The 41,740-nt window shown below is 68.1% G+C and carries 37 protein-coding genes and 1 tRNA gene; 21 read left to right on the top strand and 17 right to left on the bottom strand.

Annotated elements, in window-relative coordinates; translation table 11 throughout:
* Positions 1-68 precede the first annotated feature (68 nt).
* Genes cobF through GONAM_RS18610 form a run of 3 tightly spaced genes read right to left on the bottom strand, consistent with a single transcriptional unit; the run spans position 69 to position 1,881 of the window.
* Complete coding sequence (gene cobF / locus GONAM_RS18620; protein WP_006868307.1) at positions 69-827, bottom strand: precorrin-6A synthase (deacetylating); 759 nt, start codon at positions 825-827, stop codon at positions 69-71.
* A 2-nt stretch (positions 828-829) separates the two neighbouring features.
* A complete protein-coding gene (locus GONAM_RS18615) occupies positions 830-1,639 on the bottom strand; it encodes an SDR family oxidoreductase (RefSeq protein WP_006868306.1) in 810 nt (269 codons plus the stop codon).
* A gap of 26 nt (positions 1,640-1,665) precedes the next feature.
* Complete coding sequence (locus tag GONAM_RS18610) at positions 1,666-1,881, bottom strand: hypothetical protein (RefSeq protein WP_006868305.1); 216 nt, start codon at positions 1,879-1,881, stop codon at positions 1,666-1,668.
* 82 nt (positions 1,882-1,963) lie between these two features.
* Between GONAM_RS18610 and GONAM_RS18605 the strand changes: the two genes are divergently transcribed.
* Complete coding sequence (locus tag GONAM_RS18605) at positions 1,964-2,923, top strand: GlxA family transcriptional regulator (protein ID WP_006868304.1); 960 nt, start codon at positions 1,964-1,966, stop codon at positions 2,921-2,923.
* 29 nt (positions 2,924-2,952) lie between these two features.
* Here the strand turns inward: GONAM_RS18605 and GONAM_RS18600 are convergent.
* Positions 2,953-3,028, bottom strand: a tRNA-Arg gene (locus GONAM_RS18600).
* A gap of 300 nt (positions 3,029-3,328) precedes the next feature.
* On the opposite strand from GONAM_RS18600, the gene GONAM_RS18595 reads away from it, so the two are divergent.
* On the top strand, positions 3,329-4,621 hold the full coding sequence (locus GONAM_RS18595) for an acyltransferase (protein ID WP_006868303.1): 1,293 nt from the start codon (positions 3,329-3,331) through the stop codon (positions 4,619-4,621).
* A 35-nt stretch (positions 4,622-4,656) separates the two neighbouring features.
* Here GONAM_RS18595 and GONAM_RS18590 read toward each other — a convergent pair whose 3' ends face one another.
* A complete protein-coding gene (locus GONAM_RS18590; protein ID WP_006868302.1) occupies positions 4,657-5,880 on the bottom strand; it encodes an oxygenase MpaB family protein in 1,224 nt (407 codons plus the stop codon).
* A 151-nt stretch (positions 5,881-6,031) separates the two neighbouring features.
* Here GONAM_RS18590 and GONAM_RS18585 point away from each other — a divergent pair, with 151 nt between their 5' ends.
* The gene (locus GONAM_RS18585; RefSeq protein WP_006868301.1) at positions 6,032-6,724 is read left to right on the top strand and encodes a TetR/AcrR family transcriptional regulator; all 693 of its coding nucleotides are present in this window, start codon (positions 6,032-6,034) and stop codon (positions 6,722-6,724) included.
* Between the two features lie 55 nt (positions 6,725-6,779).
* Positions 6,780-8,408 (top strand): MFS transporter, encoded by a 1,629-nt coding sequence (locus GONAM_RS18580; protein WP_006868300.1) that lies wholly within the window; start codon positions 6,780-6,782, stop codon positions 8,406-8,408.
* Between the two features lie 7 nt (positions 8,409-8,415).
* On the opposite strand, the gene GONAM_RS18575 is transcribed toward GONAM_RS18580, so the two are convergent.
* The gene (locus GONAM_RS18575) at positions 8,416-8,856 is read right to left on the bottom strand and encodes an SRPBCC family protein (RefSeq protein ID WP_040536917.1); all 441 of its coding nucleotides are present in this window, start codon (positions 8,854-8,856) and stop codon (positions 8,416-8,418) included.
* Positions 8,857-8,996: 140 nt separating this feature from the next.
* On the opposite strand from GONAM_RS18575, the gene GONAM_RS18570 reads away from it, so the two are divergent.
* The 5 genes from GONAM_RS18570 to GONAM_RS18550 all read left to right on the top strand — a co-directional run bounded on the left by GONAM_RS18570 (position 8,997) and on the right by GONAM_RS18550 (position 17,136).
* Complete coding sequence (locus tag GONAM_RS18570) at positions 8,997-10,370, top strand: MFS transporter (protein ID WP_006868298.1); 1,374 nt, start codon at positions 8,997-8,999, stop codon at positions 10,368-10,370.
* Between the two features lie 16 nt (positions 10,371-10,386).
* Positions 10,387-12,360, top strand: a complete 1,974-nt coding sequence (ggt, locus tag GONAM_RS18565) for a gamma-glutamyltransferase (protein WP_040536915.1) — start codon at positions 10,387-10,389, stop codon at positions 12,358-12,360.
* A gap of 190 nt (positions 12,361-12,550) precedes the next feature.
* Complete coding sequence (locus tag GONAM_RS18560; RefSeq protein WP_006868296.1) at positions 12,551-14,722, top strand: glutamine synthetase III family protein; 2,172 nt, start codon at positions 12,551-12,553, stop codon at positions 14,720-14,722.
* A 168-nt stretch (positions 14,723-14,890) separates the two neighbouring features.
* Positions 14,891-15,997 (top strand): carbon-nitrogen hydrolase family protein, encoded by a 1,107-nt coding sequence (locus tag GONAM_RS18555; protein ID WP_006868295.1) that lies wholly within the window; start codon positions 14,891-14,893, stop codon positions 15,995-15,997.
* A 107-nt stretch (positions 15,998-16,104) separates the two neighbouring features.
* A complete protein-coding gene (locus GONAM_RS18550; protein WP_006868294.1) occupies positions 16,105-17,136 on the top strand; it encodes an AraC-like ligand-binding domain-containing protein in 1,032 nt (343 codons plus the stop codon).
* Here GONAM_RS18550 and GONAM_RS18545 read toward each other — a convergent pair.
* Complete coding sequence (locus GONAM_RS18545; RefSeq protein ID WP_006868293.1) at positions 17,069-18,676, bottom strand: PucR family transcriptional regulator; 1,608 nt, start codon at positions 18,674-18,676, stop codon at positions 17,069-17,071. The two genes, GONAM_RS18550 and GONAM_RS18545, sit on opposite strands and share 68 nt — an antisense overlap.
* Positions 18,677-18,750: 74 nt before the next feature.
* Between GONAM_RS18545 and pruA the strand changes: the two genes are divergently transcribed.
* Together pruA and GONAM_RS18535 are read left to right on the top strand one after the other, a co-directional pair.
* The gene (gene pruA / locus GONAM_RS18540) at positions 18,751-20,403 is read left to right on the top strand and encodes an L-glutamate gamma-semialdehyde dehydrogenase (RefSeq protein ID WP_006868292.1); all 1,653 of its coding nucleotides are present in this window, start codon (positions 18,751-18,753) and stop codon (positions 20,401-20,403) included.
* Positions 20,400-21,350, top strand: coding sequence for a proline dehydrogenase family protein (locus GONAM_RS18535; RefSeq protein ID WP_006868291.1), 951 nt, complete (start codon positions 20,400-20,402; stop codon positions 21,348-21,350). Before pruA ends, GONAM_RS18535 begins: the two co-directional genes overlap by 4 nt.
* A 4-nt stretch (positions 21,351-21,354) precedes the next feature.
* Here the strand turns inward: GONAM_RS18535 and GONAM_RS18530 are convergent, their stop codons facing one another.
* From GONAM_RS18530 to GONAM_RS18505, 6 genes are all read right to left on the bottom strand, one after another.
* On the bottom strand, positions 21,355-21,903 hold the full coding sequence (locus GONAM_RS18530) for a hypothetical protein (protein WP_006868290.1): 549 nt from the start codon (positions 21,901-21,903) through the stop codon (positions 21,355-21,357).
* Positions 21,903-23,507, bottom strand: a complete 1,605-nt coding sequence (locus GONAM_RS18525) for an FAD-dependent oxidoreductase (protein WP_006868289.1) — start codon at positions 23,505-23,507, stop codon at positions 21,903-21,905. Before GONAM_RS18525 ends, GONAM_RS18530 begins: the two co-directional genes overlap by 1 nt.
* The gene (locus tag GONAM_RS18520) at positions 23,504-24,391 is read right to left on the bottom strand and encodes an FAD:protein FMN transferase (RefSeq protein WP_083876450.1); all 888 of its coding nucleotides are present in this window, start codon (positions 24,389-24,391) and stop codon (positions 23,504-23,506) included. Before GONAM_RS18520 ends, GONAM_RS18525 begins: the two co-directional genes overlap by 4 nt.
* Before the next feature lie 26 nt (positions 24,392-24,417).
* Positions 24,418-24,924 carry an FMN-binding protein gene (locus GONAM_RS18515; protein ID WP_006868287.1) on the bottom strand — a complete coding sequence of 169 codons (507 nt, stop codon included), beginning with the start codon at positions 24,922-24,924 and terminating at the stop codon, positions 24,418-24,420.
* A gap of 59 nt (positions 24,925-24,983) precedes the next feature.
* A complete protein-coding gene (locus GONAM_RS18510; RefSeq protein ID WP_006868286.1) occupies positions 24,984-26,696 on the bottom strand; it encodes a substrate-binding domain-containing protein in 1,713 nt (570 codons plus the stop codon).
* 113 nt (positions 26,697-26,809) lie between these two features.
* The gene (locus GONAM_RS18505; RefSeq protein WP_040536921.1) at positions 26,810-27,247 is read right to left on the bottom strand and encodes a type II toxin-antitoxin system Rv0910 family toxin; all 438 of its coding nucleotides are present in this window, start codon (positions 27,245-27,247) and stop codon (positions 26,810-26,812) included.
* Here GONAM_RS18505 and GONAM_RS18500 point away from each other — a divergent pair.
* Positions 27,225-27,866: a DNA-3-methyladenine glycosylase gene (locus GONAM_RS18500; RefSeq protein WP_006868284.1), complete on the top strand. Its 642-nt coding sequence runs from the start codon at positions 27,225-27,227 to the stop codon at positions 27,864-27,866. The genes GONAM_RS18505 and GONAM_RS18500 overlap by 23 nt on opposite strands.
* An 8-nt stretch (positions 27,867-27,874) precedes the next feature.
* On the opposite strand, the gene GONAM_RS18495 is transcribed toward GONAM_RS18500, so the two are convergent.
* The 3 genes from GONAM_RS18495 to GONAM_RS18485 form a co-directional block, all read right to left on the bottom strand.
* The gene (locus tag GONAM_RS18495; RefSeq protein WP_006868283.1) at positions 27,875-28,135 is read right to left on the bottom strand and encodes an antitoxin; all 261 of its coding nucleotides are present in this window, start codon (positions 28,133-28,135) and stop codon (positions 27,875-27,877) included.
* Positions 28,136-28,208: 73 nt separating this feature from the next.
* The gene (locus GONAM_RS18490) at positions 28,209-30,698 is read right to left on the bottom strand and encodes an HAD-IC family P-type ATPase (RefSeq protein ID WP_006868282.1); all 2,490 of its coding nucleotides are present in this window, start codon (positions 30,696-30,698) and stop codon (positions 28,209-28,211) included.
* A complete protein-coding gene (locus GONAM_RS18485) occupies positions 30,695-31,879 on the bottom strand; it encodes an MBL fold metallo-hydrolase (protein ID WP_006868281.1) in 1,185 nt (394 codons plus the stop codon). Before GONAM_RS18485 ends, GONAM_RS18490 begins: the two co-directional genes overlap by 4 nt.
* 220 nt (positions 31,880-32,099) lie before the next feature.
* Between GONAM_RS18485 and GONAM_RS18480 the strand changes: the two genes are divergently transcribed.
* The 4 genes from GONAM_RS18480 to GONAM_RS18465 all read left to right on the top strand — a co-directional run bounded on the left by GONAM_RS18480 (position 32,100) and on the right by GONAM_RS18465 (position 36,503).
* Entirely contained in the window at positions 32,100-32,714 is a 615-nt protein-coding gene (locus GONAM_RS18480; protein ID WP_174310968.1) for a TetR/AcrR family transcriptional regulator, read from the top strand.
* Positions 32,698-33,993 carry an alanine racemase gene (locus GONAM_RS18475; protein WP_040536912.1) on the top strand — a complete coding sequence of 432 codons (1,296 nt, stop codon included), beginning with the start codon at positions 32,698-32,700 and terminating at the stop codon, positions 33,991-33,993. Before GONAM_RS18480 ends, GONAM_RS18475 begins: the two co-directional genes overlap by 17 nt.
* Complete coding sequence (locus GONAM_RS18470) at positions 33,990-35,312, top strand: D-arabinono-1,4-lactone oxidase (RefSeq protein ID WP_006868278.1); 1,323 nt, start codon at positions 33,990-33,992, stop codon at positions 35,310-35,312. Before GONAM_RS18475 ends, GONAM_RS18470 begins: the two co-directional genes overlap by 4 nt.
* Positions 35,313-35,393: 81 nt before the next feature.
* Positions 35,394-36,503, top strand: a complete 1,110-nt coding sequence (locus GONAM_RS18465) for an XdhC family protein (protein ID WP_006868277.1) — start codon at positions 35,394-35,396, stop codon at positions 36,501-36,503.
* Between the two features lie 18 nt (positions 36,504-36,521).
* Here GONAM_RS18465 and GONAM_RS18460 read toward each other — a convergent pair whose 3' ends face one another.
* Positions 36,522-37,253 (bottom strand): enoyl-CoA hydratase, encoded by a 732-nt coding sequence (locus tag GONAM_RS18460; RefSeq protein ID WP_006868276.1) that lies wholly within the window; start codon positions 37,251-37,253, stop codon positions 36,522-36,524.
* A 54-nt stretch (positions 37,254-37,307) separates the two neighbouring features.
* On the opposite strand from GONAM_RS18460, the gene GONAM_RS18455 reads away from it, so the two are divergent.
* The 5 genes from GONAM_RS18455 (at position 37,308) to GONAM_RS18435 (ending at position 41,613) form a co-directional block, all read left to right on the top strand.
* Positions 37,308-38,483, top strand: coding sequence for an NAD(P)-binding domain-containing protein (locus tag GONAM_RS18455; protein WP_006868275.1), 1,176 nt, complete (start codon positions 37,308-37,310; stop codon positions 38,481-38,483).
* Between the two features lie 79 nt (positions 38,484-38,562).
* The gene (locus GONAM_RS18450; RefSeq protein ID WP_006868274.1) at positions 38,563-38,877 is read left to right on the top strand and encodes a helix-turn-helix transcriptional regulator; all 315 of its coding nucleotides are present in this window, start codon (positions 38,563-38,565) and stop codon (positions 38,875-38,877) included.
* Positions 38,874-39,494, top strand: coding sequence for a hypothetical protein (locus GONAM_RS18445; protein WP_006868273.1), 621 nt, complete (start codon positions 38,874-38,876; stop codon positions 39,492-39,494). The genes GONAM_RS18450 and GONAM_RS18445 overlap by 4 nt, the downstream gene beginning before the upstream one ends.
* Positions 39,491-40,387, top strand: a complete 897-nt coding sequence (locus GONAM_RS18440) for an ABC transporter ATP-binding protein (RefSeq protein WP_006868272.1) — start codon at positions 39,491-39,493, stop codon at positions 40,385-40,387. The genes GONAM_RS18445 and GONAM_RS18440 overlap by 4 nt, the downstream gene beginning before the upstream one ends.
* Positions 40,384-41,613 carry an ABC transporter permease gene (locus tag GONAM_RS18435; RefSeq protein WP_006868271.1) on the top strand — a complete coding sequence of 410 codons (1,230 nt, stop codon included), beginning with the start codon at positions 40,384-40,386 and terminating at the stop codon, positions 41,611-41,613. The genes GONAM_RS18440 and GONAM_RS18435 overlap by 4 nt, the downstream gene beginning before the upstream one ends.
* Positions 41,614-41,740: the final 127 nt, after the last annotated feature.

Raw genomic sequence — 41,740 nt, 5'->3', positions numbered from 1 at the left:
CTCGGATCTCCATCCACAAGATCGGCGGGTAACGCGTTGCGCGGCAGACGGTTCGATCGGATTGAAGTTCAGCGGACCTTGCGCAGCAAGTAGATGTCCATGATCCACCCGATCCGTTCGCGGGCTTCGGCCCTGGCTTCGACGATCTGCTCCGTCACGTCGCCGACCCGGCCGCTGATGAGGATCTCGTCGTCGGTGCCGACGTAGGCGCCCCACCATATGTGGTCGTCGGGGTCGGCGGTGCGGCGGAAGGCGAGATCGCCGTCGAGCATCACGACCTGGTTGGCGTCGGCACCGGCGGGGGTGTCGGCGAGGCGGCGACCGGTGGTGATGTGGATCGGTTCGCCGACGCGGTTGGCGACGATGCCGTGCGCGGCGGTGAGCGCACTCGCGCTGGTCACCCCGGGGATCACCTCGACCGTGAGCTCGAGATCGTCCCGTGCGGCGAGGTCGTCGACGATGCGCAGCGTGCTGTCGTACAGGGCGGGATCACCCCAGACGAGGAAGGCCGCCACCCCGCCGTCGCCGACCTCGTCGCGCAGTGCGGCGGCGATCAGATCGGCGCGCGCGGCGTGCCAGCGCCGGACCTCGGCGTCGTAGTCGGCGGGCGCACGGTCGCGCGGCGGGTCGGGGATCTCGACGAGCGAATACCCCTTGTGGGCATGTGCGTCGAGGATCACCCGGCGGGCGTCGAGCAGTCCACTCTTCGCCGTTCCTTTCTCGAGCGCGAGGAAGGCGTCGACATCGGCCATGGCGTCGATGGCCTGCAGGGTGACCTGGCGGGGACCGCCGGGGCCGATCCCGATGACCCGCAGCGTGATTCGCACGGTCAGATCTTCACCTTGGGCAGCCCGTGCTTGCGTGCGGTCATGTCCAGGATCAGCTGGCGGGGCGCGAGCCTGCGCAGGAAGAACACGACGCCCGCCTGGTTTCCTCTGGCATAGAAGGGTTTCGGGTGTTCGGCGAGCGCGGCGTCGACGATCTGGGTGGCCATGTCCTCCGCGCTGATCCCGGCGTCCTCGTTACGGCGGGTGGCCGCGGCGAGGGTCTCGTACTCGGCGCGGTACGGCGAGTTCTCCCGGATATGGATGGACCGGCGGTCACCGATGCCGGTCGCGATGGTGCCCGGTTCGACCGAGATCATGCGGATCCCGTACGGCGCCACCTCACGACGGGTCGCCAGCGCGAAGGCCTTCAGCGCGGATTTCGTCGCCGCGTAGTTGGACCGGAACGCGACCGGGAAGCTCGACAGCATCGAGCCGACCATGACGACCGTTCCGCGACGCCGCTCACGCATTCCCGGGAGGACCGCCTTGGTGAGGGCGACCGGTCCGAACACGTTGACGCGGAACAGATTCTCGATGGCCTGCATCGACGTGTCCTCGAGGGCGCCGGCCTGGGACTCGCCGGCGTTGTTGACCAGGATGTCGACAGGCCCGACGAGGTCGGCGCAGGCGGTGGCGGAGTCGTAGTCGGCGTTGTCGAGGCGGACGTAGGTGACACCGGGGATGGGGCTGCGCACTGCGTCCGGGTTGCGGGTGGTGCCATAGACCCGATGGCCGCGGGCCACGAACTGTCGGGCGACTTCGGCGCCGATACCACTGGTCGCGCCGGTGACGAGAACGGTCTGGGAGCTCACGCCCGCTACGGTATCGCAGCCCTGTTCTACACGAGTCGGTCGTAGCGGCGCGTGAGGATGCTCAGCTCGACGGCGACGCGATCGGTGTCGGGCCCGTAGGGACGCCTCGGATCGCGGGTCGACCAATCGACGAAACGCTGCAGCGGAGTACGAGTTCCGGCAGGCGTGCGGCGGGTGAAGTGCACGAGCGCGACGACGGCCAGAAGGGCCACCGTGGCGAGAACGATGAGTGCGATGATCATGGCAGTAATTCTCCGTCCGCCTGATTACCGCCAACAGTGGCACAAACGTCAATGTCCGCAAATCTTCTGCCATACTGGCGTCATGCTGAAATCGGTCGGGGTTCTGCTCCACGGCAACGTCGCGATGTTCGAGTTCGGCGTGGTCCACGAAGTGTTCGGCCTCGACCGGACCGACGACGGCGTCCCCGGTTTCGACTTCCGCGTCGCCTCCCCCGACCCGTCCGTGCCACTTCCGGTCGGCAACGGCGTGTCGATCCAGGTGTCGCATTCCCTCGACGAGTGCCGCGACGTCGACCTCGTCGCCATCCCCGGCGGAAAGGTCGACGGCGACTATCCCGAGGAGATCCTCGATACCGTGCGCGCGGTGGTCGACAACGGCGGCCGCGTCCTCACGGTGTGTTCGGGCGCCTTCGTCGCCGGCGCGGCAGGCCTGCTCGACGGCCGCCGCTGCACGACGCACTGGCGCTTCGGCGAGGAGCTGGCACGACAGTTCCCGAAGGCGAAGGTCGACACCGACGTCCTCTTCGTCGACGACGGCCCCATCACCACCAGCGCCGGGACGGCAGCCGGGATCGACGCGTCGTTGCACCTCGTCCGCGAGGCATGGGGGCCGGGCGTCGCGAACCGGATCGCCCGTCGCATGGTCGTCTCACCCCACCGCGACGGCGGTCAGCGACAGTTCGTCGACGCCCCGATGCCCGCGTGTTCCGACGAGGGATTCGGAGCGCTGCTCAGCTGGCTGCTCGAACATCTCGACCGTGACATCAGCGTCGACGACATGGCGGAACGGATGCACATGTCCGGCCGGACGTTCGCGCGACGGTTCGTCGACGAGGTCGGGGTGTCACCACGGAGATGGCTCACCGAACAGCGTGTACTGGCCGCCAAGAACCTGCTGGAGTCGACGGATGCGCCGGTCGAGGAGGTCGCTCGACTGGTCGGATTCACCTCGGCGACGCTGCTCCGGCACCACTTCGCGGCATCCGTCGGGGTGTCGCCGCTGGTGTACCGACGGCGGTTCGCGAAATCCGCTGCGGTGTGAAATCCAACTGGTGGTGCCCCGCTGTGGTCTGGTGCCCTCGGTAGGATTCGAACCTACGACCTACCCTTTAGGAGAGGGTTGCTCTATCCCCTGAGCTACGAAGGCGGGCGCCCACTCGGGCGACGCGGCAAGTCTACGGCAGCAACCCCGGACTCCTGTGGCCCCTCCTCAGATCGTGAAGATGGCGAATTTTCTCCGCCGTCGTCGGCCCTCCGCACGATCAGACTTCACCGATCTGCTGCATGCGCTGCCGTCCGGTAACCTCGACCGCTGACAAGGAACCGGGCAATTCCGGCTGTGATTGTCATCACTGAGGACACCCCGGCGTTGAGGTTCCTGCCAGATTCGGCCCGTACACTTCGTTCAGGTAACAGTTTGGTCAACCCGGGGGAGGTCTTTGCGTTGGTGCACGCAGCGAGCTCGGCGCGCACCGCCGACACCGAGACCAGCACGTCTGCGGACTCGGACATCACGACCGGCATCGCGCCGGCGACGCCGCCTCCGACGTCCGCTCCGGTTCCCACACCGCGTTCCCGCGCTCACACCGCCGACTTCGTCCGCGTGTTCTTGTTCACCTTCGTGGTCGTCGCGCACAGCGTGAACGCGATCAACGGCGGGCCCGACGAGGTGCGCGGCGCCAACCTGGTCGGCACCCTCTGTCACCTCACCCGCTACGGCTTCGTCGCGGTGACGCTCTACGTCCTCGTGCTGAGCATGCAGGGCCGGGAGATGTCCCCGGTACAGTTCTGGCGCCGCCGCTTCGGTTTGGTGATCGGGCCCTACCTGGCCTGGACCGTCATCTACGCGATCACCGACCACATCGTCATCCGGGACAACCCATTCCCGCCGGCGGGTGAATGGTTCTCCGGACTCGCACACGACCTGCTCGTCGGCGAGGGCAAGTACCAGCTGTACTTCCTCCTGATCTCGATGCAGATCTATCTGTTCTTCCCGCTCATCGCGTGGATCTTCGAGCGCGGCCGCAACCGGCCGTGGCTCCTGCTGTCCGGTGGCGCGCTCATCCAGATCACGATGTTCGTCATCTACCAGTACCTGCCGCGGCCCTCGGGCGCCGCCTGGGACGTCACCTACCACCACCTCTGGAAGACGCTGCCGATGTACGCGCTGTTCGTCGCCATGGGTGTGGTGGCGGCGCAACACCAGCAGGCTGTGGACAAGTGGCTGCGTGAACACATGGCGACCGTGGTGCTCGTCGCCGCCGGGTGCGCCGCGTTCACCGTCGCCGGTTACCTGCTGGCGACCTCGCCGGGCAACGTGCCGTGGAAGGCCAACACCGCCTGGAACCCGGTGTCGCTGCCGTGGCTCGTGGGTGGGTTCGTGTTGCTATGGCTCATCGGTCTCGTCTGGGACGACCGCCGCGCGGCGGGCCGTCCGGCCGCGGCGAAGTTCGTCTCGCAGGCGACACTGCGTGCGTTCGGCGTCTTCGCCGTGCACCCGCTCATCCTCGACGTCCTCGGACGCGTCGGATTCCTCAGCGGGCTGTTCGAGTGGTTCCCGCATTCGGCGATCCTGCGGTCGCTGATCCTCATCGCGGTCGTTCTCACCAGCTCGCTGATCGTCGTCGACCTACTGCTGCGCCTCCCGTTCAGCAAATGGCTGACCGCCCGGCCCCGCATCCCCCTGCTGCCGAAGCGCGAGAAGAAGCAGGACCGAGCGGTCGCAGCCGAAACCTCGTAGCCTCGTCGGCGGTCAAAAGGAGTCGATCGCCGCAGTCACCGGTACTTGGGGTTGTTGAACACCGGGATCTCGATGTTGATCGGCATCCGCAGTTCCGACATGTAGAAGAGGACGAACTGGCGGAGGAATTCGTCGATCATCCAGTACGCCTCGCGCGGCATCCCGACGTTCAGCAGGCCTTCACGGACCAGTACGTACGGCGTCCAGGCCGTCTCCAGCAACGGCGTCCACACGGGTTCGCGCGGGATGTTCAGCCCGTCGGCGGCCTTGTCGCCGAGCATGAATCGGGTCAACGCGCCGAGCACTCCGCGTGAGAGCAGGGTCAGGTCCAGATTCATACCCAGGTCGAGCAGCATGTCCGCGAGCTTGCGACCCTCCGGCGTGGGGTGCTGGATCGGGTCGAGCACCTGCCTCGCCTGGGATTCGGCGGCATTCCACGACGCCGGGATGTACTCATCCTTGACACCCAGCATGTGCGCGGTGATCTGCCACGAATGCAGGAAGCCCGCCGACTCGTCGGCGGCGATCGGCACCTGCCACTTCTCGAAGTTGCGCACCACGGTGGTCGGCAGGCTGTGCCAGGTCACCATGATGTCGGCCTGGCTGATCGGCACATCCTCCGATGCGGAGTGCACCCAGTGCGGTGACTGCGGGAGGAGGTGTCGGACGCCGGCATGTGCCATCCGGGTCTTCAGGCAGGTGACGACCATCTCGCCGTCGGGTTGGTAGGCGTTGAGAGATCCGATGTCGTAGCCGAGTTTGGCGGTCTTGGAGATGCGGTCCTTGAGGTCCCATCCACCCTTGGAGTAGTAGACCGCCCGCGCCTCCTTGGGGATGAGGGTGCTCATCATGCCGCTCGCGAAGCCGTAGATGATGCCGAGGTACGTGCCGCGCTTCTGGTTGAACCTCACCGCGGCGGCCAGCTTGGACCGGTCGGTCCACGACGGCAACTGCCGCGCGTGCTCCATGAAGTCGCGCAGCTCCGGCGGCAGCCCGGCCGGCAGCGGCTGCGAGTTCTTGTGCCAGGTCCGCAGCAGCTTGTTGACCTTCGGCGCCTGACCACTGTCGATGACCTTCGCGATCACCGGGTCGGCCTCGTCGTCCCAGAGGGTGCGCGGGTCGGCGCCCACACCGCGGCCCGGCAGCGAGTTCGCCGGCGACCACGTCCACGGGCTCGCCGGGGCCACCGCGGCCACCGCCCCGGCCGCTCCGACGACCCCTCCTGCCTTGAGTAGCTTGCGCCTGTTCAGATCCTGCATGGCCCCGTCCCGTTCAGTCCGATGTATCAATGTGACAATCTTCGTAACCTTGTATCCTTGATAACATCGAGTGACTCAGGACACACCGACATTCTCGGATTTGCGATCGTTGATCCGGGCAGATCGATCGCCACACCGAAGGGAATCGCCGATGCCGTCGTCCGCTGCGGACATCCCCGGTCCGGGCTTGATGCCGGTCGGTTCGTCGTCGAGCTCGGTGATCCACCGCGCGTTCCTCGGGTCCGTGAACCCCACCGACACCGAATCCGACCCGACGGCCGAACGTCTTCTCGACGCCGCCTTCGACCTCTTCTGCCGACTCGGCATCCAGCGGACCCCGATGGAGAAGGTCGCGAAGAACGCGGGCGTCACGCGGGTGACCCTCTACCGGAAGTTCGCCACCAAGGACGCTTTGGTCGACGAGGTGGTGCTGCGCGAGTTCCGGCGCTACTTCGACCAGTTCCGCACCGACATCCCGGCCGCGCAGACGGTGGCCGAGCGCGTGGTCGTCGGATTTGTCGGATCATTGCGGGCCGTCGCGAGCAACCCCCTGATCAGCGGGATGGCCGACTCCGAGTCGAGCATGCTCATCGAATCGATGATCGGCGACGACGGCCTCCTGCTCTCCGTCGTGCAACAGTTCGTGGCCGCTCAACTACGACGAGAACAGTTGGCGGGCAACATCTCCGAGGACCTCGACATCGAGATCGTGGCCGAGATGATGGTGCGTATCTCGGCGTCGTTCCTCACCGTGCCGAGTCGCGTCGTCGACATCACCGACGACGCCCAGTTGGCCGACATCGCGAGACGGTTCCTCGTCCCGATGCTCGATCCGCCGCGCTGACGGCTCCCGGCTGCGACAATCGTCGGATCACTTTCCAGCTGAGGGGAGTTCCGCGATGCGTTCGTGGTCGGTCATCGTCATCCTCGCGGTCTCCCAGTTCGTGATGGTGCTCGACAGCACCGTCATGAACGTGTCGATCTCGGTCGTGGCAGCCGATCTCGACACCTCGATCACCGGCATGCAGGCCGCGATCACCTTCTACGCCCTCACGATGGCGGCGTTCATGTTGACCGGTGGCAAACTCGGCGACCTCATGGGCCGCGCGCGGGCCTTCAAGATCGGTGCCGTCATCTACGGGATCGGTTCCTTGACGACGGCTTTGAGCCCCAACCTGACCGTCCTCATGCTGGGCTGGTCCCTCGTCGAGGGGCTCGGCGCGGTACTCGTGATACCGGCGATCGCCTCCCTGGCCGCCATCAATTACACCGGAAAGGCCCGGGTCACCGCCTTCTCGGTCCTCGGCGCGGTGACCGGACTCGCCGCCGCCGTCGGCCCGTTGCTCGGCGGTCTGATGACCACCTACGCCTCGTGGCGTTACGTCTTCGTCGCCGAGACCGTGGTGATGGTCGTCGTCCTGTTCGCGGCGGGCCTCATCCACGACGTCGAGCGCGACCGCGACGTACGAATAGACCCGCTCAGCGTCCTCGCATCCGCCGGCGGCCTGGCCCTCATCGTCTACGGAGTGTTGCAGTCGAAGACCTGGGGATGGTTGAAGCCGCAGCACCCGCCGGAGCTCGGCGACACCGAGATCGCCCCGCTGGGCGTATCCCCGGTCGCTTATCTGCTGCTGATCGGCGTGGTCGTGCTGTGGCTGTTCGTCGACCGTCAACGCACGCTCGCCCGTACCGGCCGGCAACCACTGCTCCGCGTCGAATTGCTGCGGATCCCCGCGCTGCGCAGCGGCCTCGGCGGATTCCTGGCCCAGTACTTCGCGATCGCCGCGCTGTTCTTCGTGGTGCCGGTCTACCTGCAGACGATGCAAGGACGTGATGCACTGCAGACCGGGGTCAAGATCCTACCGCTATCGGTAGGGCTCGTGCTGTTCTCGATCCTCGGATCCTGGCTCACCGCACGACGCTCCGCCCGCTTCATCGCCCGCGGCGGGCAGATCATCATGGCCCTGGGCGTCCTCTTCGTGATCGCCGCCGTCGGAGTCGACCTGCGAAGTGTGGCCTTTGCCATCGGGATGTTCGTCGTCGGAGCAGGTTTCGGCCTCCTCGCCTCCCAGCTCGGCAACGTCAACATGTCCGCGGTCGAGGAGAAGGACACCTCCGAGGTCGGCGGACTACAGGGCACCTTCCAGAACCTCGGCTCGTCGTTCGGTACGGCGGTCGCCGGTTCGGTGTTCATCCTCCTGCTGTCGTCGGGTTTCCTCTCCACCGTCGGCGACACCGAATCACTGTCCGCCACAGAGCAACAGCAGATCGTCTCCACCGTCGACGACGCCGGGGTGCCCATCATCTCAGCGGATCAGGCACGCACCCTGGTCCTGGACTCCGGCGGCTCGGAGTCCGCCGCGCAGGCCGTGTCGGAGGCCTACGCCGACGCGCAGGTCGCCGCGATCCAGCAGGCCCTGTTCATCGTGTTCGTGCTGCTCGTGCTGGCGCTGCTCTTCTCGAGGAACCTGCCGAACCGGGTCGTCGCGCACGGCGACGACACCGCCGACGGGGTCACCGGGACGTGAAACGTGCTCAGCCCCCGGCGACCACGTTCTTCGCGATGGTGGCCTCCGTGTGCTTGATGGCCTGGGCGGCGAACGGCCCGACGATGCCACCGAGCACTCGACCCGCGATGCCGCCGGGCAGGGTGTAGCTGAACTCCACCTGCAGTTCGGTGCCCTTGTTAGCGTCGAGGAACCGCCAGGTGGTGTCGGCCTGGAAACCCTCGATCGCCTTGAGTTCGATCAGTTCGTCGACGACGTACCGGGTGCATTCCACGACCGACTTGAGCTTCTTCGGACCGACGTCGATCGTCAGCTCGAAGACGGAGCCCAGACCCTGGGTCTGCTCGGTCCGCGGCTCGAAGCGGGTCACCCCCATCAGGTACTCGGGAACGTTCTGGTACCCGTCGACATACTGGAAGACCTTGTCCCGAGGCGCATCGACCATGGCCTGATGACGTACCACTCCCACGCTCTACCCCGTTCTCGCGTGCCCGGCCCGGTGTGGCCGTGCTGTTCCCGATCGACACTATGCGGTCGGTACCGCTTCCGGGCGCGGGACACGGCCTACCGATTTGACCCCCGTCGCCGGGTCCGATATTCCTTCAGACGGTGTCGACGTCAACGGGCGGATGGTCCGAACTACTCGCCCGTGAACACCGCGCCGCGGTGTCGGTCTTCGCCGGCGGCATCCTCGTCTTCGCCATCAACACCTTCCTCACCTCGGCCTCGCTGCCCAGCACCGTCGCCGACATCGGCGGCGAACAGTTCTACGCCTGGGTCGTCACGGTCTTCCTGATCGCCTCCGTCGTGGCGTCGATGTTGGTGACGCGCGCGCTGGCCCAGTTCGGCGCCCGGGGCGCCTATCTGATCGGGTTCTCCGCGTTCGCCGCGGGTTCACTGGTCTGCGCGCTCACCCCGACCATGCCGATCCTGTTGGTCGGCAGGCTGATCCAGGGACTCGGCGGCGGACTTCTCACCGGCCTGGCGTTCGCGGTCGTGCAGATCGCCCTGCCGCAGCGCATCTGGGGCCGGGCCGTGGCGATGATCTCGGCGATGTGGGGTGTCGGCAACATCGTGGGTCCGGCGATCGGCGGCATGTTCGCCGAGGTCGGACTGTGGCGGGGCTCCTTTTGGTTCCTGACCGTCGTCACGCTGGCCATCGCCGCGGTGGCCGCCCGGGTGCTGCCGCGCGGTCGCGGCTCCGGCGACCGGCACCCGTTGCCATGGGCATCGCTGGCGGCGGTGACCGTCGCAGCCGGGGCGGTCTCGGTGGCCGCGATCTCCGGTTCGACGACGGCGGTCGTGGTTCTCGGCGGTGTCGCGTTGCTCGCCCTGCTCGGGTTCGTGGCCGTCGATCGACGCGGTGACACCGGCCTGCTCCCCCGTCTCACCTATTCGGTGGGCAATCCCCTCAAGTGGATCTATCTCTCGATCGCGGTGTTGGCGGCCGGGTCGACCGCCGAGGCCTTCCTCCCGTTGTTCGGCCAGCAGGTCGGCGGGCTGTCACCTTTCACCGCGGGTCTTCTGCCGGCTGCGCTGTCGACCGGGTGGACGGTCGCGCAGATAGCCAGCAGCACGTGGGCCCACGGCCGCTCGGCATCGGCCGCCCGCGTCGCGGGGCCGGCATTCCTCGCCGCGGGCCTGGCCGGTTACGGCCTCCTCCAGTCCTCGACCGCACCGATCGCGATCGCCGGCTGGTATGTCTGCCTCGTCGTCGCCGGCATGGGCATCGGCATGGCCTTCCCGCACATCGCGACCGCCGCCATGGGCATCACCGACGACCAGGCCGAAGCCGCGCGCGCATCGGCGGGCATCAACTCCGTGCAGATGGTCGCCAACACCGTCGGGTCGGCTGCGGCCGGTCTGCTCGTCAGCTTCGGCGCCGACGCGGTCGGGTCGGCACGACTGCTGACGTTCGGTTTCGCCTGTCTCGCGGTGATCGGGGTGGGCATCGCCGTTCGGTCGGTCCGCCCTGCGCGGTGACCGTACGCTGAGGTCCATGAGACGCCGTCGGGGAAGTCATCATCTCGGATCCCGCGGCCTCCGGCTGACGGTGGTCGCGGTCGCCGCCACGCTGGTCGTCGCCTCGTGCGGGTCCGACGCCGACGAACCGTCCGCCGCGCCGGTCACCTGCGCGGAGATCCCGAACGGCCAGCTCATCGACGCCCAGGAGGTCTCGGCCGCCCCCACCGACATCGCGACCCGACCCGAGATCGCATCGGGTTACCGCAGCGGGATGAAGCCGGTCCGGACCGGGACCTACGCCGCGGCGACGGCCAATCCGCTGGCCACCCGCGCGGCCTGCGAGGTGTTGCGCGACGGTGGCACCGCGGCCGATGCCCTGGTGGCCGCGCAGATGGTGCTCGGGCTCGTCGAACCGCAGTCGTCGGGTATCGGCGGCGGCGCCTTCGCCCTCTACTACGACGCGGCGTCGAACACGGTGCGCGCCTTCGACGGCCGCGAGACGGCACCCGCGGCCGCCACCGAGACCTACCTGACGCAGATCTCCCCGACCGACCCGGCGCCGCCCGTACCGAGTGCCCGCGCGTCGGGACGATCGATCGGCGTCCCCGGCGTGCTGCGGATGCTCGACATGGTCCACGGCGAGTACGGCAAGCAGGCCTGGCGCGACCTGTTCGAGCCGGCGATCACCCTGGCGGACAGCGGTTTCGAGATCAGCCCACGACTGGCCGGGGCGATCGCCGCCTCCGCACCGGAGCTGAAGGCCGACGAGGAGGCCCGCACCTACTTCCTGACCGGCGAGGGCACGGCGAAGCCCGCGGGCACCGACCTGGTCAACCCGGCGTACGCCAAAACCCTTGGCGTTCTGGCCGCCGACGGCGCCGACGCGATGTACGACGGCCCCCTCGCCCGGGCGATCGTCGCCGAAGCGGGCAGCACCGCCGGCGGTATGACGCCGAGCCTGATGACCGTCGACGACCTGCGCGACTACCGGGCGATCGCCCGCGAACCCATCGTGACGGAGTACCGCGGCCGCCAGATCGTCGCCATGCCCGGACCGTCGTCGGGCGGCATCGCCGTCGCCTCCACGCTGGGCATCCTGGAGAACTTCGACCTGCCGACGATGGGGCCCACGGAGCTCGATGCAGACGGTGGCAGGCCGAATCCCGCTGCGGTGCACCTGATCACCGAGGCCGAGCGACTCGCCTACGCCGACCGCGACAAGTACGTCGCCGACCCCGATTTCGTTCCGCTGCCCGGGCGCGGCGTCGAGACCATGCTCGATCCCGCCTATCTGAAGGAGCGGGCCGGGCTGATCGAACCCGACTCCTCCCTGGGTGAGGCACCGGCCGGGGACCTCGGGCCGGTCCCGCTCGGTTCGCATCCGGGGACCGAACACGGCACCAGCCACATCACCGTCGCCGACCGCTACGGCAACGTCGCATCGATGACGACAACCATCGAATCGGCGTTCGGCAGCTATCACATGGTCGACGGCTTCCTGCTCAACAATCAGCTCACCGATTTCTCGGCCGAACCGCGCGACGACGACGGCGCACTGCTCGCGAACCGGGTGTCCCCCGGCAAGCGTCCGCGCTCGTCGATGGCGCCGACCCTGGTGATGCAGCCCGGAACCGATGGCGCCCCCGCGCAGGTGGTCGCCGCGCTGGGTTCCCCGGGCGGATCGGTCATCATCCAGTTCGTCGTCAAGACGCTCGTCGGAATGCTCGATTGGGGCCTGAACCCGCAGCAGGCGGTGTCGATGATCGATTTCGGCTCCGCCAACACCCCGACGTCGAACGTCGGCGGTGAACATCCCCTGGTCGACATCACCGACGATGGCGCGAACGACCCCCTCGTACGGGGTCTCCGCGAACGCGGCGAAGAGGTGTCCGTCGACGAACAGTCCAGCGGACTCAGCGCGATCATGCGCCACGACTCCGGATGGATCGGCGGCGCCGACCCGCGCCGTGAGGGTGCCGTGATGGGCGACGGCGCCACGCTGCGGTGAACCGCTGACCTCGGGGAGCGGGATCATCCGAACGGACGAATCCGCTCTGCGCCATCAGTTTTCCTCAGCGTCACACGGGGGCAACGGGGCGCATACACCCAGCTCATAGCGTCGACTCGCTCGCAATCGCGAACCCAGCGACTTCGTCGTGCCGACCTGATGGTGTCGACGAGAAACACCAGGAGTAACCATGAGTGGCAGCATGTCCCGCCGTCAGGCCATCGAGGCCGTGACGACCTACGAGGTGTCGGCACCCGGATTCACCGAGCCGTTGGCAGACACCTTCGGACGCAACGTGTTCAGCTTGTCGGTCATGAAGAAGCGCCTGCCGAAGCACGTCTTCAAGGCGGTCGCGGCGACCATCGACACCGGCTGTCCGCTGGACCCGACCCTCGCCGACTACGTCGCGGTCGCGATGAAGGACTGGGCCATCGAGAAGGGCGCAACGCACTACGCGCACGTCTTCTACCCGCTCACGGGTTTCACCGCGGAGAAGCACGACTCGTTCCTCGAACCCGATTCGAGCGGTGCATCGCTCGCCGAGTTCGCGGGCAAGACCCTGCTGCAGGGTGAGCCCGACGCGTCGAGCTTCCCCAACGGCGGTCTGCGCGGCACCTTCGAGGCGCGCGGCTACACCGGCTGGGACGTGACGAGCCCCGCCTACATCCTGGAGAACCCGAACGGCAACACCCTGTGCATCCCCACGATCTTCATCTCGTGGACCGGTGAGGCGCTGGACAAGAAGACCCCGCTCCTGCGCAGCCAGCAGGCCATGAGCAAGCAGGCGATGCGCCTGCTGAAGCTCTTCGGCCACGAGGACGTCGACACCGTCGTCTCCTACGCCGGCGCCGAGCAGGAGTACTTCCTGATCGACGAGCACTTCTTCTACGCCCGCCCCGACCTGATGACCTCCAACCGCACCCTGTTCGGCGCCCCGCCGTCGAAGGGTCAGGAATTCGACGACCACTACTTCGGCGCCATCCCCGAACGTGTGCTGTCGTTCATGATCGAACTCGACCGCGAGCTGTTCAAGCAGGGCATCCCGGCCAAGACCCGCCACAACGAGGTCGCCCCCGGCCAGTTCGAGATCGCGCCGGTCTTCGAGCGCTCGGTGTTGGCCCACGATCACCAGCAGCTGATGATGACCACCATGAAGGCGGTCGCCGAGAAGTACGGGATGAAGTGCCTGCTGCACGAGAAGCCGTTCTCCGGCGTCAACGGCTCGGGCAAGCACGTCAACTTCTCGCTCGGCAACGCCAATCAGGGCAACCTGCTCAACCCGGGCGACACCCCGCACGAGAACATGCAGTTCCTCACCTTCTGCGGTGCGATCATCCGCGCCGTCCACCTCTATGGCGGCCTGCTGCGTGCCGCCGTCGCATCGGCGTCGAACGATCATCGTCTGGGCGCGAACGAGGCTCCGCCGGCGATCATCTCGATCTTCCTCGGCGAGCAGTTGATGGACGTCTTCGAGCAGATCGCCAAGGGCGGCGCCACCGGCTCCAAGGCGGCCGGCGTCCTCGAACTCGGCGTCGACACCCTGCCGCCGCTGAAGGCCGATCCGGGCGACCGCAACCGCACCAGCCCGTTCGCGTTCACCGGGAACCGATTCGAGTACCGCGCACCGGGTTCCAATCAGTCGATCTCCGATCCGATGGTCGCGATCAACACCATCCTGGCCGATTCCATCGACCACATCTCCACCGAGCTGGAGAAGCTCCTCGCCGACGGCGCCGACCTCAACGACGCCGTCCAGAAGGTGCTGCAGGAGATCATCAACGCCCACGGTGCGGTGATCTTCAACGGCAACGGATACTCCGACCAGTGGCAGGAGGAAGCCGCCGCCCGCGGCCTGAAGAACCTGCGCACCACCGTCGACGCCGTCACCGAGTACACCTCGGACGACGTCATCGAGATCTTCGAGAAGTACGGGGTGCTGTCGGCCCGCGAGCTCGAGGCCCGCGAGGACGTCATCTTCGAGTACTACGCCCTCACCATCCTCGTCGAGGCCAAGGAGACCTCAGAGATCGCGAAGACGATGATCATGCCCGCCGCGATCCGCTACCAGGGCGAACTGGCCGGCACCGCGGCGTCGTTGAAGATGGCCGGGATCGAGTCTCCCACACCGCTTCTCGGCGAACTGACCGAACTGATCAGCCGGCTGCACGACGCCGTCGTCTCTCTCGACGAGGGCATCGCCGGCATGCACGGGGACAGCACCTACGAGGAGTCGAAGTACGCACTCGAGACACTGATCCCGGCGACGGCGGCGGTGCGCGAGGTCGCGGACACGCTGGAGGGGATCGTCGCCGACGACCTCTGGCCGCTGCCCACCTACAACGAGATGCTCACCATTCTCTGACGTCTCGCGGGACTCCTGTTGAGAACCGCCCCTGAGATCCACCCATGGATCTCAGGGGCGGTTTTGTTCTCGCGTCCCGAATCGACAACAGCTCTGGCACTTTCCGACAAGGCGGCCGTCGGCTGCGGATCTACACTGAGCGCTCCGCACCGATGATCGGAGAGTCCAATGGTCAACTACACCAACAAGTTTCGGGTGGCAACCACCCAGATCGAACCCGTGTGGCTCGACGCCGCGGCAACAGTCGACAAGGCGGTCTCCTGGATCGCCGAGGCCGCCGGCAACGGCGCCGAGCTGATCGCGTTCCCCGAGGTCTTCGTGCCCGGCTACCCGTACCACCTCTGGAACGGCAGCATGCTCGCCGGCATGGGCCGGTTCGCGGTGCCGTATCACCAGAACTCACTCGCGATGGACTCGCCGGAGGTGGCCCAGCTCCTCGACGCGGCCGGCAAACACGGCATCGGTGTGGTCATCGGCATCAGCGAGCGCGGTGGCGCGAGCCTGTACATGAGCCAGCTGATCATCGGCCCGGACGGTTCACTGGTCGCCAAGCGCCGGAAACTGAAGCCCACCCATGTCGAGCGGAGCCTGTTCGGCGAAGGGGACGGTTCGGACCTGGCGGTCTACGACATGCCGGTGGCGCGCGTCGGCGCGCTGAACTGCTGGGAGCACGTCCAGCCGCTCACCAAGTTCGCGATGTACTCGCAACACGAACAGGTGCATGTGGCCTCATGGCCGGGCATGTCGCTCTACCAGCCGGAGGTCTTCGCCTTCGGTGTGGAGGCACAGCTCATCGCGACCCGGGCATACGCCCTCGAGGGCGGGACGTTCGTGCTCTGCTCGACCCAGGTCGTCACCGACACCGCGCTCGACTTCTTCTGCACCACCGACGAAGAGCGCGCGCTGATCGGATACGGCGGAGGTTTTGCCCGGATCTTCGGGCCGGACGGATCCCAGCTGTCCGACGCCCTGCCGGAGGACGGCGAGGGCATCCTGTACGCAGACATCGACCTCTCGGCGATCGCGCTGGCCAAGCAGGCGGCGGACCCGGTGGGCCACTACTCGCGGCCCGACGTGTACGCACTGCAGCTGAACGCCTCGTCGCAGTCGCCGGTGCTCATCCCTCACGATCCGGCCACCGCACCCGGTTCCGTCGCGAGCACCGCGATCTCGCGCGCCGCGGGCGACACCGGATCGCCCCGCGCGTTGGACGGGCTTCCCCTCGCTCTCGACGCGCCCGCAGACGACCTGGCGGACATGTCGAGCGACCGATGATCCGCGCGTAGGGGCGCCTGGGAACCCGAGCAGTAGGGCCGGACCTGTCCTACACTCGGGGCACCCGTGAGCCAGGGGCCGAACCTGAGATCTGTTGGGGTCTGTCTGTGTCAAGAATCTTCGACGTCCGTACGTTGCCTCGTCACGACCGCGTCTCCACCTGGCACGAGGTCATCTGGCGGAGTTACGTTCCGCTGGACATAGACGTCGATCTCGACGACCCGAACGAGTTCTCCGGCACGGTCGCGACGGCGCGCGTCGGTGACATCCGGATCGCGACCTCATCGTCGGGTGCCTCTCACCGCATCGTGCGGACCCGGAAACTCGTCAGCCGCGGGAACGAGTCAGCGGTGATGATCGGCCGGCAGGTGTCGGGCGCGGGCATCGTCGGGCAGCACCGCAACCGATCCGTTCTCGACGCGGGTGACTTCGTCCTGTGGGACACGAGCTCGCCCTACGAGATCCGCTTCGGCGAGCACTGGGAGATGCAGGTACTCCAGGTTCCGCGTCACCGACTCGGACTGTCCGACGAGGCGATCGCGCGACTCTGCGGTCGCGCGTTCCGCCCGTCGGACCACCCGTTCTATCGCGGCGTCTCACAGTATCTGGGTGCGGTGGCCGACTGCGAGGACGATCCCACCGCCACCGACATCGTCGCGCGATCGGTCGACCTGTTCCGCACCGCAGCCGACCGGCTCACCGGAGCAGACTCGGTGACCGGCCCCGACGACGAGCGGAGGCGCCGCGTACTGGCGGTCGTCGACGCCAACCTCGCACACCCCGCCCTCAGTGTGCAGTGGCTGGCGCGAACCTGCGGTATGTCGACCCGATCGCTGCACCGGTTGTTCGCCGGCACCGAGACGACGATCGGCGACGAGATCAGGCACCGGCGGATGGAGACGATCCGGTCGCAACTCGCCGACCCGAAACACCGTCACCGAACCATCTCCGCAATCGCCCGGGCGTGGGGCTTTCCGGACGCTCCACATTTCAGTCGCGAGTTCACGCGACGGTACGGGATCACACCCACCGAGTGGCGCGCGGGATCTCTCGCCGCATGCAAGCCCGGCCCTACCGCACCCGCAACGACAACGCCACGACGAGCCGGGTCGCGGGGTCTTCGAGGTCCATCCCGGTGAGGGTCTCGATCCGACGGATGCGGTAGCGCAACGTGTTCGGGTGGACGTGCAGGTCGTTGGCGGCCGACCGGACGTCGCCGAAGCGGTCGAGGTAGGCGCGCAGGGAGACGGTGAAATCGCTGCCGGTGCGTGCGTCGAGGTCGGCGAGTTCGGACACCCGCGGGTCGACGAGGTCGGGGTTCTCGGCGAGCAGCGCGACGATCTCGCCGAGAAGCACGCCGGTGCGCGAGCCGGCGACGGTGGTGACGTCGTCGATCAGTTCGCCCTCGAGCGATGCCGCGTCGAGCACGCGGTCGATCTGGGCGCGCAGCTCCGGTACCGCGGCGAGGTTTCGGGGTCCGGCGACCACGGCGCGGATCCGCATCCCGAACTGCCGATCCGTGGCATCGACGGACACCCGTGCCCACTCCACCGCGGCGTCGTCGGTCACCCCGGGCAGCACCACGTAGGCGCGGTCGCCGATGGTCGCGGTCACCGACAGCGGACTGAACGCGCTGGCGTGCAGCGTGAGCGCGGAGATACGAGTGGCGTTCTCCGCCAATGGGACCGGGGCATCGTCGGCCGAACCGGCCGTCGCGAACCCGACGAGAACCACCGCGACGGCCGGGTCGATGCCGAGCTGGGCGGCGAGCGCGTCGACGTCGACGATGTCGCCGCGTGCACCGAGGAGCCGACGCACCAGTTCGTCGTGTTCCGTCCCCGCGGATCGACGACGGGCGATCACCCGGGCAGCCACCGCGGCCGCACCGGTGAGCACCTCGTCGGTGTCGTCGGCGAACGGTCCGGCCCCACGCTGCAACCAGACGACCCCCAGGAACTCGGCCGTGCCCGGGGCGCGGATCGCGACCGCGCGGCGTTCCCGAAGCCCGAGGTCGGTGCGCGCGTCGACCGCGACCACCCGCGCCGACGTGCGCACCGCGTCCATCACACCCCACTGCCGGAGCCAGGCAAGCATCTCCGGCGGGCCCTCACGACCAAGGATCGACAACCGCCGTAACTCGTCGGCCTCGTCGCCGGCCGTGCTGTAGGCCAGCACATGCGACCGCTCGTCCTCGATGCTGACCAGCCCGCCAGTGCGACGGGCCACCTCGGCTGCGAGTTCGAAGAGATCGCCGGTGGCGCCCGACTCCATCGACTCGCCGCCGTCCGGCGAACGCCGCGCGGTGTCGAGGACGCGCGACACCAGATTGTAGATGCGTTCCCACCGCGCGTGCGGGTCGATGGCGACGACCGCGATGCCGAGCCGATCGGCGAGGTCGGTGAGGGTCGCCGGCGCCGTCTTGCTCAAGACCGCGACAGGGCGATGGACACCGAGGCCGGCCAGGAGTTCGGTGGCGACGTCGTCAGGCAGGCCCACGAGCAAGAACACGTCGGCCGACCGTGCCGCGCGACCGAGGCCGAAGTGGACGTCGTCGATGTCGATCATCGCCAGGCTTCGCACCGGCACGTCGAGTCCCTGCGGCGCGGTGACCAGGGTCGCCACCGTCCGATCGAGGGCCAGGATGAGCCGCCCGAGCGCTACACCCGGCGATTTGTCCATACGGACAAGGCTAAGTCCGATCGGTTTGCCGATCGGCCATATCGCCGGAACGCCCTCCGCAGTGAACTGACGTCATGGACGCCATCACCACTCCCCCTCGACCGGCCAACGAGCCGGTGCACACCTACGCCCCGGGCACTCCCGAGCGCACCCGGATCATCAGCGAACTCACCCGCCAGTCCAACGCGGGCCGACGCGAATTGCCGCACATCATCGGCGGACGCCTGCATCTCGGCCACGGCGAACAGATCGAAGTCGTGCAGCCGCACGCGCACCGCGAGGTTCTCGGCTTCCTCACCAACGCCACGCACGACGACGCCCGCGCCGCCGTCGACGCCGCGATGGACGCGAAGGAGGACTGGGCCCACACGAGCTTCGACGACCGAGCCGCGGTGATCCTGCGCGCAGCCGAACTGCTGTCGGGTCCGTGGCGGGAACGGGTCGCCGCCGCCACAATGCTCGGCCAGTCGAAGTCGGTGCAGCAGGCCGAGATCGACGCACCCTGCGAACTCGTCGACTTCTGGAGGTTCAACGTCGCCTTCGCCCGCGAGATCCTCGCCGAACAGCCGGTGTCCTCGCCCGGGGTCTGGAACCGGCTCGATCACCGTCCGCTCGACGGATTCGTCTACGCGGTCACCCCGTTCAACTTCACCGCCATCGCCGCGAACCTGCCGACCGCGCCGATGCTGATGGGCAACACTGTGGTGTGGAAGCCCTCGCCCACACAGGCATACGCGGCCCAGTACACGATGGCCCTGCTCGAGGCCGCCGGCCTGCCGCCCGGGGTGATCAACCTCGTCCACGGCGACGGACGTGCCGTGTCGGATGTCGTTCTCGCGGACGAGAACCTGGCCGGCATCCACTTCACCGGGTCGACGCGGACGTTCCAGCACCTCTGGCGCGAGGTCGGCAACAACATCGAGAAGTACCGCAACTACCCGCGACTGGTCGGCGAGACCGGCGGCAAGGACTTCATCGTCGCGCATTCGTCCGCCGAACCGCACGCCCTCCGGACGGCGTTGATCCGCGGCGCCTTCGAATACCAGGGCCAGAAGTGTTCGGCCGCATCGCGCGCCTACATCGCCCGGTCCGTGTGGGACAAGATGGGCGACGACTTCCTCAGCGAGGCCGCCGAACTCAGCTACGGCGATGTGCGCGATCTGTCGAACTTCGGCGGCGCCCTCATCGACCGTCGTGCCTTCGACAAGAACATCGTGGCGCTGCGCCGCGCCAAGTCTGCCCCATCGCTCACGGTCGCCGTCGGCGGTCAGGTCGACGACACGGTCGGATACTTCGTGCGCCCCACCGTGTTGCTGTCCGACGACCCACGGGACGAGGCGTTCTCCACGGAGTACTTCGGCCCGATCCTCGCGGTGTACGTCTACGACGACGCCGACTACGAGACGGTTCTCGACCTGGTCGACACCACGGCGAAGTATGCGCTCACCGGAGCGGTCATGGCGACCGATGTGGCCGCGGTCGCCCTCGCATCGGACCGGCTCCGCAACGCGGCCGGCAACTTCTACATCAACGACAAGCCGACCGGCGCCGTCGTCGGCCAGCAGCCGTTCGGCGGCGGTCGGGCGTCGGGCACCAACGACAAGGCGGGGTCGAAGCAGAACCTGTTGCGCTGGACGTCGACCCGCACCATCAAGGAGACCTTCAACCCGCCGACGACGTCCCGGTATCCGCACATGAGCACCGACTTCACGGGGGTCACCAGTTGAGCACGGTCTTCGACACCCTGCTGCGCCCGACGATCACCGCCGCGGCGCGCAGCGAACGGATCAAACAGATCTCGCAGCGCTGGTCGGTCACCGAGAAGGTCGTGCGACGGTTCGTGCCCGGTGAAACGCTCGACGACGTCCTCGCCGCCATCCGACGCGAGCTCGACGACGGACTGGCCGTGACGATCGACTACCTCGGCGAGGACACCACCGACGAGTCCCAGGCCGATGCCACCGTCGCCGCATATGTGTCTCTGCTGGAAATGATGCGGGGCCTGGGTACGGCGCCCCCGGGTGCACTCGAGGTGTCACTGAAACTCACTGCGCTGGGTCAGCGTCTCCCGGAACACGGCGCCAAGATCGCCGAGGAGAACGCCCGAACCATCGCCGCGGCAGCGCATCGGGCCGGTGCACTGGTCACCATCGACGCCGAGGATCACACAACCGTCGACGAGCGTCTGGCCATCGTGCGCTCGCTGAGACGGGACTTCCCCGACGTCGGGACCGTGCTGCAGGCGTATCTCCGGCGCACCGAGGACGACTGCGCCGAGTTCGCAGCTTCGGGCGCCCGAATCCGGTTGTGCAAGGGCGCCTATGCCGAACCACCCGCGGTCGCCTACCCCGACCGTCGTCAGATCGACGAGGCCTACCTGCGCTGCCTGCGAATCCTGATGAAGGGCAACGGTTATCCTATGGTCGCCAGCCACGACCCGACGATGATCGAAGCGGCGACGATCCTCGCGGCCGAGTTCGACCGCACCCCCGACACCTGGGAATACCAGATGCTCTACGGCATCCGCACCGACGAGCAGCGACGCCTCGTTGGGTCGGGAGCCCGCGTGCGCGTGTACATCCCGTACGGCACCGAGTGGTACGGCTACTTCGTCCGACGCCTCGCCGAGAAACCCGGCAACCTCGGGTTCTTCCTGCGGGCGCTGGTCGGGTAGCTGGTCACAGCGGCTGGGCCCGCTTCACCTGGTCGGCCGCGCGGGATGCGTCGAGTTCGATGTCGGTGATGATCGTGGCGGGACCGAGGTGCAGGGTCCCCGACGTCAACGGCTGGGCACGCAATCCGCCGCGACCGATGAGAGCTTTGCGCCCGCCCTCACCGGCGACGGTGTCCATCCACGAACACGGGTGCGCCGGACGCCCGCCGCGGAAGCGAATGGTCCCGGAACCGGTGTCGAGCTCGAACTCCCGGCCGCGCAGCGGATCGAGTTCGATGCCGCGGACGACGACGTTGCGTCGGGCGAGTACGGGATCGGCATTCCCGGCGGCGGCCGTCCAGGCCTCGATCGCCAGGAAGGTCACCGCCGCCTCGGTGTGGGCCTTCACGCCGAAGAATCGGTCGCCGCGAATCCCCTTGTCGGCGACGATCTCCACCGAGTCGGGAGTGAGGGTCTCGACCTCGTCGGCGGGACCGTCCTTGGGCCGCCCGAAGTATGCGTGCTTCGGGGACACCACGAAGGTGAGGATCTCGCAGGGGTACTCGAAGCCCATCAGTAACCGGTGAACGAGTCGGTGTGGATGCGCCACGGGCGCAATCTCGTTACCGGGTCGAGGTGCCGGATCGTCGACGACGTGCGTTCGACGAATGCCGGTGGGCCCGAGACGTAGTAGTGCGCACCGTCGCTGTCCGCGCCGTCGATGTTCGCACCGACGAGCTCGGCCAGTCGGTCGGCATCGTCCACGCCGTCGGCGAGTTCAGGTGCAACGACCGTCATCACGCGCGCCCCCTTCGACCCTGCGTTCTCGAGCACGTCGCCGTAGACCGCCCGACCCGGTTCGCGGAGTACGTGCACCACCGTCAGGCCCGACAGATCACCGGACAGCGAACGCATCATCGAGACGAACGGCGTGATCCCGACACCCGACGCGAGGAGCACGACCCTACCCTTGCCCGGGAACGCCCGCGGCAGGACGAAGTCGCCGCCGATCTCGTCGACCCAGGCCCGCCGGGCACGGCCGTCGATGAGCGCGGCCTTGAACGACGACGGCTCCCCCGCGACCGTGAAACCGAACTCGACCGGCACCTCCTTCGGCGCGGACACGAACGAGAAGACCCGCCGCGAGCCGGCCCACACCGGCGCCGACCACCGCGGCACACTCACGCTCGACCACTGCCCCGCCCGGAACGACGGTGCGCGACCCGCGGGTTCGCCGGTGAGCGCATAGGTGCGGTCCGCCAACGGCGTCGTCTCGACGTCGAGCCGCACCCGGCGCGCAGTGCGCGTCGCCAGGCGCACCGCGAAGGCGTAGAGGCTGCCGACGAGCAACGCGACCTCCGGCACGAACGCCAGGGTGTACGAGTCGGTCACCTCGACCGTGTACTGGCAGTGCATCAGCACCCCGACCAGGGCCGCGTAGATCAGCCGATGCGGCTGTCGCGCCGGAGAGGTCAACGGTTCGGGCAGCATGATGGCCGCGACGAACAGCATCGGGGAGGACACGATCCACGTCGACAGATCCTGGCCGCCGCGAACCAGTTCGACCGCCCCGATCGTCACCAGCGACGCGACGACGAACACCGCCACGAGGAGCCACTCGCGGATCAGGGTGACCACGGCCGCGCCGATGACGATCATCGGGATCAGCAGCGGCTCGGCCGCCACCCACCAGAACGGGAAACTCAGTCCCTCGACGCCGGCGTAGGCCAACGCGTAACAGCCGACGGCACCGGCGACGGCCGGGTTCAGGATCAGCCGACGCCGCCAGGCCAGAACATATTTCGACCCCGCCGCGATCGCCGCCGCCGTTGCAGTGGTCGCCATCGCGGTGTCCTCCGACCCGCCCGGCACCACGAAGAACAGGATCAGCCCGGTGATGAGCCAGGAGTCGGAGTTCGGCGGCACCCGCAAGATCGCAGCGAACAGATAGGTGGCCGCGCCGCTCACCCCGACCGCCACCAGCAGCCACACCGCGAGTTCGTCGGGTCCGTAACCGAAATCGGCGTCGACCGCGGACACCACGAAGGCCGCGACTGCGAGCAGGACCAGCCCGCACAACACCGCCCGGTACGGGGTGAGGTGTCGCCGCGCGGCATCGAACGGGACGAGAAGCCGCGGGAGAACCGAGGTGGATCTCGTCGAAACCGCCGTCGTCACAGGAACAACTCCAATCCGGGGATCGCCGTGTGCTCGACACTCCCGTTGCGTCGGATGGTCACATGATGGAAGCCCTCGGCGTGATGGTCGAAGTCGCCGCGCAGGAATGCGGCCGGGGTGAAGAACAGCGCGGTCGCCAACCCGTCGGCCTCCATCGCCGACGGCGCGATCACCCACGTCGCCAGCACTTCCCACGCCGGCGAGGCGGTACGCGGGTCGACGATGTGATGCCAGTCCGCCCACACCCGGCGATTGCTCGCCGACGCACAGATCGCCCCGCCGTCGAGGCTGACCACACCGATCGCCTTGTTCGGGTCCATCGGATGTTCCAGCGCCACCCGCAACGGGCGGGTCCGGGGAGAGACGACCATGTCACCGCCGGCGTCGACGACGAACTCGTCGGTGACCTGCGCGACGATCGTCGCCACCCGGTCGACCGCGAATCCCTTTCCCGCCGCGCCGACATCGAGCAGCGCGGGTCGGCGCAGTTCCAGCGCGGCGTCGTGCCCGGAGATCACCTCATCCCACGCCGGGACCGCGGACACCGAAGCCGCGGGCCGCAGTGTGTACACCCCGTCGTACCCGGCATCGGCGAGCGTCTGCCCGACCAGCGGCGTGACCGCACCACGGGTCAGCCGGTACAGCCTTCGATACCAGTCGACGAGCGGCTGATCCGACTCCGCGATCGGGTAGCGGCCTGCCGCCCGGGCCATGTCGGCGACCGTCGAGTCGTTGCGAAATCTGGACCACGCCAGGTCGATCCGATCGATCTCGGCGCGCACCGCGTCGACGACATCGGCGGACAGCGGCGCCGGTGTCGTGACCGTCCACCGGGTGCCGATCGCGTCGAACACCCAGTCATGAACGGCCGCAGGGGAATCCATGCCAGGAGAGGTCAAACCGGTCGGCCTCAGTTGATGGCTTCCTGTTTGATCTTCTCGATCGCCTCGTTGAAACCACCCGAGGTCAGCGACGATCCGGAGACCTTGTCGACCTCGATGTCGTCGATGTTCTTGCCCACGACCACATCCGAGATCCCACCGGCGAACTTGCCCTGGTACTCCACCGACGGGCCCTTGGTCTGGCTCGTGTCGACCGACACCGCAGTGATGACGTCGTTCGACAGCGTGACGGTGACGCCGACCTTCTGGGGTCCGCCGGGCGAGATGTATCCGCCTTCCGCGGTGTACTCGCCGTCCTTGTACTGCTCGCCCGTCGCGCCCTCGGCCACCGTCGCGGTGGAGGTGTCGGCAGTGGTCGTGCTTCCGGAGCCGGAGTCGTCGGAGGAACAGGCCCCGGCGACGAGACCGACGGCGGCCATCGCCGCGACGACGCCGCCGGTGCGCATCAGAACCGACGAACGGGTTGAACCGGACAGCTCGGGATCAGACGGGACAGGGCTCGAAGTGGAGGTCATCGGCCCATTGTCCCTGATCGCCCGATGGCCCGCGCCTCGCCTCCGGTGACTTCTGCCGGTCAGCGACCGGCCGCGGCGACGCGCGCCTGGATGGCGTCGACGAACACGGTCCGGATGTCGGCGGCGTTCTCGGCGATGTAGGTGGTGCCGCCGGTGGCCTCGGCGATCTGCTTGAGCGCGTCGGAGTCCGCGTCGTCGGAGATGCCGATCGTCAGGACCAGGACGGGACGCGCCGGGTCCTCGAGTCGCTTCAGCTCGGCGAGCAGTTCGTCGAGACCGATGCTGTTCGGGTCCTCGTTCTGCCCGTCGGTCATGATGATGACGCTGTTGGAGTAGTTCGGGTCGTAGGTGTCCTGGACCTTCTTGAACGCGGCGAGCGTGGTGTCGTAGAGGCCGGTCCCGCCACCGAGATCCGACAGCCCCTCCTCGACCGCCTTGCCGAGCGCCTCACGGTGTGTACCGCCGCCCGAGCGAGCATCGAGTCGTCGGATGGGGGCCATCTCGACCCAGTCCTGGCCGTTGCCGCCCTTGTCGACGCTGAACGCCCAGCCGCCGATCATCGTGTTGTTGGGGAACAGCTTCAGACCGGTCTGCGAGGCGTCGATCAGCAATCCCGCGCGGGTGGTCCCGCCGGCCGGGGTCGCCATCGAACCCGAGGTGTCCTGTACGACGAGGGTGCGGATCGGCACGCCGAGAACCTGCCACTGACGCAGGGCCTTGTCGACCGACGACGGATCGCGCAGCTCGAGCTCCTTCACCGGCTCGCCGACCCCGTTTCCGTCGGCGTCGCGATAGCCGGCGTCGGACAACGCCTTGCGGCCCGCGTCGGAGTCGAGGGCCGCCACGAGCGCGGCACCGGCCTCGTCGGCGACCTGCTGGCGTGCGGCGGATGCGGTGTTCACGAGCGGGTACTCGAGCATGACGGTGCCCGCGGCCGGGATGGAGGACTTGAGCTTCGACCCCTGGTGGGTGCGCATGAACAGCTCGTACTGCTGCTCGGTCGTCACCACCGGCACACCCGAGGTGTTCGCCAGATTGAGACGGGTGCCCTCATTGTCGTTGGTCAGACGCGCGTTGTTCTGCTGGATCGCCAGGACCGTCATGGCCTCGGTGAACTTCTCCTCCGGCAGTTCGCCGGCGTCGACGGCCGCGAGCGCACCGATGATCGGGGCGTCACCGGTGCTGGTGTCGACCGGGCTGCCGGTCCGCAGGTCGGGGAGCTTCATGACCTCGACCCACGTGTCGAGTTCGGGGACGTTCTCGCCCGCGACGACGGTCGGGGTCGAGGCGACGGAGGGTGCGACCAGGTCGAGGTCGCGACGGACCTGCGTCGTGACGCGGCGGGCCTGGACCTGCGAGTCGGCGACCCAGAGGTCGGGGGCCGCGGCGCCCTGCGTCAGCAGGCCGGGCACATCGGCGCCGGCGGCGGTCTGGACGTCGTAGTCGTAGCAGGAGTCCGCGGATGCCTGCCGTGCCACCTCACGCAGGGGGCCGGTCATCGCGGAGTCGGACGCAACGGCCACTCGGGTGCGGTCACCGCAGCCGCCGGAACCGGCCTGCCAGATGATCACGCCGGTGACCAGGGCGACGACCGCGACCAGGGCGATGATCGCCCACAGCCAACCCCCGCGGCGACCGCTGCCGGCCTCGCGGTGCTCGAAGCCGAAGTCGTCGTCGGATCGGCTCGCGTCTCCCGCGGGTCCCCCGCTGCTCGCGGCAGCCCGGCCCCAATCGTTCCCGCCGCGGTCGGCATCTGAGCTGTGACGCCCCATAGTTTTCTCGTTCCCCTCTTGTGGCGGTGTTCTCGCACCGCCTGACGCATCGCTGTCACCCGCAGCCGCGTCGGCGCGGCGGCGGATGTGCCCCGCGCGACGTCACGCTCGGGTCAGCTGAAGACCTCTCGGAATTGCTGCAGCGACTTTCGTAGATCCCCCGCTACCGCCAGGGCCGCGGTCTTACCCACGGGCCCGATCAGCGGCAACCCACCCAGATCAACAGTGAAGGTTACTTCCGATCCGCTCGAAGTGGGAACGATGCCCAGATCGAGCTTGGCCTTCACACCGCCTTTGCCGCTCCCCTTCAGCCGTACGTGCGACACCGGGTCGAACTTCTCGACGACCCAGTCGAAGCGGATCCTGGTGCCCTTGACGACGACGACCGAAGCGATCTTCGTGCCCTTGGCCAGGTCCTCGGAGGCCGGGATCGGGCTGCGCCAGGAGTCGTGGATCAGCAGCCACTCGTCGTACCGGGACAGGTCCGACGCGGCCGCCCAGGTATCTTCCGGAGACAGTTCAACCTCGATGGAGTCACTCGTCTTCGCCATGGTCCCAGAGCCTAGTGTCCGCACCTCCGACTCTCCCGCGCCGGTCGCCGATCAGGCCCGCGCGCTGCTCGGTGCGCACCTGACCGGCCACGGCGTGACGATCCAGGTCACCGAGGTGGAGGCCTATGCGGGCCCCGACGATCCCGCGTCGCATGCATACACGCGAACGGCACGATCGGAGATCATGTACGGCCCGCCGGGCCGGTTGTACGTGTACCGCATCCACGGCCACCACTGCGCCAACATAGTGGTGAGGGGGACGGGACCTGCGGCGGCGGTCCTGCTCCGAGCCGGCGAGGTGGTCGACGGGGTGGAGCTGGCACGTGCCCGACGCGGGGCCGCGCGCTCGACGCCGGTGTCCGACGACCGGCTCGCCAGCGGTCCCGGGAACCTGTGCCGCGCCCTCGGGATCACCATGGCCGACCTCGGCACCGATCTCGCCGATCCGGACATGCCTGTGACTCTCGACACATCTCGGCGCGGACCGCTCCCGGATCTGCCGGTGGCCGCCGGACCGCGCGTCGGCGTTCGACGCGCGGCTGACCTGGCGTGGCGGTTCTTCTTCGACGGCCACCCGACGGTGTCGGGGTATCGCCGTCACCCGCGGGCGGGTGCCTGACCTGCTACCTACTGCGGGTTCTGCGGGTTTCGAGGTTGCGGACTCTGCTGGCCCGGCAACGCCTCCCCGGGGTTGGCGGGCGGCGTCTGTCCCTGAGTGCCCTGTCCCGGCGCGCCGACGGCCTTCCGCACTGCGTCCTGCGCCTTGTCGACCTGACCCGAGTACTTGTTCTTGGTGACCTTGTCGATCGCGTCGCCGCCCTTGTCGATCAGGGTCGGGTTCTTCTGCAGCGCGGCCCTGGCCTTGTTGACGAGTCCCTTGAGATCCATGACGTCTCCTGTGTCGACGAGCCGGACTTCTTCCGGCAACTCGCCGCAGAGTTTAGTCGCCGGCACGGCGTCGTCACACAGCCGACGCCTCGCCCACCTCAACCGAGTGTTCCGCGGGCGAACCGTGGCTCGCGATCCACCGCGGCACGACCCGTGAAACCGCTTCCACGAGCACGATTCCGACGGCCGCCGAGGTGAGTGCGACCGAGTTCATCGTCCAGTTCGACGAATCGAGGTGGAAGAGGTCCTGGGTGAACGGCCACGCGAAGATCAGCACGTAGGCACCGGCGGAGACGGCGAGCAGGAGAACCTTCCACCAGTTGTACGGCCGCGCGACCACGGCGAGGACGTAGACCGCGATCGCGATGAGCGTCATCAGCGACGCGGTGGCCGCCTGGGTCTGTGCCGGCGACAGGTCGACGGCGTCGCCGCCGACCTCCACTCCCGGACCGCCCGGATTGACGATCACGTAGGTGACGAAGGTGCACAGACCGACGATGATGCCGTTGGGTACCGCTTGCAGCAGGACCCGCCGCACGAAACCGCGGCGGGCGCGCTCGTTGTTGGGCGCCAGCGACAGCACGAAGGCGGGGATTCCGATGGTGAACCACGCCGAGATCGTCACGTGGATCGGCTGGAACGGGTAGCTCAGCGGATCCGAGTCGAACAGCCTGCCCAGCACGCCGCCGACACCGACGAACAGCGCCAGCAGCACCGCATACACCGTTTTGGTGAGGAACAGGTTGGAGACGCGTTCGATGTTGCCGATGACCCGGCGGCCTTCGCCCACCACATAAGGCAGGGTGGCGAACTTGTTGTCCAGCAACACGATCTGGGCCACCGACCGGGCAGCCGAACTGCCCGACCCCATCGCGACGCCGATGTCGGCGTCCTTGAGTGCGAGCACGTCGTTGACGCCGTCGCCGGTCATCGCCACGGTGTTGTCCCGCGACTGCAACGCCTTGACCATGGCGCGTTTCTGATCGGGACGGACGCGTCCGAAGGTGATGCCGTGTTCGACGACGTCGGCCAGTTCGCCCTCCTCCTCGGGCAGCTTGCGCGCGTCGACGGAGGTGTCGGCCGAGCCGAGTCCGAGCGATTCGGCGACCGCACCGACGGAGCGGGCGTTGTCACCGGAGATCACCTTGACCGCGACGTGCTGCTGTTCGAAGTAGTCGATGGTGCCGCGCGCGTCGGGTCGGACCCGCTGTTCGAGCACGACGAGCCCGACCGGTGTCACGGCGCCGGGGGCGACGACGCCGTCGGCGGGTTCGGTGTCGACGGGGACGTCGGTGCGTGCGAGCAGCAGCACGCGCAGTCCGGTGGCACCGATGTCGGAGGCCAGCTGGGCGGTGTCCCCCGCGGGGTCGAGCAACACGTCGGGTGCGCCGATCAGCCAGTTGCCCACGTCGGCGCCGGCCTCGTCGACGAACGAGATCCCGCTCCACTTGGTGGCCGAGGTGAACGGCTTGATCGCGGACACCGTCCACGACGGCGGGGTCGGGTATGCCTCGGCGACAGCGATCATGCTCGCGTTGGGGCGCGGATCGTGGGCGGCCAGCGCGGCGAGCACCTCACCGGCGAGCTCCGGCGAATCATTGCCGACGACGCGCAGTTCGGAGAGCCGCATGCCGTTCTCGGTGAGGGTGCCGGTCTTGTCGGCGCACACGACGTTGACGCGGGCCAGACCCTCGATCGCGGGGAGCTCGTTGACGAGGCATTGCCGCTGACCGAGGCGCACGACGCCGACGGCGAAGGCGATCGAGGTCATCAGGACCAGCCCCTCGGGGACCATCGGCACCAGCGCGGCGACCATGCCCAGCAGTGCCTGCTTGAGCCCGTTCTCGCTGATGAACAGCTGGTTGACGATGGTCAGGATGCCGGCGGGGATGAGCAGCCAGGTGATGACCCGCAGGATCTGGTCGATTCCCGAACGGAGTTCGGAGGAGACCAGGGTGAACTTCGAGGCCTCGGCCGCGAGCTGCGCGGCGTACGCATCGGCACCGACCTTGGTCGCCCGGTAGGCGCCGCCACCGGCGACCACGAAGCTGCCGGACATGACCTGCGCGCCCGGGTCCTTGTCGATCGGATCGGCCTCACCGGTCAGCAGCGACTCGTCGACGTCGAGTGCGGTGGCCTCGATGACCTCGCCGTCGACGACGATCTGGTCGCCGGCGCCGATCTCGATGATGTCGTCGAGCACGACCTCGTCGGGCGCCACCTCCACGACCTCACCGTCGCGCCGGACCCGCGGCCGGGTCTGGCCGACGATGGCGAGCTTGTCGAGGGTGCGCTTGGCGCGGATCTCCTGGACGATGCCGATCGTCGAGTTGGCGATGATCAGCAGACCGAACAGACCGTTGATGAGCGAGCCGGTGAACGCGACGATGGCGAACAGGACACCGAGGATCGCGTTGATGCGCGTGAAGACGTTGGCGCGCACGATGTCCGCCACGCTTCGGCCCGAACGGTCGGGCATGGAGTTGACCTTGCCCTCGGCGACCCGCTGGGCCACCTCTGCCGCGCTGAGACCCGGCTCGATCGTCTCCGCCGTGGTGCTCACGCCGAAACCTCCCACCAACTCGGATGCGCCACACCGGTTCCGGTGCGGTGTTCGAGGTCGATCGAACCACCGGGCTGTGGGACGAGCACAGTCGGGTCGCCGTGGCGTGAGGCTGCGCGCAGCCGCGCGATCGGCTCACCCCAGGGGTGGCGGGCGAGATTGAAGGTGCCCCAGTGGATCGGGATCATCACCGAATCGGCCCCGGACCCCGGCGACACCAGCCGGTGCACCGACAACGCTTCCTCGGGATTCACGTGGATGTCGGGCCACATGACGTCGTAGGCGCCGACGGCGATCAGCGTCAGGTCGAAGGGACCGAGCTTCGCTCCGAGATCCTCGAATCGTTCGGTGTGGCCGGTGTCGCCGGAGAAGAAGACCCGGTGGGTGTGGCCGGCGATCGCCCAGCTCCCCCATTGCGTGAGGTTGCGTGCCAGCCACCGTCCGGAGAAGTGGCGTGCCGGGCCGCAGGTGAACCGCAGCTCACCACCACGGGTGGCGACGACGATCTCGTCCCACCAATCCGCCTGCCGGATACGGTCTTCGGCGATCCCCCAGGCCATGAGGTGTGCGGCGACGCCGATCGTCGTGACGAACACGGCCTCGGGTTGGGTCGCCGCGATGGTGGTGACCGTGTCCATGTCGAGGTGGTCGTAGTGGTCGTGGCTGATCACCACGACGTCGATCGGGGGCAGCTGACGGGCCGACAGCGGGGCCGCGTGCATGCGCCCCGGGCCGACGAGCTGACTCGGCGAACAGCGCCGGCTCAGGACCGGGTCGGTGATGATGCGCGCGCCGTCGATGTCGACGATGGCGGTGGCGTGTCCGAGCCAGGTGACGGCGAGGGGCGACGGGGCGTCGAAGGTCGGGACGGTGACCATCACCGGCCGTCGGGGCCGGCCCGGGCGGCGTGCCATGTCGGCGAGTACCTGCCGGTCCGGGGTGATGGACCCCTCCGGCGGCTCGGGGTTGTCGAAGACCCCGTCTCGCAGGTGCGGGGATGTGCGGACATGCGGCACGATCTCCTCGCGGGTGGCGCCGAGTGCACGTGCCGGGCCGAGACCACCGGCGGCGAGCCGTTCGGCCACCGCGTCGGCCATCATCACCCCGGCCGATGTCACCCGCCCGAGGACCCGCGAGGTCGCGTCGGGGCCGGTTCTTTCGGAGTTCGTGGTCACGTCCACACAGTAATCCGATCGGGTGGGGTTCGACGCGAAGCACGACGGCGTCGGTTCGGAAGCCTCTCACGGCGACCGTCGAGTTGTGAGCAACGGTGAACATCGGCACGTTTTTGGGTGATGAACCGCGCAAACGCCGACAACGGCACTGGTAGGCTGCGGCGAACATTGTCCACCGCACATGCGCAGGCGCATGTTGGCCAAGGGGTTGACCATCGTGCCACGGATGTCCGTCGAACAGCGTCGAAGCGCGCTCATCGAGTCGGCCTACCGCGTGATAGCCGATCACGGTGTGGAAGGTGCCACCACCCGCCGGATCTGCGCTCACGCCGGGATGCCACTCGCGAGTTTCCATTACGCGTTCGAGAGCCGCACAGCACTGCTGTGCGCGGTGATGGAGCAGGCGGTGCCCCACGACATCGAGCGGATGCTGCACACCGTGCTGCCGGCCGCCGAGTACGGCGACACCTTCACGCTCGAGGTGATCCGGGACAACATGGAGCGGCAGTTCCATGCGTTCTACGACCTGCTGAAGGCCGATCCCGGCCGGATGCAGGCGGGTATAGCGCTGGGCATCTACGCGCACAATCACCCGGAGCTACAGCAGGTCGGACACGCCATGTACGGGGAGTTGTACCGGATCGCCACGGCCGGACTGCAGGCCATCACCGACCATGCCCCGGTGTCCTTCACCCGTCCGGTGGAGGAACTCGGCCCGTTCGTCATCGCCGCCACCAACGCGATCACGCTGACCTTCCTGAGCACCGGTGACGACAAGGTGATCAGCTCGATCATCACCGCGGTCTCCGACCAGCTCTTCACCTATGTCAGGCTCGACTGAGCGTCCCACCCATGGATCGTCGTCGATCGGGGAGTTCGACGACGGACTGTGGGTGAACGACCCCGAGCAGTACTGGGCGTCAATCGATTCCGCGGTACGCGAGGCTGGCCTCGACGCCCCGGTCCTCGCCCTCGACCGGGCAGCGCTCGAGCACAACGCGGCCGATCTGTTGCGGCGCTCCGCCGGTGTCCCGATCCGGATCGCCAGCAAGTCCCTCCGGGTGCGTTCGGTGATCGCCGACCTCGCCGGTCGTCCCGGCTTCCACGGTGTGCTCGCCTACGATCTCGCCGAAGCACACTGGCTGGCGACGACCTCGGGCATCGACGACATCCTCATCGGTTATCCGAGCGTCCGCCGGGAAGCACTGGCAGCCTTCGTCTCCGACGAGGCGGCGACGAGTCGCGTGAGCCTGCTCGTCGACTCGGTCGAGCAGCTCGACATCATCGACGCCGTCGCCCCACCCGCCGCACGACGACCGATCCGTGTGGCCATCGACCTCGATGCGTCGTACCGGCTCCTCGGCGGTCGGGTCCACATCGGCGTCCGCCGATCCCCGGTCCATTCGCGACGCGACGTGCTCGACCTCGCCCGGACCATCGTCGCGCGGAACGGTTTCGACCTGGTCGGGGTGATGTCGTACGAGGCGCAGGTCGCCGGCGTCGCCGACGCGGTACCCGGGAAGGCCGTCGTCAACCGGGCGGTCGGGATGATGCAGCGCCGGTCGATGGCCGAGCTGCGTCGCCGGCGCGGGAAGGTCATCGGCGAGCTGCGGGAGATCGCCGACCTGGAATTCGTCAACGGCGGCGGCACCGGCTCCCTGGAGGAGACCGCCCGCGACCGGTCCGTCACCGACATCGCCGCGGGCAGCGGCCTTTTCGGTGGCCACCTGTTCGACGGGTACGCCCGGTTCCGCCCGGCACCCGCGCTGTCGTTCGGACTCGACGTCGTCCGTCGCCCCGCCCGCGGCATCGTCACCTGCGCCGGCGGTGGCTGGATCGCTTCCGGACCGCCCGCGCCCGATCGCCTCCCGAAACCCGTGTGGCCGAGCGGACTCGAATTCGTCGGCACCGAGGCCGCCGGCGAGGTGCAGACCCCGCTGCGCGGCGAGGCTGCGCAGGGCATCGCGATCGGCGATCGAGTATGGTTCCGGCACACCAAGTCCGGCGAGGTCTGCGAACGTGCCCGGGACGTCGCGATCATCGACCGCGACGACGCCGGTCACGCGGTGGTCGGCGAGGTCGTGCCCACCTACCGAGGCGAAGGGAATTGCTTTCTGTGAGCGGGACGTCGACCACTGCCGGGCACAGCTGGCGCAACTGGGGTGGCACCGCGTCGTGCACACCGAGCCGCGTGCTCCGTCCGACTAGTGTGGGCGCCATCGCCGACATCGTGCGGGAGACCGCCGAGCGGGGCGGCACGGTCAAGACCGTCGGCGCCGGACACAGCTTCTCCCCCATCGCCGTCGCCGACGACGTCCAGCTCGAACTGTCCGGTCTGCGCGGCTTGGCCGGCGCCGACGGCCACCGCGTGACGCTGCACGCGGGCACCCACCTGCACGAGATCCCCGCGCTCCTGGCACCGCGGGGTCTCGCGATGGCCAACCTCGGTGACGTCGACCGGCAGACCATCGCAGGCGCGACCTCCACCGGAACCCACGGCACCGGACTGGCGTTCGGCGGCATCAGCACGCAGGTCGCGGGCGTCACACTCGTGAACGGCAAGAGCGAGATCGTGACCATCGGTCCCGAGGATCCCGAACTCCGCGCTGCCGCCCTGGGTCTCGGCGCACTCGGGGTCGTCGTCGAGATCACGCTCGACTGCGTCGACAACTTCCGGCTGCATGCCGCCGAGGGCCCGGCCACCGCGGACGATGCGATCGCCGGGTTCCTCGACCGTGTCGTCTCGTCGGACCATCACGAGTTCTACCTTTTCCCACACACCAATTGCGCACTCGTGAAGACCAACACTCGGCTCGGGACGGATGCGCCGATCACCGGACCGTCGCGGTTCCGCCGGTACGTCGACGACGAGCTGTTGAGCAACAAGGTCTTTCGCGTGCTGTGCGAGGTCGGGGTCCGCGCGCCGCGCCTGATCCCCGCCATCAACCAGGTTGCCGGCCGCAGCCTGTCGTCCCGCGAACTCACCGACACGTCGACCAAGATCTTCGTCTCCGACCGTGATGTGCGCTTCCGCGAGATGGAGTACTCGATCCCCCTCGAGGACGTCCCGGCGGCTCTGAGCGAGATCCGCGCGCTGCTGGACCGCCGCAAGTACCGGGTCAGCTTCCCCATCGAGGTACGTGCCGCCGCGGCCGACGACCTGATGCTCTCCACCGCCACCGGACGGCGCAGCGGCTACATCGCCGTCCACCGCTACCACCGCGACGACCCGGCCGAATCCGCCGCGTACTTCGCCGACGTCGAAGCGATCCTCACCGGTTTCGGCGGACGCCCCCATTGGGGCAAGATGCACACCCGCGACGCGGAGTACCTGCGCAGCGTCTACCCGCGCTTCGACGAGTTCCGCGCGGTGCGAGACCGGTTCGACCCGTCGCGCGTGTTCGCGAACGACTACCTGCGGCGGGTGCTGGGCGACTAGCAGGCACCTCTGCACAGGTGTCGGCGTCGCCGCCACCAGCCCATCTGGCCCGGCCGGGCGCCATCTGGTCAACTGGAGTGCATGCGCGACATCCTGCCCGACCTGCTCGCCGTCCTCGACGGCGCCGACGCACGTCCCGTGGCGCTGTGTCGGGTCATCTCGACGTCCGGGTCGGCACCGCGCGAGGTCGGGGCGTCGATGGTCGTCACGCAGGACGACACCGTGATCGGCTCGGTCTCCGGCGGGTGCGTCGAATCGGCCCTGGTCCACACTGCGCAGCAGGTGCTCGAGGACGGGCTCGCCGTCGTCGAGCAGTTCGGCATCGAGGACGCTCGTGATCCCGCGCCCGGCCTCACCTGCGGCGGCCAGATCGACGTCGTCGTCGAACGGATCGAACCCACGCCGGAACGACTGGGGCAACTCCGACGCCTCGCCGACGCACTCGCGGACGATGAACCGATCGCCGTCGCCACGACGCTGAACGCCCACCCGGACTGGTACGTCGCGACCGAGACCTCCCGGCCGCCGTGGCGACGGCTCGACCACGACGTCGCCGACATGCTCGAGACCGGTCGCACCGGCGTGATCGGCGTCGACGACTGCGAGGCCACCGATCCCGCTGCGCCGACCGAGGACCGGCCACGCACCTTCGTGCAGACCTTCGCCCCGCCGGCGCGTCTGATCCTGGTGGGCGCCAACGACTTCGTACGCGCACTCAGTTCGCTGGGTTCGACGCTCGGGATGCGGGTGACCGTCGTCGACGCGCGGCCCGTGTTCGCGACACCAGAACGCTTCCCCGACGCCGACGAGGTGATCGTCGGCTGGCCCGATCGCTATCTCGCCGAACAGATCCGGGACCGGCAGATCCGCTCGACCACAGCGCTGTGCGTGATGACCCACGACACCAAGTTCGACGTTCCGACACTCCGCACCGCCCTGCAGTCACCGACCTTCGGTTTCGTCGGCGCACTCGGGTCACGCCGGACCGCGGCGGATCGCGACGAACGCCTCCGCGCGGAGGGCGTCGACGAGACACAGCTGTCGCGTCTGCGTTCACCCTTGGGACTCGATCTCGGCGGTCACACACCGGCCGAGGTCGCCGTTGCGATCGCGGCCCAACTCATCGCGGAAAGGCATGGCGCCCAGGCCGTCCCGCTGCACCAGGGCACCGGGCCCATCCACCGGCGCTGAACCGGCCGAGTGCGTGTGTCAGTGCCCGACGAACTTCGGCGGCCGCTTCTCGTTGCGCGCGGCGCGCCCCTCGGCCATGTCGTCGCTCTGCCAGGCGCGCACCATCGCGGCGACCCGGTCCTCGGGTGCGGTGTCGCGGGCGCCGTCGCCGTTGAGGACCAGCTTGTAGTGCTGCAGAGTGAGCGGCGCGAGGTCGGCGATGGTGGCCGCCCAGTGCTGGGCGTCGGCGAGATCGCCGATGCGGTTGGCGAATCCGAGGGTGTGGGCACGGTCGGCGTTCAGCGGGTCACAACCGATGAGCATGCCGCGCGCCTGTCCGGCACCGACCAGTGAGACGAGCCGACGGATGGTCCACTCGTCCACGGCGACACCGAGTTTGGCGGCCGGGATCGCAGCTATTGCATCGGGTGCCATCACGCGGAGGTCGGCGGCCATCGCCAGCTGGAGGCCACCGCCGATCGCGGAACCGTTGAGAGCGGCGATGACCGGAACCGGCGTCGACTCGATGCGGTGCAGCGTGGATACGAGCTTGTCGAGGAAGCCGGGGTCGTAGACCGGGCCGGACAGGTCGGCCCCCGCACTGAACACCGGTCCGCGCCCGGTTATCACGATGGCCCGCGCACCGGCCTCGGTCGCGGCATCGAAGGCATCGGCCAGCCCGCTCAGCATCTCCTCGTTGAGGGCGTTGCGCTTGTCGACCCGATCGAGCTCGATGGTGACAACGGCGCCGTCGGTGGTGGAGTGGATCATGGGGGCCAAGCCTACCGATGACACTGTCGGGCCGAGTCGTGACAGGGTGGTGAGGTGCCGAACACCACGCCGAGCAGCACCGCACCGGGCAGCGCCCTCCAAGTCGACGGGACCGACTCGGACGCGGTCGACGTCGAGGCCCACTCGGACGTCCTGATCATCGGCGGCGGGCAGGCAGCCCTGTCGTCGGCCTACTTCCTGCACCGCTTCGGCCTCGGCGACCGGTATCAGATGCTCGACCACGCGCCCGGCCCCGGCGGCGCCTGGCAGTTCCGCTGGCCGACGCTGACCCTCGCCACCGCCAATCGGGTGCACGACCTCCCCGGGTGGGGCATCGTCGAAGCGCTCGGCCTCGACTGCGACCAGCTACCCGCGGCCACCGCGGTCCCCGAGTACTTCGGCCGCTACGAGGAGAAGTTCGGCCTGAACGTCCATCGGCCGGTACACGTTCGGGCGGTCCGACGGGAGGGCGAGGGGTTCGGTGTCGAGCTGGCCGACGGCCGCAACCTGACCACGAACGTCATCATCAACGCCACCGGCACGTGGGACCGGCCGTTCATCCCGCACATCCCCGGCGCCGCCGACTTCCGAGGGCGCCAGCTGCACACGCACGACTACACGTCCCCGGCGGAGTTCGCCGGCAAGCGGGTCCTCGTGGTGGGTGCCGGGATCTCGGCGATTCAGCTGCTCATCGAGATCGCCCGCGAAGCGCCCGGCGTCGAGACGTTCTGGTGCTCGCGACGCGAACCGGTCTTCAGCACCGAACCGTTCACGCCCGAGCAGGGACGAGAGGCCGTCGCACGCGTCGAGCGCCGTGTCCGCGCGGGACTGCCCCCGACGTCGGTTGTCTCGGTGACCGGCCTCGCCCTGACACCTGCGATCGCCGCGGCCCAGCGCGACGGCATCCTGTCGTGGCGCCCGATGTTCACCCGCATCACCGAGACCGGCGTCTGTTGGGACTGCGGCCCCGCGGGTGGCGAGCATCTGGACCTGGACGTCATCTTCTGGAACACCGGCTTCCGCAGTTCACTCGATCACCTGGCGCCGCTGCGGCTGCGCGCACCGGGTGGCGGCATCACCATGACCGGTCGCCTCGCAACGGTCGTCGAGGCCGATCCCCGTATCCAGCTGATCGGGTACGGCCCGTCGGCGTCGACGATCGGGGCCAACCGAGCCGGCCGGGAAGCCGCGAGAGTGGCTGCCGACCTCCTGGAAGTCGCCTCTCACTGACCCATCACCACCACGACGGTGCGGCCGTCGGTGTTATTGGGGATTGACAGATTGTTGTGTTTTCCCAACACTTGGTGGCGTGAGTCCAATACGCCGTGGGGAAAAGCTTCCCATCTACAACCGCATCGGCGTCCTGCGTGCGGAACGGCAGATGTCGCGGGCCGAGCTCGCGACACTCGTCGGCATCAACGTCCAGTCCGTCGGTGCCCTCGAGCGGGGCGACAACTACCCCAGCCTCGACCTCGCCTTCCGCATCTGCGACGTCTTCGACCTTCCTGTCGAAGCCGTGTTCAGCCGAACCCCGTTCGGCGCCATGTCGGCCGAGCTCTACCGGCGTGACACGCGCCCGGCCCCGAACGACTCACCCAGCAACGACACCGGAGGTGACCGATGAACGACCCGAACTCGGCGTTCCCCGAGGCGGCGAAACCCGAGGTCTGGCGCCGTTACGAGAACTGGCGGGGACGTCGACACGAAGAGTTCAACGCCAAGCACGCCCATCGCCTGACCACGTGGCGTAACCAGCGCGCATACCGGCGACTGGTGATCACACTGCTGTGCGCCCTGGTCTTCATCATCGCCAGCTCATTCCTGGCCTTCCGGTCGTCGGGATGGTTCCTGCTGCCGTTCGGCATCGGCCTGGTCTCGGTCATCACCATCCAGATCGCGCTGCGTATCGTCACCGGCTCCATCGCCGACGCGCCGGTGTCCGCGCTCGACGAGATCCAGCTGGCCCAACGCAATTCGGCGCGATCCTTCGGCTTCTTCGTGCTCTACGCGGTGATGTTCATCCCGTACTTCGTCCTCGTCGGGATCAGCATGCGCGACGAGGTGCCCGGCCAGTGGGTCTACGGCAGCGCCATCCTGCTGATCTCCCTGGTACTAACCGCGATCTGCGTGCCCAACATGCTGATCGCCTGGTGGATGGCCGATCCCGACCCGGAAGACCTGATCGAACCCCCACAGACACCCTCCGACACCGCCACCGGCGGAAAGGAACGTGACTCATGAACGCACCACTCATCGTCGACGGATTACACAAGCGCTACGGGGATCTGGTCGCGCTGCGCGACATGACCTTTCACGTCGAACCCGGCGAGATCTTCGGCTTCGTGGGCAGCAACGGCGCCGGCAAGTCGACCACCATGCGCATCATCCTCGGAGTTCTCTCCGCCGACGCCGGCGTGGTCCGGCTCGGCGAGCGCCCCATCGACCTCGACCTCCGTCGTCGGATCGGATACATGCCCGAGGAACGCGGCCTCTATCCGAAGATGAAGGTCGGCGAACAACTCACCTTCCTCGCGAAACTCCACGGCATGGACACTGCGGAGGCCGAGGAGTCGGTGGAACGATGGACCGAACGCCTCGGCGTCGGCAGCCGGTACGACGACAACGTCGCCGACCTCAGCCTCGGCAATCAGCAGCGCGTCCAGCTCGCCGCCGCGCTCGTCCACGACCCCCGGGTGCTGGTGCTCGACGAGCCGTTCTCCGGCCTCGACCCGGTCGCCGTCGACGTCATGAGCGATGTGCTCAAAGAAAAGGCCGCGGAGGGTATCCCGGTCATCTTCTCCTCGCATCAGCTCGATCTGGTGCAACGACTGTGCGACCGAGTCGGCATCGTCGTGCGCGGCGAGATGCGTGCCCTGGGCACGGTCGAGGCCCTGCGTTCCCGCGACGGCATCACCCTCGAAGTCACCGGTCCCCGTGCCGACGTCGCCTGGGCCGACGCACTCCCCGGTGTCCGCGAGGCCGCCTACGGCGAGACCACCCGCCTCCTCGTCGACCCGGTTGTGGTCGATGACCAGCAGATCCTGGCCGCAGCACTCGACCACGGTCCGGTCCACCGCTTCACGACGTCCACCCCGTCCCTCACCGACATGTTCCGAGAGGTCGTTTCGGCATGACCACACTGCACGACAGCCCCACCACGACACCGGCCCCATCAGCCAAGGCCTCGGCCGCGCAGGCCATCCGGCTCGTCGCCGAACGCGAGATCACCACACGGGCCAAGACCCGCTCGTTCGTCGTCAGCACCGCCCTGCTGATGGTCGTGATCATCGTCGGCGCCGTCCTCATCAACCTGTTCGCCGGCGGCGAGGACGTCGAGAAGGTCGCGGTGGTCGGCCAACCGGCAGCGATCACCGAATCGATCGTCGCGGTCGGCGACTCCGCCGGTACGTCCATCGCGACCGAGCCTGTGGACACCGTCGAGCAGGCCCGCGCCAAGGTCGCCGACGGTGACGTCGCGGCGGCACTCGTGCCGGGTGACACCCCCGGGTCGTACGTGATCCTGAGCAAGGACAGCGCCGACCCCGCTGTCGAAGGCCCCATCCGGACCGCGGTGTCGCAAGTAGGCCTCAACGACGCACTCGCGGCACGAGGCGTCGATGCGGCGTCGCTGCCCGCCGTGGACATCTCGGTGACGCAACTCGACCCGGCGCGCCCGGATGAGGGAGAACGGCTTGTCATCGCATTGGTCGGCGTCATCCTGCTGATCACGGCGATCATGATGGGCGGCACGATGGTGGCCGTCGGCGTCGTCGAGGAGAAGACCTCCCGGGTCGTCGAACTGCTGCTTGCAACGATCAAGCCGCTGCACCTGCTGTGGGGCAAGATCATCGGCATCGGTGCGGTGGCTCTCACTCAAGTCGTGTTGCTCGGTGCGACGGCACTGATCGCCGGCACCGCAACCGGAATCCTCACGCTGCCCGGAGCCGCGGTCGGCATGTTTGCGGCCGTCATCGCCTGGTTCGTGCTCGGTTTCCTGTTCTTCGCGTCCCTCTACGCTGCGACCGGCGCGATCGTGTCCCGCCAGGAGGAACTGAGCTCGGCATCGTTCCCGTTGACCGTTCTCGCGATGGGCGTGATGTACGCCGGCATCTTCGGTGTGCAGGCGCTCGATTCGACCCTCATCAAGACCCTCAGCTGGATTCCACCGTTCAGCGCGGCGCTCATGCCGATGCGGATCGCCAGCGGCGACACCAACACCCTCCAGATCGTGCTCACGTTTGTGCTGATGGCGGCTGTCTGTGCGCTCGCCACCTGGGTTGCAGCACGCATCTATCAGCGCTCGATCCTCCGTACCGGCTCCCGCCTGGGCTGGGGTGAGGTGCTCAAGCTCGCTCGCTGACAGAGACGACGAATGCCCCGTGACCAGAAGGTCGCGGGGCATTCTCATTGTCTGTGGTGTGCCGGCCGGCGCGGGGATTTTGTAGAAGTTGTGCGCGCTATAGCCGCACTGTTTCTACATCCTCGCC

The organism is Gordonia namibiensis NBRC 108229 (genome assembly GCF_000298235.1).
Lineage (GTDB): Bacteria > Actinomycetota > Actinomycetes > Mycobacteriales > Mycobacteriaceae > Gordonia > Gordonia namibiensis.
The sequence above is the reverse complement of the archived record's forward strand: the minus strand, read 5'-3'. Positions and strand labels throughout refer to the sequence as shown.

What these genes read in the sequence shown, in the direction of transcription:
- GONAM_RS18505 (WP_040536921.1), bottom strand. Translation starts at nt 27,247, where the DNA reads ATGGCGAAGACGAGTGACTCCATCGAGGTTGAACTGTCTCCGGAAGAT.
- ggt (WP_040536915.1), top strand. Translation starts at nt 10,387, where the DNA reads ATGAGACGCCGTCGGGGAAGTCATCATCTCGGATCCCGCGGCCTCCGG.
- GONAM_RS18610 (WP_006868305.1), bottom strand. Translation starts at nt 1,881, where the DNA reads ATGATCATCGCACTCATCGTTCTCGCCACGGTGGCCCTTCTGGCCGTC.
- GONAM_RS18480 (WP_174310968.1), top strand. Translation starts at nt 32,100, where the DNA reads ATGTCCGTCGAACAGCGTCGAAGCGCGCTCATCGAGTCGGCCTACCGC.
- GONAM_RS18545 (WP_006868293.1), bottom strand. Translation starts at nt 18,676, where the DNA reads ATGGACAAATCGCCGGGTGTAGCGCTCGGGCGGCTCATCCTGGCCCTC.
- GONAM_RS18585 (WP_006868301.1), top strand. Translation starts at nt 6,032, where the DNA reads ATGCCGTCGTCCGCTGCGGACATCCCCGGTCCGGGCTTGATGCCGGTC.
- GONAM_RS18590 (WP_006868302.1), bottom strand. Translation starts at nt 5,880, where the DNA reads ATGCAGGATCTGAACAGGCGCAAGCTACTCAAGGCAGGAGGGGTCGTC.
- GONAM_RS18495 (WP_006868283.1), bottom strand. Translation starts at nt 28,135, where the DNA reads ATGGATCTCAAGGGACTCGTCAACAAGGCCAGGGCCGCGCTGCAGAAG.
- GONAM_RS18465 (WP_006868277.1), top strand. Translation starts at nt 35,394, where the DNA reads ATGCGCGACATCCTGCCCGACCTGCTCGCCGTCCTCGACGGCGCCGAC.
- GONAM_RS18510 (WP_006868286.1), bottom strand. Translation starts at nt 26,696, where the DNA reads ATGGGGCGTCACAGCTCAGATGCCGACCGCGGCGGGAACGATTGGGGC.
- GONAM_RS18580 (WP_006868300.1), top strand. Translation starts at nt 6,780, where the DNA reads ATGCGTTCGTGGTCGGTCATCGTCATCCTCGCGGTCTCCCAGTTCGTG.
- GONAM_RS18445 (WP_006868273.1), top strand. Translation starts at nt 38,874, where the DNA reads ATGAACGACCCGAACTCGGCGTTCCCCGAGGCGGCGAAACCCGAGGTC.
- GONAM_RS18530 (WP_006868290.1), bottom strand. Translation starts at nt 21,903, where the DNA reads ATGGGCTTCGAGTACCCCTGCGAGATCCTCACCTTCGTGGTGTCCCCG.
- GONAM_RS18500 (WP_006868284.1), top strand. Translation starts at nt 27,225, where the DNA reads ATGGAGTCACTCGTCTTCGCCATGGTCCCAGAGCCTAGTGTCCGCACC.
- GONAM_RS18435 (WP_006868271.1), top strand. Translation starts at nt 40,384, where the DNA reads ATGACCACACTGCACGACAGCCCCACCACGACACCGGCCCCATCAGCC.
- GONAM_RS18560 (WP_006868296.1), top strand. Translation starts at nt 12,551, where the DNA reads ATGAGTGGCAGCATGTCCCGCCGTCAGGCCATCGAGGCCGTGACGACC.
- GONAM_RS18515 (WP_006868287.1), bottom strand. Translation starts at nt 24,924, where the DNA reads ATGACCTCCACTTCGAGCCCTGTCCCGTCTGATCCCGAGCTGTCCGGT.
- GONAM_RS18555 (WP_006868295.1), top strand. Translation starts at nt 14,891, where the DNA reads ATGGTCAACTACACCAACAAGTTTCGGGTGGCAACCACCCAGATCGAA.
- GONAM_RS18605 (WP_006868304.1), top strand. Translation starts at nt 1,964, where the DNA reads ATGCTGAAATCGGTCGGGGTTCTGCTCCACGGCAACGTCGCGATGTTC.
- GONAM_RS18440 (WP_006868272.1), top strand. Translation starts at nt 39,491, where the DNA reads ATGAACGCACCACTCATCGTCGACGGATTACACAAGCGCTACGGGGAT.
- GONAM_RS18460 (WP_006868276.1), bottom strand. Translation starts at nt 37,253, where the DNA reads ATGATCCACTCCACCACCGACGGCGCCGTTGTCACCATCGAGCTCGAT.
- GONAM_RS18520 (WP_083876450.1), bottom strand. Translation starts at nt 24,391, where the DNA reads ATGGATTCCCCTGCGGCCGTTCATGACTGGGTGTTCGACGCGATCGGC.
- GONAM_RS18475 (WP_040536912.1), top strand. Translation starts at nt 32,698, where the DNA reads ATGTCAGGCTCGACTGAGCGTCCCACCCATGGATCGTCGTCGATCGGG.
- pruA (WP_006868292.1), top strand. Translation starts at nt 18,751, where the DNA reads ATGGACGCCATCACCACTCCCCCTCGACCGGCCAACGAGCCGGTGCAC.